Origin of the sequence: Chromohalobacter sarecensis (assembly GCF_023061135.1) — a bacterium.
Classification (GTDB): Bacteria; Pseudomonadota; Gammaproteobacteria; order Pseudomonadales; family Halomonadaceae; genus Chromohalobacter; species Chromohalobacter sarecensis.
Map to the genome: position 1 here is coordinate 230,687 of NZ_JAKGAN010000003.1, position 56,191 is coordinate 286,877.

General features: G+C 60.4%; 54 protein-coding genes and 6 tRNA genes (2 of these 60 cut by a window edge). 31 read left to right on the forward strand and 29 right to left on the reverse strand.

Translation table 11 applies throughout. The features are described from left to right. Positions 1 to 1,549, reverse strand: partial view of a hypothetical protein gene (locus L1071_RS06840; protein WP_246970315.1) — the 5' portion only. 371 nt of this gene lie to the left of the window's left edge; only the first 1,549 of its 1,920 coding nucleotides appear in the window; its start codon is at positions 1,547 to 1,549; its stop codon lies beyond the left edge, outside the window. A gap of 138 nt (positions 1,550 to 1,687) precedes the next feature. Between L1071_RS06840 and L1071_RS06845 the strand changes: the two genes are divergently transcribed. Next, entirely contained in the window at positions 1,688 to 3,493 is a 1,806-nt protein-coding gene (locus L1071_RS06845; protein ID WP_246970318.1) for an SEC-C domain-containing protein, read from the forward strand. A 34-nt stretch (positions 3,494 to 3,527) separates the two neighbouring features. On the opposite strand, the gene L1071_RS06850 is transcribed toward L1071_RS06845, so the two are convergent. Then, complete coding sequence (locus L1071_RS06850; protein ID WP_246970321.1) at positions 3,528 to 4,871, reverse strand: AmpG family muropeptide MFS transporter; 1,344 nt, start codon at positions 4,869 to 4,871, stop codon at positions 3,528 to 3,530. A 157-nt stretch (positions 4,872 to 5,028) separates the two neighbouring features. Here L1071_RS06850 and rfaH point away from each other — a divergent pair, with 157 nt between their 5' ends. Beyond that, positions 5,029 to 5,577 carry a transcription/translation regulatory transformer protein RfaH gene (gene rfaH / locus L1071_RS06855; protein WP_246970332.1) on the forward strand — a complete coding sequence of 183 codons (549 nt, stop codon included), beginning with the start codon at positions 5,029 to 5,031 and terminating at the stop codon, positions 5,575 to 5,577. Positions 5,578 to 5,613: 36 nt separating this feature from the next. After that, on the forward strand, positions 5,614 to 6,120 hold the full coding sequence (locus L1071_RS06860) for an FKBP-type peptidyl-prolyl cis-trans isomerase (protein ID WP_246970335.1): 507 nt from the start codon (positions 5,614 to 5,616) through the stop codon (positions 6,118 to 6,120). A 23-nt stretch (positions 6,121 to 6,143) separates the two neighbouring features. Here the strand turns inward: L1071_RS06860 and L1071_RS06865 are convergent, their stop codons facing one another. Then, positions 6,144 to 8,177 (reverse strand): putative bifunctional diguanylate cyclase/phosphodiesterase, encoded by a 2,034-nt coding sequence (locus L1071_RS06865; RefSeq protein WP_246970338.1) that lies wholly within the window; start codon positions 8,175 to 8,177, stop codon positions 6,144 to 6,146. 38 nt (positions 8,178 to 8,215) lie between these two features. Further along, positions 8,216 to 9,937, reverse strand: coding sequence for a proline--tRNA ligase (locus tag L1071_RS06870; RefSeq protein WP_246970349.1), 1,722 nt, complete (start codon positions 9,935 to 9,937; stop codon positions 8,216 to 8,218). Between the two features lie 261 nt (positions 9,938 to 10,198). Between L1071_RS06870 and L1071_RS06875 the strand changes: the two genes are divergently transcribed. After that, the gene (locus L1071_RS06875; RefSeq protein WP_425531232.1) at positions 10,199 to 10,654 is read left to right on the forward strand and encodes a hypothetical protein; all 456 of its coding nucleotides are present in this window, start codon (positions 10,199 to 10,201) and stop codon (positions 10,652 to 10,654) included. Positions 10,655 to 10,838: 184 nt separating this feature from the next. Next, positions 10,839 to 11,654, forward strand: coding sequence for a helix-turn-helix domain-containing protein (locus L1071_RS06880; RefSeq protein ID WP_246970363.1), 816 nt, complete (start codon positions 10,839 to 10,841; stop codon positions 11,652 to 11,654). Positions 11,655 to 11,744: 90 nt separating this feature from the next. On the opposite strand, the gene L1071_RS06885 is transcribed toward L1071_RS06880, so the two are convergent. The 6 genes from L1071_RS06885 to uvrY all read right to left on the reverse strand — a co-directional run bounded on the left by L1071_RS06885 (position 11,745) and on the right by uvrY (position 15,375). Further along, positions 11,745 to 11,831 (reverse strand) — tRNA-Leu (locus L1071_RS06885). A gap of 34 nt (positions 11,832 to 11,865) precedes the next feature. Then, a tRNA-Cys gene (locus L1071_RS06890) sits at positions 11,866 to 11,939 on the reverse strand. Between the two features lie 115 nt (positions 11,940 to 12,054). Continuing rightward, positions 12,055 to 12,129: transfer RNA gene (locus tag L1071_RS06895), tRNA-Gly, on the reverse strand. Positions 12,130 to 12,206: 77 nt separating this feature from the next. Then, entirely contained in the window at positions 12,207 to 12,755 is a 549-nt protein-coding gene (gene pgsA / locus L1071_RS06900; protein WP_246970367.1) for a CDP-diacylglycerol--glycerol-3-phosphate 3-phosphatidyltransferase, read from the reverse strand. 64 nt (positions 12,756 to 12,819) lie between these two features. Then, entirely contained in the window at positions 12,820 to 14,634 is a 1,815-nt protein-coding gene (gene uvrC, locus L1071_RS06905) for an excinuclease ABC subunit UvrC (protein WP_246970385.1), read from the reverse strand. A gap of 96 nt (positions 14,635 to 14,730) precedes the next feature. Further along, on the reverse strand, positions 14,731 to 15,375 hold the full coding sequence (gene uvrY, locus L1071_RS06910) for a UvrY/SirA/GacA family response regulator transcription factor (protein ID WP_246970392.1): 645 nt from the start codon (positions 15,373 to 15,375) through the stop codon (positions 14,731 to 14,733). 292 nt (positions 15,376 to 15,667) lie between these two features. Here uvrY and L1071_RS06915 point away from each other — a divergent pair. Beyond that, positions 15,668 to 15,743: transfer RNA gene (locus L1071_RS06915), tRNA-Ala, on the forward strand. A gap of 92 nt (positions 15,744 to 15,835) precedes the next feature. Here L1071_RS06915 and L1071_RS06920 read toward each other — a convergent pair. Together L1071_RS06920 and argF are read right to left on the reverse strand one after the other, a co-directional pair. Next, positions 15,836 to 16,009: a hypothetical protein gene (locus L1071_RS06920; RefSeq protein WP_178997276.1), complete on the reverse strand. Its 174-nt coding sequence runs from the start codon at positions 16,007 to 16,009 to the stop codon at positions 15,836 to 15,838. Between the two features lie 367 nt (positions 16,010 to 16,376). Then, entirely contained in the window at positions 16,377 to 17,297 is a 921-nt protein-coding gene (gene argF / locus L1071_RS06925) for an ornithine carbamoyltransferase (protein ID WP_246970398.1), read from the reverse strand. Positions 17,298 to 17,621: 324 nt separating this feature from the next. Between argF and grxD the strand changes: the two genes are divergently transcribed. Continuing rightward, entirely contained in the window at positions 17,622 to 17,960 is a 339-nt protein-coding gene (gene grxD / locus L1071_RS06930) for a Grx4 family monothiol glutaredoxin (RefSeq protein WP_246970404.1), read from the forward strand. 113 nt (positions 17,961 to 18,073) lie between these two features. Here the strand turns inward: grxD and rnt are convergent, their stop codons facing one another. Continuing rightward, on the reverse strand, positions 18,074 to 18,739 hold the full coding sequence (rnt, locus tag L1071_RS06935) for a ribonuclease T (protein WP_246899342.1): 666 nt from the start codon (positions 18,737 to 18,739) through the stop codon (positions 18,074 to 18,076). Positions 18,740 to 18,949: 210 nt separating this feature from the next. Here rnt and L1071_RS06940 point away from each other — a divergent pair, with 210 nt between their 5' ends. The 5 genes from L1071_RS06940 (at position 18,950) to L1071_RS06960 (ending at position 22,935) form a co-directional block, all read left to right on the forward strand. After that, positions 18,950 to 20,170: an argininosuccinate synthase gene (locus L1071_RS06940; RefSeq protein WP_246970406.1), complete on the forward strand. Its 1,221-nt coding sequence runs from the start codon at positions 18,950 to 18,952 to the stop codon at positions 20,168 to 20,170. A gap of 72 nt (positions 20,171 to 20,242) precedes the next feature. Continuing rightward, positions 20,243 to 20,533, forward strand: coding sequence for an HlyU family transcriptional regulator (locus tag L1071_RS06945; RefSeq protein ID WP_246899345.1), 291 nt, complete (start codon positions 20,243 to 20,245; stop codon positions 20,531 to 20,533). 168 nt (positions 20,534 to 20,701) lie between these two features. Then, positions 20,702 to 21,376, forward strand: a complete 675-nt coding sequence (locus L1071_RS06950) for a glutathione S-transferase (RefSeq protein WP_246970408.1) — start codon at positions 20,702 to 20,704, stop codon at positions 21,374 to 21,376. 11 nt (positions 21,377 to 21,387) lie between these two features. Beyond that, positions 21,388 to 21,807: a DUF1161 domain-containing protein gene (locus tag L1071_RS06955; protein ID WP_246970410.1), complete on the forward strand. Its 420-nt coding sequence runs from the start codon at positions 21,388 to 21,390 to the stop codon at positions 21,805 to 21,807. A 75-nt stretch (positions 21,808 to 21,882) separates the two neighbouring features. After that, on the forward strand, positions 21,883 to 22,935 hold the full coding sequence (locus L1071_RS06960) for a tRNA-queuosine alpha-mannosyltransferase domain-containing protein (RefSeq protein WP_246970412.1): 1,053 nt from the start codon (positions 21,883 to 21,885) through the stop codon (positions 22,933 to 22,935). A 21-nt stretch (positions 22,936 to 22,956) separates the two neighbouring features. Here L1071_RS06960 and nth read toward each other — a convergent pair whose 3' ends face one another. From nth to thiI, 5 genes are all read right to left on the reverse strand, one after another. Then, the gene (nth, locus tag L1071_RS06965; protein WP_246899351.1) at positions 22,957 to 23,595 is read right to left on the reverse strand and encodes an endonuclease III; all 639 of its coding nucleotides are present in this window, start codon (positions 23,593 to 23,595) and stop codon (positions 22,957 to 22,959) included. A gap of 7 nt (positions 23,596 to 23,602) precedes the next feature. Next, positions 23,603 to 24,607, reverse strand: coding sequence for an electron transport complex subunit RsxB (gene rsxB, locus L1071_RS06970; RefSeq protein ID WP_246970417.1), 1,005 nt, complete (start codon positions 24,605 to 24,607; stop codon positions 23,603 to 23,605). A 9-nt stretch (positions 24,608 to 24,616) separates the two neighbouring features. Beyond that, positions 24,617 to 26,662 (reverse strand): methionine--tRNA ligase, encoded by a 2,046-nt coding sequence (gene metG / locus L1071_RS06975; protein ID WP_246970433.1) that lies wholly within the window; start codon positions 26,660 to 26,662, stop codon positions 24,617 to 24,619. Between the two features lie 158 nt (positions 26,663 to 26,820). Continuing rightward, entirely contained in the window at positions 26,821 to 27,213 is a 393-nt protein-coding gene (locus L1071_RS06980; protein ID WP_246970436.1) for a gamma-glutamylcyclotransferase family protein, read from the reverse strand. 29 nt (positions 27,214 to 27,242) lie between these two features. Further along, a complete protein-coding gene (thiI, locus tag L1071_RS06985; RefSeq protein WP_246970448.1) occupies positions 27,243 to 28,733 on the reverse strand; it encodes a tRNA uracil 4-sulfurtransferase ThiI in 1,491 nt (496 codons plus the stop codon). A gap of 114 nt (positions 28,734 to 28,847) precedes the next feature. On the opposite strand from thiI, the gene L1071_RS06990 reads away from it, so the two are divergent. The 6 genes from L1071_RS06990 to dcd all read left to right on the forward strand — a co-directional run bounded on the left by L1071_RS06990 (position 28,848) and on the right by dcd (position 34,792). Continuing rightward, positions 28,848 to 29,579, forward strand: a complete 732-nt coding sequence (locus tag L1071_RS06990) for a glutathione S-transferase (protein ID WP_246970456.1) — start codon at positions 28,848 to 28,850, stop codon at positions 29,577 to 29,579. 140 nt (positions 29,580 to 29,719) lie between these two features. Then, a complete protein-coding gene (locus tag L1071_RS06995) occupies positions 29,720 to 30,433 on the forward strand; it encodes a DUF3581 family protein (RefSeq protein WP_246970459.1) in 714 nt (237 codons plus the stop codon). Between the two features lie 90 nt (positions 30,434 to 30,523). Beyond that, positions 30,524 to 32,563, forward strand: coding sequence for an AsmA family protein (locus tag L1071_RS07000; protein WP_246970462.1), 2,040 nt, complete (start codon positions 30,524 to 30,526; stop codon positions 32,561 to 32,563). 82 nt (positions 32,564 to 32,645) lie between these two features. Next, complete coding sequence (locus L1071_RS07005; RefSeq protein ID WP_378110427.1) at positions 32,646 to 33,098, forward strand: tellurite resistance TerB family protein; 453 nt, start codon at positions 32,646 to 32,648, stop codon at positions 33,096 to 33,098. Between the two features lie 168 nt (positions 33,099 to 33,266). Further along, positions 33,267 to 34,067 (forward strand): iron-sulfur cluster carrier protein ApbC, encoded by an 801-nt coding sequence (gene apbC / locus L1071_RS07010; protein WP_246971152.1) that lies wholly within the window; start codon positions 33,267 to 33,269, stop codon positions 34,065 to 34,067. Positions 34,068 to 34,225: 158 nt separating this feature from the next. Continuing rightward, positions 34,226 to 34,792: a dCTP deaminase gene (gene dcd, locus L1071_RS07015; protein WP_246970478.1), complete on the forward strand. Its 567-nt coding sequence runs from the start codon at positions 34,226 to 34,228 to the stop codon at positions 34,790 to 34,792. A 95-nt stretch (positions 34,793 to 34,887) separates the two neighbouring features. On the opposite strand, the gene L1071_RS07020 is transcribed toward dcd, so the two are convergent. From L1071_RS07020 to purM, 3 genes are all read right to left on the reverse strand, one after another. After that, positions 34,888 to 35,973 carry an aldo/keto reductase gene (locus L1071_RS07020; protein ID WP_246970481.1) on the reverse strand — a complete coding sequence of 362 codons (1,086 nt, stop codon included), beginning with the start codon at positions 35,971 to 35,973 and terminating at the stop codon, positions 34,888 to 34,890. Between the two features lie 147 nt (positions 35,974 to 36,120). Beyond that, complete coding sequence (purN, locus tag L1071_RS07025; RefSeq protein ID WP_246970487.1) at positions 36,121 to 36,864, reverse strand: phosphoribosylglycinamide formyltransferase; 744 nt, start codon at positions 36,862 to 36,864, stop codon at positions 36,121 to 36,123. Next, positions 36,861 to 37,940, reverse strand: coding sequence for a phosphoribosylformylglycinamidine cyclo-ligase (gene purM / locus L1071_RS07030; RefSeq protein WP_246970499.1), 1,080 nt, complete (start codon positions 37,938 to 37,940; stop codon positions 36,861 to 36,863). The genes purN and purM overlap by 4 nt, the downstream gene beginning before the upstream one ends. A gap of 182 nt (positions 37,941 to 38,122) precedes the next feature. Here purM and L1071_RS07035 point away from each other — a divergent pair, with 182 nt between their 5' ends. Both L1071_RS07035 and hda read left to right on the forward strand, forming a co-directional pair. Next, positions 38,123 to 39,214 (forward strand): AI-2E family transporter, encoded by a 1,092-nt coding sequence (locus L1071_RS07035; protein WP_246970502.1) that lies wholly within the window; start codon positions 38,123 to 38,125, stop codon positions 39,212 to 39,214. Next, entirely contained in the window at positions 39,211 to 39,909 is a 699-nt protein-coding gene (gene hda / locus L1071_RS07040; RefSeq protein ID WP_246970516.1) for a DnaA regulatory inactivator Hda, read from the forward strand. Before L1071_RS07035 ends, hda begins: the two co-directional genes overlap by 4 nt. A 9-nt stretch (positions 39,910 to 39,918) precedes the next feature. On the opposite strand, the gene L1071_RS07045 is transcribed toward hda, so the two are convergent. Next, complete coding sequence (locus tag L1071_RS07045) at positions 39,919 to 40,344, reverse strand: secondary thiamine-phosphate synthase enzyme YjbQ (protein WP_246970533.1); 426 nt, start codon at positions 40,342 to 40,344, stop codon at positions 39,919 to 39,921. 180 nt (positions 40,345 to 40,524) lie between these two features. On the opposite strand from L1071_RS07045, the gene L1071_RS07050 reads away from it, so the two are divergent. After that, a complete protein-coding gene (locus L1071_RS07050; RefSeq protein WP_246970536.1) occupies positions 40,525 to 41,904 on the forward strand; it encodes a class II fumarate hydratase in 1,380 nt (459 codons plus the stop codon). An 89-nt stretch (positions 41,905 to 41,993) separates the two neighbouring features. Here the strand turns inward: L1071_RS07050 and L1071_RS07055 are convergent, their stop codons facing one another. From L1071_RS07055 to L1071_RS07065, 3 genes are all read right to left on the reverse strand, one after another. Further along, a complete protein-coding gene (locus L1071_RS07055; RefSeq protein WP_246970541.1) occupies positions 41,994 to 43,097 on the reverse strand; it encodes an endonuclease/exonuclease/phosphatase family protein in 1,104 nt (367 codons plus the stop codon). 127 nt (positions 43,098 to 43,224) lie between these two features. Beyond that, the gene (gene glpD, locus L1071_RS07060; RefSeq protein WP_246970545.1) at positions 43,225 to 44,730 is read right to left on the reverse strand and encodes a glycerol-3-phosphate dehydrogenase; all 1,506 of its coding nucleotides are present in this window, start codon (positions 44,728 to 44,730) and stop codon (positions 43,225 to 43,227) included. Positions 44,731 to 44,859: 129 nt separating this feature from the next. After that, positions 44,860 to 45,624: a DeoR/GlpR family transcriptional regulator gene (locus L1071_RS07065; RefSeq protein ID WP_246970548.1), complete on the reverse strand. Its 765-nt coding sequence runs from the start codon at positions 45,622 to 45,624 to the stop codon at positions 44,860 to 44,862. A gap of 357 nt (positions 45,625 to 45,981) precedes the next feature. Here L1071_RS07065 and L1071_RS07070 point away from each other — a divergent pair. Both L1071_RS07070 and L1071_RS07075 read left to right on the forward strand, forming a co-directional pair. Continuing rightward, positions 45,982 to 46,058 (forward strand) — tRNA-Val (locus L1071_RS07070). A 77-nt stretch (positions 46,059 to 46,135) separates the two neighbouring features. Beyond that, positions 46,136 to 46,212 (forward strand) — tRNA-Val (locus tag L1071_RS07075). A 66-nt stretch (positions 46,213 to 46,278) separates the two neighbouring features. On the opposite strand, the gene L1071_RS07080 is transcribed toward L1071_RS07075, so the two are convergent. The 4 genes from L1071_RS07080 to L1071_RS07095 all read right to left on the reverse strand — a co-directional run bounded on the left by L1071_RS07080 (position 46,279) and on the right by L1071_RS07095 (position 49,464). Beyond that, positions 46,279 to 46,752 (reverse strand): GAF domain-containing protein, encoded by a 474-nt coding sequence (locus L1071_RS07080; RefSeq protein ID WP_246970551.1) that lies wholly within the window; start codon positions 46,750 to 46,752, stop codon positions 46,279 to 46,281. Between the two features lie 82 nt (positions 46,753 to 46,834). Beyond that, the gene (locus L1071_RS07085) at positions 46,835 to 47,662 is read right to left on the reverse strand and encodes a MetQ/NlpA family ABC transporter substrate-binding protein (protein WP_246970554.1); all 828 of its coding nucleotides are present in this window, start codon (positions 47,660 to 47,662) and stop codon (positions 46,835 to 46,837) included. A gap of 124 nt (positions 47,663 to 47,786) precedes the next feature. Beyond that, complete coding sequence (locus tag L1071_RS07090; RefSeq protein WP_246970571.1) at positions 47,787 to 48,440, reverse strand: methionine ABC transporter permease; 654 nt, start codon at positions 48,438 to 48,440, stop codon at positions 47,787 to 47,789. Then, entirely contained in the window at positions 48,421 to 49,464 is a 1,044-nt protein-coding gene (locus L1071_RS07095) for a methionine ABC transporter ATP-binding protein (protein WP_246970574.1), read from the reverse strand. The genes L1071_RS07090 and L1071_RS07095 overlap by 20 nt, the downstream gene beginning before the upstream one ends. Positions 49,465 to 49,931: 467 nt before the next feature. Between L1071_RS07095 and L1071_RS07100 the strand changes: the two genes are divergently transcribed. From L1071_RS07100 to L1071_RS07135, 8 genes are all read left to right on the forward strand, one after another. Continuing rightward, a complete protein-coding gene (locus tag L1071_RS07100; protein ID WP_246970577.1) occupies positions 49,932 to 50,546 on the forward strand; it encodes a riboflavin synthase subunit alpha in 615 nt (204 codons plus the stop codon). 123 nt (positions 50,547 to 50,669) lie between these two features. After that, the gene (locus tag L1071_RS07105) at positions 50,670 to 51,215 is read left to right on the forward strand and encodes an adenine phosphoribosyltransferase (RefSeq protein ID WP_246970583.1); all 546 of its coding nucleotides are present in this window, start codon (positions 50,670 to 50,672) and stop codon (positions 51,213 to 51,215) included. Between the two features lie 64 nt (positions 51,216 to 51,279). After that, entirely contained in the window at positions 51,280 to 51,768 is a 489-nt protein-coding gene (gpt, locus tag L1071_RS07110) for a xanthine phosphoribosyltransferase (RefSeq protein ID WP_246970599.1), read from the forward strand. A gap of 37 nt (positions 51,769 to 51,805) precedes the next feature. Continuing rightward, positions 51,806 to 52,507: a uracil-DNA glycosylase gene (ung, locus tag L1071_RS07115; RefSeq protein WP_246970615.1), complete on the forward strand. Its 702-nt coding sequence runs from the start codon at positions 51,806 to 51,808 to the stop codon at positions 52,505 to 52,507. Positions 52,508 to 52,635: 128 nt separating this feature from the next. Further along, positions 52,636 to 53,265: a uracil phosphoribosyltransferase gene (upp, locus tag L1071_RS07120; RefSeq protein ID WP_246970632.1), complete on the forward strand. Its 630-nt coding sequence runs from the start codon at positions 52,636 to 52,638 to the stop codon at positions 53,263 to 53,265. A gap of 359 nt (positions 53,266 to 53,624) precedes the next feature. Beyond that, on the forward strand, positions 53,625 to 54,713 hold the full coding sequence (locus tag L1071_RS07125; protein ID WP_246970636.1) for an ABC transporter ATP-binding protein: 1,089 nt from the start codon (positions 53,625 to 53,627) through the stop codon (positions 54,711 to 54,713). Position 54,714: 1 nt separating this feature from the next. Next, positions 54,715 to 55,815 carry an ABC transporter ATP-binding protein gene (locus tag L1071_RS07130; RefSeq protein ID WP_246970639.1) on the forward strand — a complete coding sequence of 367 codons (1,101 nt, stop codon included), beginning with the start codon at positions 54,715 to 54,717 and terminating at the stop codon, positions 55,813 to 55,815. Beyond that, on the forward strand, positions 55,808 to 56,191 hold the 5' portion of the coding sequence (locus tag L1071_RS07135; protein WP_246970643.1) for a carbohydrate ABC transporter permease. It continues 495 nt past the right edge of the window; only the first 384 of its 879 coding nucleotides appear in the window; it begins with the start codon at positions 55,808 to 55,810; its stop codon lies beyond the right edge, outside the window. The genes L1071_RS07130 and L1071_RS07135 overlap by 8 nt, the downstream gene beginning before the upstream one ends.

Here is a 56,191-nt window from a genome sequence, read left to right on the forward strand (position 1 = left end):
CCCGCTGGGTGGCGGGTTGCGACAGCCCCACGTGAGGTTCGAGGGCGAGGAATATCTCGATGGCCAGGCGCTTGGCAGCATCCACACCGACGCTGAGCTGGGCATCGCGGTGCGCGCCGCGCCACACTTCGTGATGACGCGACGTGATGCCTGTCTGGTTCAAGTAGCGGGCGAGGTGCTTGCAGACCCGTGCCTTGGCTTCATCATCCAGTGCAATGGTGCGTTCTCGAATGCGTAACCCTCGGCGTCCCGGCCCTAGGCGCAGACGCGTCGTGTCGTCGGATAGGCTGGCGGTGATGCGCTCCCAGCGATCCACGGACTTGAGCAAATGAGCGTGACTGCGCCCCACCTGTTCGTAGGCGCTGGAAACGCTCTTGTAGAGCTGGATGGCATTGGCGAGAATGTCCGACTTGGTGCGCAATGCGCGCTTGCGCTCTTCCTGACCGACTTCCACTGCCTGGGCGAGATGTACGATCTGCTCGGCCAACGCGTCCATCGCCTGCACCGAACGCTCCAGCAACAATTCGGCGCGTAACCCCGAAGCGCTATCCTCGACCAAGGTGCCGGATTGTTCGGCGAGGTAGACGTTGAGCGCCTTGAGACGCGAGAGGCCGGTCGCTTGCGCGATGCGCTGGCGTGCGCGTGCCTCTTCCAGATTGTCGAATGCCTGGGCGAGACGCCAACGGCCGCGATACTCGAACGAGAGCACCGGAATCTTGCGCCCGCTGATCAGCTCGAAGGCCAGAATCACCATCTCTTCGACATCCTGAAGGGTCATCAGCAGGTCGTTGTCCTGTTCGATGGCCGCCATGACGCGTTCGATGAAGTTTTCATCGCGCGGTACGCCTTGATGAAGATCCGGGGCGCGCCCCTCGAAGCGTTCGCGCAGCAGGTGCGTGGCGATGGGTGCGGTATCGTAGAGGGTGTTGAACTGGGGTTCCAGCGTCTCGCGGTATTGGGTGACGAGATCGCGGATGCGGGCGTGCAAGCCGACCCGGCGGTAGACGTCGATCTGACCGATGAGGCGTGCGCTTTCACGATCGTTAAGGAGTTCGATGGCTGCCAACTCGACGCCTGCCGGCGAGAGATCATGCTTGCGCAGCAACATGGCGGCAGCTTCGCGACGCCGGGCATCGCCCTCGAGACTTTCGACGATCAGATCGCGGGTAACCAGGAGTAGCTCGGGCAAGGTCTTGATGACCTGCTCGATCTGCCCGGATGTCTTCTCGGCCTTGCGTCCCTGAGTGAGATGGTAGCCGAGGTTGGCCAGAATCCCCGCAGCGCCGGTAATTACCGTGTAGGAAATGAAGAAGACGTAGTTTTCCGTGGTCGGTGCCTTGCCGTAACCCAGCAGGTAGCCACCCCAGGCGCCGAGCAGCGTCACAGGACCGGCCGTCCATAGGATCTGCATCAGACTGACCGACCAGGGTACCTTCTCGACGGCTGCGGTGATGCGCCGGATTTCGTTGCGTCCTTCGCGTTCGAGGCGGACCTGTGAGGTTTCTTGAGCGGGCGATGCTTTACGCTGAAACGGCAACGGCAGGAGCACGATGACATCCCTTACATGGCGGGGTTCGGACGAGCGGCGACGATACCCGAAAAGCGGCATGGGTGCACCAAGTGGTAGACGGATGAGGCTTGCTCGTCGGACATGCTAGAATAAGGCGATTTTTTCTGGAGGGTCGCGATGCTGGCCGCATGGGTGGAACAATTGCTGGGGTACGCCAGCGGTGCGTTGAAGGCGATACGCGACAACGAGCAGTATCCGGCGCTGATGACCTGGGCGCGCGACGAAGGAGTGGTGCGTGTCGGCGGTGACCTGAGCATGGCACAGGCCTTGGCGCCCTTGTTGTGGAACGAGACGCCGCTGGTGCGGCTGGGTTTCGATCCTGAGCCCTTGGCGAGGCCGGGGCGCAACGAGCCCTGCTGGTGCGATTCGGGTCGCAAGACCAAGCAATGCTGCGGCGCGGTGACGCTGCCGGGGGCGGTTCCCCCGCATCTGATGTGGATGCTGTCGCTCAAGGAATGGACGGGCGAGACACTCAAGGCGGCCCTGGTAAGCGGCAAAGCGCCGGATCAGGCACTGCTGGAGGCCGGTTTGATCGCCGCCGAAAGCGGTCAGCGCGGGCGCGCCCAGCAGATCCTCGAAAGCCTCTTCTCCAGCGAGCGTGACTGGTCGCGCCTGCCCGAGCAGGCCGAGCCGGCGTTTGAAATCCTCGTCGATCTCTATCAATCGCGCGGTTTTCATCGCAAGCGGGCGGCGTTACTTGATGAGGTTCTGGAACGTGGCCCGACCTTCCTGCGCGGTGTGGCGCTCGAGCGCCTGTGCTTGATGCATCTCGACAGCGATGATTTGGCCAGTGCCCGGGAAGCCTTCGTGCGGGCCCAGCAAACGCTGCCCGACTCGCCGACGCTGGCCTATATCGAATCTATGCTGTTATTGCACGAGGGGCATCCCGAAGAAGCACGTGCCCGTGCGCATTTCTGGTGGCGTCGCCTTTCCAAGCGTTCCGACCTTGAGGCCGATCAACTGCAGTTTTTGGCCGACCTGGCCGCCAATCCCGAGGCGACCCTGGCCGAGCAGATGATCAACTCCGAGGAAGACCTGGCCGAGCCGTTGGCGGCACTTGCCGCCTTGCTCGATACCCTGGAGGCGCCGCCTCAGTTGCAATTGTCGCGCACGCCGAAAGGTTACGTGGAATATCATTCCACGGCGCGTGAAGATACCGCCTTCGCGGCGTGGTTCGAGTATTTCAAGGTGACCATCGATGAAGATGCCGCCCTGAGTTTCGAGTCCGACCCTTGGGAAAACGCTGGAGAATGGCTGCCCGCCTTATGTGCTCATCCCGAATGGCTGGGCTCACCGGCGGTGATGCAGTCGCTGTGCCTGGCGTTGACCAGCCGCTTCGGAAGCCTGCCGTGGATGGCGGAGAGCTTCTTTGCACCGCTGGCGGCGCGGTTCGAGACGTGGCTGTCACAACTCGAGACCCAGCAAGGCCCCTTCGCTTGGGATGACGCTGACAACGCCACCTTGCTGCGCTCCGCCCTGGCGCTGATCGTCGGGATGGAGCGTGGCGCTCGGCCGCGTTCGCGGCATCTCGCCGAACGGGTGCTGAAACTCGATGAAGAAGATGACTTGGGGTTGCGCGAGCTGGTGCTCGATCAGTTGCTGCGTGAAGGGCGTGACGACGAGGCCGCCGAACTCAGCGGCACGCACGATGAGGAAGAAATGATCGGCGTGACCATGGCGCGGGTGCTCGCCTTGTATCGCCTGGCACGGCGTGACGAGGCTGACGTCGTGCTAAGCGTTGCCAAGCGGGCCAACCCTTACTTGTTGCCGATGCTGTGTGACGAGAAGCCGAAACCGGTCGCGCTGGCCGTTGATGCGCCGGCGCCGGGTACGCGCGCCGAGGCGTGGCAATATCGCCAGTTGATGCGCGATCAGTGGATGGCGACGCCAGGCGCCATGGCATGGCTGGACGCCCATCGTTGAGAAGTCGCCTGGGCGAGCGTGACCGCGTTGGGTGTCACGTTCGGCGCTGGGCGCGCGCGAGCCACAGCGCGAGTAGCACGGCGGGTACGCCCAAGGCCGCGCTAACGGTAAAGAAGCCGGTGTAGCCGACGCCATCCACCACCAGCCCCGAGAAGCCGCCGAGAAACTTGCCGGGTAGCGTCATCAGCGATGAGAACAAGGCATACTGCGTTGCCGTGTAGGCACGTGAGGTCAGGCTCGAGAGAAAGGCGATGAAGACCGTGCTCGCCAGCCCATTGGCGAGATTGTCGCTCATGATGGTCATGACTAGCATAGGGAAGCTGTGCCCCGCGTTGGCTAGGGCTACGAACATCAGGTTGGTGACGGCAGTCGCGAGGGCGCCCACCACCAGCATCCGTCCCAGTCCAAAGCGCACCACCAGCAGGCCGCCGGCCACGCCACCGAGAATGCTCATGGCGATGCCGAATACCTTGGTCACATTGGCGATCTCGGAGAGACTGAAGCCCAGGTCGATATACAGCGGGTTGGCCATCGCGGCCATCGCCAGGTCGCTGATGCGGTAGAGAGCGATGAACAGCAAGAACCACAAAGCCGTGCGTCCGTGACGGGCGAAGAAGTCGGTGAAGGGGCAGACAATGGCCCCGATGACCCAGGCGCCGAAGCGTCGCCGCCGCCGAGGTGCGTGCCGATGCTGGTGCAAGAATGCGCGAACGCGTGGTTCGTTGGCGAGCTGGATGCCAAGCGTCGAGCGCTGCGGCTCCGGTCTCACCAGGGTAGTGATGATGCCGACCCCGACGAGTGCGGCCATGCACGCGTAGGCGACATGCCAGGAGGCCGCGTCGGCGATATAAAGCGCCCCGGCGCCCGCAGCGAGCAGTCCGCCACGATAGCCGATGATATAGGTCGAGGCCATGGCGGCTTGCACGCTTTCCTCGGCGGACTCGATGCGATAGGCGTCGATGACGATATCCTGCGTCGCCGCGCCGAACGCGACCAGCAGGGCCAGGCCGGCGATGGGGATGAGGTGTGCGGGCGGTGAAAGTGTGGCGAGGCCCAGTAACCCTGCGGCGATCGTCAACTGGGCGCAGAGCATCCAACTGCGGCGTTGGCCGAACCAGCGGCCCAAGCCGGGTAGGGGGACGCGGTCGACGATCGGCGCCCAGGCGATCTTGATCGAGTAGAGGATGCCAATCCAGGAAAAGAACCCGATAGCAGCGACTTCTACGCCGGCGTCGCGTAGCCAGGCCGTGAGCGTCGAGAACACCAGCAGGAACGGTAGGCCGGCGGCGAAGCCAAGAAACAGCATGGTGATGACCGGTGCCTGCAGATAAACCGCCAAGGCGTCGCGCCAGCGGCGGTGTGCGACATCGTGAGTCATCGATTCCTCCCTTGAGCGAGCCGCCCGATGCGGCTCGGACATGAATCCGGCACAATGCTAGAATGCAGCGTTTGCACGGCAACGGCCCGCGCCCAGGCGCGTGGCGAAAAAGTAGGTTGCGTACCGTGGCATACCCCGACGATGAAGGCCAGAGGACATGACCGATCAGCTCGATCCAAGCGCGTTCGACGACGCGGCTGCCTGCCCGCGCTGGTATGTGGTGCAGTGCAAAGGTGGGGAATCCTTCCGTGCCAGCGAGCATCTGACCAATCAAGGCTATCGTGTCTTCCATCCGGTGCTCGAGGTACAGAAGAAGCGCCGCAACAAGTTGGTCTGGATCGCCGAGCCCTTGTTTCCTCACTATTTGTTCATTCGCCTCGACCGGGTGGCCAGCAATTGGCGGCCCATACGCTCCACCCGGGGCGTATTGAGGCTAGTGGCGTTTGGCGACGAGCCGCTGCCTGTGCCGGACGCGCTGGTCGAGATGCTGGTCGCTCGTGCCCAGCGTGATGAAACGGCGCGTGAAGCGGGCAACGTCTACTTTCGCCCCGGTGAAATCGTCGAAATCACCGAAGGACCCTTTCAGGCGCTCAAGGCCGTGTTCGAGACCCAGAAGGGCGAAGAGCGCGCCATCGTCCTGCTCAACATGCTGCATCATCAGCAACGTCTCGAGTTGCCGGTGGGCGATCTACGCCGCACGACATGATCCGCCGATCAAATGCTGTAAAGACCAGGAGTTTTCATGAACATCTCGCCGCAACACGTCGTTCGCCTGCATTATGTGTTGTGCGATTCGGCAGGACATGTGCTCGATGACTCGCGTCGACGCGATGAGCCGCTCGAATATCTGCATGGCCACGCCAATATCCTGCCAGGCCTAGAGGCGGCGTTGGAGGGGGTTTCCAGCGGCGCTACCCGTGAGATCAACCTGGCGCCGGAGGAGGCTTATGGGACGCATGCTCCCGATCTCGTGCAGACGGTGGCGCGCACGGCCTTTCCCGGCGTCGAAGAGTTGTCACCCGGCATGCGCTTTCAGGCCCAAGGCCCCGATGGGCCGCGCACGGTGACCTTGATCGAGGCGGACGATAAGCAGGTGACGGTGGATGCCAATCATCCGCTGGCGGGACAGGCGCTGGTGTTTCGTGTCGAAATTCTCGATATCCGCCCGGCAAGACGTGCCGAACTTGCCAAGGGCCATCCGTTGGAGGCGGAGGTGACGGCGTCCGAGGTCGAGGATCGCAAGCAATAGCGGCTGGACCGACCCTGGGGCATCTACCCGGGCGGCGTCTTTTCCAGCCGGCGTAGGAATGTATCCACCGGCTCGGGGCGTGCCAGATAGTAGCCTTGCAGAAAGTCGATGCCACGTGCGCTTAGATAGTCTTGCTGCACCGCGTTTTCCACCCCTTCGGCGACCACCCGGAGTTCCAGCGCCTTGCCCAGGGCGATGATCGAGCGCACCAATGGCGCGTCGCAGCGCGGCGTGATGGCATCGACGAAGACCTTATCGATCTTGATCTCGTCGACGCGAAAATCCTGTAGATAGCGCAGCGACGAATAACCCGTGCCGAAGTCGTCGAGGGCGAGGCGCACGCCGAGTGCACGCAGCGCATTGAGTCTGGCGGCGACTCCCGGGGTGACAAGGAGCGATTCGACGACTTCCAGGATCAGCCGCCGAGGGGCGAAGGCATGACGCTCGAGCAATTGCGCCAGGTGCGTAATGAAAGCATCGTCATGGAGCTGTTGTACCGAGACGTTGACCGAGAGCGACAGTTCGCTGCCGTGCAGCGCGCCGCCGAGCAAGGCGCAGGCCTGGTCGAGTACCCACTGGCCCATGGGACGTATCAAGCCGCTGTACTCGGCTTCGGCAATGAAACTGCCCGGTGCCAGCAGCCCGTCGCGTGGATGTTGCCAGCGCAAGAGCACTTCGGCGCCCGCCAAGCGTCCCGCAGGGTCAAACTGGCCCTGTAGATACAGACGAAACTGGTGTTCGTCGAGCGCCGTGCGCAATTCGCGTTCCAGGCGGTTGAGGCGCTGTTCCCAATCGCTTAGCTGGCTGGTGTAGAACGCCAAGTGGGGCGGTGGTGCCTCGCGTGCGTGCTGCACCGCGAGTTCGGCGCGTTGTAACAGCGATTCGATATCCTGCGCGTCGAGCGGGTAGCGTGCCACGCCGGCATTGAAACGCAACTGGCTGGGCGTGCCGAAGATACGCCAGCTATCCTCGCCCAGTGAGAGAAGCCGTTCCAGGCAGTAGCGGCGCAGCGACTCATCCGTTTGCCCGGGAATCGCGATCAGCAGGCGATTGGCCGGAAGGCGGCCGACGTGAATGCTGCCTTGCAGCTCGGACAGGCGTTCCTTGAGTTTCTCGGCCACCTGACGAATCGCTTCATCACCGGCCTGTTGGCCGAGTGTCTCGTTGATATGGCCGAGACCGCCCAGCCGTAACACCAGCAGGTGGAATGCCTCGTCGCGTTGTGTCAGCGCTTGCAATCGCTCGAGGAGCCCTCTCAGTGTTGCCAGTCCCGAGACTTCGTCGTGGTGGAGTTGGCGATACAGGTCATACTCTACCTCGCGACGGCGCAAGGATTCCGAAAACTGGGAGAGCAGTCCCGCGAACCCCATCAGGGTGGTGATTTCATCGCCATGCCACTCGCGCGGGGAGGTCGACTCACAGCAGATCGCCCCACGTAGCTCACCGCCGACGAAGATCCCTACATCCAGCATGGCGTGAATACGATTTTCGCGGAGGTAATGGTGCAAGCCACTGAGGCGTTCGTCATGTTGAGCGTCGGATGTGACCAGGCAAGGGTTTTGCGTCAGTGATGCGAGATAGCCATCCAGTCCGGTGGGCGCCAGCCTGATGCCATTGAGTGCTTCAACGAGCGACATGCGGCAGGTCAGGGCGCGATCCTTGTCGAGGAACCATAGACTGGCACGCTCCGCGCCTAGAACCTCGGCGCTGGTGTCGAGCAAGGCACGCAGGAAGGCGTCTTCATCGAGGTCACGCTGTAACAGTTCACGCATTCGACGCCAGGCTTCCTGTTGCTCCGCCTGGCGCTTTTGCGTCTCCATCAGCGCTTCCCATTGCGCAATGTTGTGGCGTGTCTGTTGGGCCATGCGATGTCGCAAAACCGCCCCCATCAGCATCACCATGATCGTGATCGCCATCAACCAGGACAGGCGTTGCTCGAAGAGCAGCGACGCCCCGATGGCGATCCCGCTACCTACCGCAAACACGCGGAAAAGCAAACTGTTACGACGTTGTTCTTTACGCAAGCGGTTTAATTGGCCGGCGGTATCGGGCGTCATGTGCGGCACCGGCGGTTGTCGAATCAAATATGAGTCGATCAGGTTGTCAGGCGTTGACGCAGGAAGTCGAGCATCGTATTAGCGGGCACCATAGTGACCTCGCTATCGCGGCGTCCTTTGTATTCCAGCTCGCCGTTATCCAGTCCGCGCTCGCCGATCACCACGCGGTGCGGAATCCCGATCAGTTCCTGGTCGGCGAATTTGACGCCGGGGCGCAGGTCGCGATCATCGATCAGTACGTCGACGCCGGCGTCGCTGAGTTGCTGATAAAGGGTTTCGGCATACTCGCGAACGCGCTCGGATTTATGTGCGTTCATGGGCACGAGCGTGACTTCGAACGGGGCGATGGCATTCGGCCAGATGATGCCCCCGGCATCGTGGCTCTGCTCGATGGCAGCGGCGACGACGCGGGTGACGCCAATGCCATAGCAGCCCATCAGCAAAGGCACTGCCTGGCCATTGTCGTCGAGCACGGTGGCATTCATCGCCGTGGAATACTTTGTACCTAGCTGGAAGACGTGGCCGACTTCGATGCCGCGTGCGATGGCCAATGTGCCCTTGCCATCTGGCGAGGGATCGCCCTCGACCACGTTGCGCAAGTCAGCCACCTTGGGCAGGGCGACGTCGCGCTCCCAGTTGATGCCGAAATAGTGCTGGCCGTCGATGTTGGCGCCGGCACCGAAGTCGCTCATCAGTGCCACGCTGCGATCGATGATCAGCGGCATCTCCAGATTGACCGGTCCCAGTGAGCCGGGGCCGGCGCCCACTGCCTGGCGAATTTCCGCTTCACTGGCCATGGTCAGGGGCGCGGCAACCTCGGGCAGGTTCTCGGCCTTGACCTCGTTGAGTTCGTGGTCGCCACGCACCAGCAAGGCCACCAGGCCGCCTTCTGCGGCATGCACCATCAATGTCTTGATGGTCTTCTCGATGGGCAGGCCATGCTGCTCGACCAAGGTGGCGATAGTACGCGCATGGGGCGTGTCGACTAGGCGCAGTTCTTCCTGGGGCGCGGCGCGCTCGGGTGTCTCTCCCAACGGGGCGGGGAGCGCCTCGGCTTTCTCCATGTTGGCCGCGTAGTCGGACGACGTGGAGAATACCACTGCATCCTCGCCGGAATCGGCCAGCACCTGAAACTCGTGGGAGCCGGTGCCGCCGATGTCGCCGTTGTCGGCTTCCACGGCGCGGAAATCCAGTCCCAGACGCGTGAAGATGCGCATGTAGGCATCATACATCGCGTCGTAGGAGCGCTGCAGGCCGGCCTGGTCGATATCGAAGGAGTAGGCATCCTTCATGATGAACTCGCGGGCACGCATGACGCCGAAGCGCGGCCGCGTCTCGTCACGGAACTTGGTCTGGATCTGGTAGAAGTTGGAGGGCACCTGCTTGTAGGAGCGTATTTCGTTACGCACCAGGTCGGTGATCACTTCCTCGTGCGTCGGGCCGTAGCAGAAATCGCGCTCGTGGCGGTCACGAATGCGTAGTAGCAGGTTGCCGTATTGGTCCCAGCGTCCGGACTCCTGCCACAACTCCGCTGGCTGGATCGCTGGCATCAGGACTTCCTGAGCGCCAGCGCGGTTCATTTCCTCGCGCACGATGTTCTCGACCTTGCGAAGCGTGCGCAGCCCCAGAGGGAGCCAGGTATAGAGCCCCGAGCTCAGGCGGCGAATCATGCCCGCGCGCAGCATCAGCTGGTGGCTGACGATGTCGGCGTCGGCGGGGGTTTCCTTGAGGGTGGAGATCAACAATTGACTGGCGCGCATGGACAAGCGGTTCCTTGGATTCGAGGCCTAACATCGCGTCGCCCTGAAGCGGCGCGGCAAATGGGGCTATTGTACGGTTAAGGCGTAAACGCGGCAAAAGTGATGCGTATTGGAGAGCACCGAAGCAGAGCGTCGAGTTTCGTGAGGCAGGCTCACGTTGCCGCGACGTTTACGATATCCTTACGCGTGTAATACCCGGTCGATGGGTGCCGTCGTCTTGGCCTTAAATAATGTATGTGAACAGAGCAAGAGGATAAAGTGATGAGTACCATGCACGACCGGAAAGTCTTCCAGGTTCGCCGCTGGATGGCGGCGCTGACTATCGTGGCCACCACCACGACGCTGGCGGGGTGCGGAACGGTATTCTATCCCGAGCGTAAAGGGCAGCCGAGTGGGCGTGTCGACCCTGCAGTGGCGATCGCCGATGGCGTGGGCCTGCTGTTTTATATCATCCCCGGCGTCATCGCTTACGCCATCGACTTTTCCAATGGCACGATCTACCTGCCGAGTCGCGATACCGCGCAGGTGGATACACTGCATTTCAAAGACGAATTGGATACGCAAACGCTCGAGTCGGTGCTGGCCGAGCGCACGGGTGAATCAGTGCCTCTAGACGACGAACTCGTGCGCATCGAACGGGTCGCTTCTCGCGATGAGGCGCTGGCGCTGGTGCGCATGTCAGGTACTTACGATAAAGAACGTCTTGCCTCGATGTAAGGACTTTGTTGGGGAATGAAGCAGTCTAGTGCGAGTTGTCTCACATGATTTTGATGAGTGTCATGCTACGAGGCAATTCGTGATTGGCATGAGAAAAACCAGACATGTAAACGCGAATATCAAACTGTTCTCAAAAAGACTCTAACGCATACTGAACACTCGATTCAGACGCAGGGAGTCTACCATGACATCACAATATAAAGCTTCTCGATTTGCGGCACCGTCCGAGCACCCGACGCAAACCTATCGTTTGAGCAACATGTGCTTGCCAGCGCCCTTGTCGGTGGACGAGCTGGAGACGTTCAGTACCATCAGTCGTCAGGTGTCGCCCTTGAGAAAGCGCCAAACGCTATTCGCACAAGGCGAAGAGTTCAAGAGTCTGTATATCATTCGCTGCGGAAGCTTGAAGCAAGTCTATCGTGATATCACTAATGAAGAGCACATTACCCAGTTTTATTTACCGGGCGAAGTGGTGGGGCTTGATGCCATCAGTCGTGGTTTTCATCCGGGAGTGACGCAGGCATTGGAAACGACCTCCGTCTGCGAAATATTGCCTGAAGCGCTCGAAGAGCTTGCCCAGAAGAGACCGAGTGAGCTGGGCATGAACGGTTGTTTTCTACGGGTGATGAGTCGCGCATTGCATCAGGAGCGCATGATGGTGCGTCTATTTTTGAATAGAACGTCCGATGTGCGTTTGGCCAGCTTTCTGCTCGCCTTGTCGACACGCTTTAGACAACAGGGATATTCGCCGTTTAGCTTCCGCCTTTCCATGTCGCGTAGCGATATAGGCAATTATTTGGGGTTAGCGGTCGAGACGGTGAGTCGTCTATTGGGACGTTTCCAGGACCTGGAGTTGCTCACGGCAAAGGGGCGAGAAATAAGAATCGACGATCTGGACGGGCTCATGGCGTTGGCGGATGGGCGTGGGCGTCAGTCCATCTGGCATACCCCGGTCACCTCGCCGAGCTCCAGACATCTCGCTGGTGTGTCGGCTCACTGAGACCAAGTGCGGGGTGGCCGCTATGTCGACGCTTTAGAGAGTTACCGACAGAAATACGAATAGGAGAGGGCGCCAAGCGCTTTATTCTACTGGTGCCCGGAGCCGGACTTGAACCGGCACGGTGTTACCACCGAGAGATTTTAAGTCTCTTGCGTCTACCTATTTCGCCATCCGGGCTAACGGATACGGAAGGGGAACACCATATAAGAAATGGAGGCTGGAGTCGGAATCGAACCGGCGTACACGGAGTTGCAGTCCGCTGCATCACCACTCTGCCATCCAGCCTTTTTGAACGCGTTGAAGAACGATCAACGTTCGAGTTTGGAGCGGGAAACGAGATTTGACCGGGCTGGCGTTCCAGCTTGCGACCTTCATCGACCGTTCCAATACTACCAAGTTTTGGAGCGGGAAACGAGATTCGAACTCGCGACCCTCGCCTTGGCAAGGCGATGCTCTACCGCTGAGCTATTCCCGCCGAACTCGAGGACGTATTATAGGGATAAGTCTGTGAATGTCAAACGTTTATGTGCCTCTGCGAAGTAAAAAGTACGCTCACATGGAGCGCGTCAATTCCGGCCACGCCGCGCGCAGGTACTGGAACATCGACCATAGCGTCAGCGCGGCGGCGACATAGAGCAGAACGACGCCTAGGTTGGAGATCATCGAGCCAGGCGCGAAGCCGAGCAGCAGCAGCAGCGAGACCATCTGCAGGGTAGTCTTGAGTTTCCCTACCCAAGAGACGGCGACGCTACCACGCTTGCCGAGTTCCGCCATCCACTCGCGTAACGCCGAGATGACGATCTCTCGACCAATGATGACCAGGCCCGGCAGTGTCAGCCACACGGCGTCGAAACGCTCGATCAGTAGCGCGAGGGCGACGGCGACCATGAGCTTGTCTGCGACCGGGTCGAGAAAGGCGCCGAAGGGGGTGCTTTGATTCCAGCGGCGAGCCAGGTAACCGTCGAGCCAGTCGGTCACTGCGGCAAGCCCAAACAACCCCGCGCACAGGAGCATGCTCCAGGCATAAGGGAGATAGAAGGCGATCACCAGTAAGGGAATGAACACGATTCGAGCAAGCGTCAATAGGTTGGGGATGTTCATCGCGGCATGTAAGTCCTGACTGGTGAATGAGGTCGTCGTGCTATTGTATCTTTCCGTTCATGGCTCATCCATGCAAGGCCTGATGAATGGTCGTGGCCATTTGCGCGCTGATGCCGGGTACGCGGGCCAGCTCATCGCGGCTGGCCTGGCGGACGCCCTGGAGCCCGCCGAAGAAGCGCAACAACTCCCTGCGGCGCTTGGGGCCGACACCGGGGATGTCCTGCAGGGTCGAGGTACGGCGTTGTTTATCGCGCTGCTGGCGATGCCCGGTAATCGCAAAGCGGTGCGCCTCGTCACGGATATGCTGGATCAGGTGCAAGCCAGGGGAGGCGCTATCGAGCGATAAGGCATTGTCGACGGTTTCCAGGAACAGCGTCTCGAGGCCGGGCTTGCGTGTCGTGCCCTTGGCGACCCCGAGCAGGTGCGTGCTCATGATGCCGACATCCTCGAGCACTTCGCGTGCCATGTTGAGCTGCCCTTTGCCGCCATCGACGATAAGCACGTCGGGCAGTTTGCTATCGTCCTGAACCAGGCGCTTGTAGCGGCGTGTCAGCGCTTGGCGCATGGCCGCGTAATCGTCGCCCGCCGCGACGCCTTCGATATTGAAACGTCGATAATCGGATTTCACCGGTCCATCCTGATCGAATACCACACACGAGGCGACCGTCGCTTCACCGTGGCTATGGCTGATGTCGAAACACTCCAGGCGCGTCGGGATCTCCTGCAGGTTGAGTGCCTCGCGCAAGGAATCGAAGCGCTTTGCCAGCTGCGAGCGATTGGCCAACTGGCTGGTGAGGTGTTGTTCGGCGTTGGTGCCGGCGAGACGCAGCCATTGGGCGCGATGACCGCGTACCTGATGCGCCACACGGATGCGTTTGCCGGCACGTTCGGAGAGTGCGGCCTGAATGACATCGGCATCTACAAGCGGCAGGGCCGTGATGACCTCGCTGGGGATGTCGCGATCATGGCCCAGATAATAATGGCTAATGAATGCACCGAGCAGCTCCTCCGCTGTCAGGTCCAGGCCATTTTGCGGCATGTGGTGGCGCGCCCCGAGCATGCGTCCACCACGTACGCTCAAAGCACTGATGCAGACGCCGCCCGGGCGCTCGGCGAGGGCGAAGATATCGGCATCGCCGTCGCCGGTGTCGACGATCTGACGCTCCTGCAGGCGGCGCAGTTGCTGAATCTGGTCGCGAAGACGTCCCGCTTCCTCGAAGTCCAGCGCCTGGCTGGCGGCTTCCATGTCCTGGGTGAGCTGCGCGGTCACCTGTTCGCTGCGACCTTCCAGGGACATGATGGCGTGGTCGATATCGCGCTGGTATTCCTCGCGGCCGATATAGTCGACACAGGGCGCGCTGCAGCGCTGTATTTGATATTGAAGACACGGCCGGGTGCGATGGGCGAAGACGCTGTCCTCACAATTGCGGATGCGAAATATTTTCTGCACCAACGATAGGCTTTCGCGGACGGCGGTCGAGCTGGGGAAGGGGCCCAGGTAGCGACCGTCGCCGCGTTTCCCGCGCGCACGTTTGAACTCGAGTGCGGGATAAGGGTGGCGATCCGAGACGAAGATGAACGGATAGGACTTATCATCGCGCAGGAGAATGTTGTACGGCGGCCGTTGCTCCTTGATGAGCGTCTGTTCGAGCAGCAGCGCCTCGGTCTCGGTGCGCGTGATGGTGACCTGAATATCTGCGATGCGCCCGACCAGGGCCTGCGTCTTGGTATTGAGGGCACCGCGAAAATAGCTGGCGAGACGTGCCTTGAGCCGCTTGGCCTTGCCTACATACAAGATCTCGCCGTCGGTATCCAGCATGCGATACACGCCAGGCGACTCGGAAACCGTTTTGAGGAAGTGCTTGGCATCGAAGCTCATGGGTGCAGGACATTCGTTGAGTCGGTCATGCCCGCTAGTGTATCAAAGGGAAAGGGGCGTCGGAGCCCTGACTCGCAGCGCCAGCGACACCCGGTCTCAGGAAGCCTCGTAGCCGTCTATCAAGCCGTAACGTAGCCCCAGGTGGGTGAGCTCGACATCGGATTGCACATTAAGCTTTTCGAAAATGCGATAACGATAGGTGTTGACGGTCTTGGGACTCAGAAAAAGCCGGTCGGAAATATCGCTGACCTTCTGGCAATTGACGATCATCATCGTCACCTGCAGCTCGCGATGCGAGAGCTGGTCGAAGGGGTTGTCCTGCGAGCCTATCTTGGAAAGCACAACCTTCTGGGCAATATCCGGGCTGATGTAGCGCTGTCCCCCGAAAATGGCGCGGATCGCGCGGACCATTTCATCGAGCTCCGTGCCCTTGCTGATGAACCCGGCAGCGCCGGCATCCATGAGGCGCTGGGCAAACGCTTCTTCGAGAAATGCGGTCACGATCACGACCTTTATATCCGACATGCCGCGCATGATCTTGCGCGTGGCTTCGAGCCCGCCGATGCCGGGCATACGTATATCCATCAATACGATATCGGGGCGCAGTTCACGTGCCATGTTGACGGCTTCTTCGCCATCGACGGCTTCAGCGATAACGTGCAAACCATCTTCGGAATCCAGCATTCGTGCAATGCTGGTACGCACCAGATGGTGATCATCAGCGACAAGAACCTTGATCAAGGGAACTCCTGTAATCAATCGCCGGTTAACGAAATAGTGGTCATGGCGGTCTTATGTGGCGGCCATTATGTAATTCTCTCAATCAACTTAACAGTAATATTGGCATTATGCTGCTGTGGGTTTTGCACTTTCGCGCGCTGCTCGACGCCAGTGCCGAACCGACTTGGCGGATGGTATGTGCGCATTGACATGGATGGATGGTGGCCGTAATATACGCAGCGTTCCAAGGGCGCTATCGCGGATATATTCCTTGGAAAGTGGATAAACGCATCGCTCGATGCGCTATCGACATGGGGCCTTAGCTCAGTTGGGAGAGCGCAACACTGGCAGTGTTGAGGTCAGCGGTTCGAACCCGCTAGGCTCCACCAGATTCGCCTGATATCAAGCCGCCGACGCATTGCGTCGGCGGCTTTTTTGCGTGTGTCGTTCAACGTCGGGTTGTCGTTGGCAGCGCCTTCTTTCAAGGGCTGGCGGGGCCGCTGGCACCGCATTCCAGACACCGGTATTGCATGCCGTCCTCGGCATGGCGCTCTTCGAAGGCTTGCAGGCGCTCGTCGTCATTAATCGTCTCGCTGACGCTGCACGCCGGGCATTCGATGGTACGTTCGTTATCGCGTTGCTCGATGAGAAACATGCTGTTCTCCTGCCGTAGTCTCGACTCGATGAAAGGCATATCTGCCGTGCAGTGATGGCAAGGCACAAAGCCTGTGAGCACGGAGCTCGTAAAGAGAAAGTCGGCGTTTGGCGGGGTTGCGTCAACGTAGACATTGGCGATGCCCGGGTAGTAAAAAATCAACGTTCTCGGGGCGTTGCAAGCGCTTGCGCGAGGGGCTTCGTCGTAAAGCGGGGTGTCGAGTAGGGTGGTGCCGTGGTAGTTAAGTTACAGGAAGGGCCGTCCCGCGGGCGTAGCACGCAAGGCAAGCCAGCATGTCGCGGAAATAAAGGAGCCGATGCCGTCCAGGCGGCATCGGCTCTTGCGGTGGATGTGGCGTGTCGGTGGGTTATTCGTCGACTTTGCCGAGCAGGAGGAATTCGATCAAGGCCTTCTGAGCGTGCAAGCGATTGCCGGCTTCTTGCCATACCACGGCACGCGGGTCGTCGAGCAGAGTCATGCTGATTTCCTCGCCGCGATGCGCGGGCAGGCAATGCAGAAACAGCGCACTATCGGCGGCGCGGTCGAGCAGTGCCTCGGTAACTTGAAAGCCGGCGAAATCCCGCTCGCGCTTGGCCTGTTCCTCTTCCTGGCCCATTGAGGCCCACACGTCCGTGGTGATCAGCTCCGCGCCTTGTACCGCCTGCTGAGGGTCGTTCAATATCTCTACGCGATCGCCGGCGGCTGCCACGAGATCGGCATCCGGCTCGTAACCCGGCGGGCAGCAGACGCGCAGTTGGAAATCGAACTGCCGTGCGGCATTGATCCACGAATGGCACATGTTGTTGCCGTCGCCGATCCAGACGGCGGTCTTGCCCTTCACCGACCCACGGCATTCGGTCCAGGTCATGACATCGGCCAGCAGCTGGCAGGGATGATAATCGTCGGTCAGCGCGTTGATGACCGGGACCTGGCTGGCGGCGGCATATTCCTCGAGTCCGGCATGCGAGAAGGTGCGGATCATGACGATGTCCACCATCTCGGCGAGCACGCGGGCGGTATCGCCGATCGGTTCGCCGCGTCCGAGTTGCGTATCGCGCGGTGAAAGGAAGAGCGCATGGCCGCCGAAATGCGCCATGGCAGTTTCGAAGGACACTCGCGTACGCGTCGAGGACTTCTCGAAAAACATCGCCAGGGTGCGGTTGGCCAAGGGCGTATAGGTCGGCCCTTGTGCCTGGAGGCGGTTCTTGATCGTAATCGCGCGCTGAATGAGGTGGTTGAGTTCCTCGGGTGACAGGTCGAGCAAGGTCAAGAAGTGGCGTGTGGCCATGGCGACGCTCCTTTTATATGTGATCCACGGCATATCTCAGGGCGACGACGCCCACCGACGAAAGCATGTGAGCGTAACAGCCAAGACGTGCCCCCCGAGGCCCGGCTTTCTGCGACGCTCGGCCTTGCAAGGGCAACATGCGGGCCGTGCGGAAAGTCGACCATCCTAGCCAGGCTGCCGAGAAGGCGCAATTGTCGATATCAAGAGTGTCGGTGTTACGAGGGCTGTTTTCGGCGCTCGCCATCAGTAGAATGGACGTACATTCACCCGACGTATTGCGGTGGTGCCGGTCAATGGCAAGCTGCCCCGCGTGAGGAAACTGAGATGAGCACGACTCTCGAGAACATCCAGCAGCAAATCGGCGAAAACACGATTCTGCTCTACATGAAAGGCACGCCCCAGTTGCCGCAATGCGGCTTCTCCGCTCAGGCGGTACAGGCGGTCATGGCGTGCGGTGAGCGTTTCGCCTTCGTCAACATTCTCGACAATCCGGACATTCGTACCGAATTGCCCAAATACGCCAACTGGCCGACCTTCCCGCAACTGTGGGTCAACGGCGAATTGGTTGGCGGCTGCGACATCATCGTGGAAATGCACGAAAGCGGTGAGTTGGAGAAGCTGATCAAGGAAGCCACGGCCAACGCCGAAACCGAACAGGAATGAGGCCTTGAGCCGGGCGCCCTCCCTTGGGAAGGCGCCGGCGCATCAAAAAAGCCCTGCCGATAAACATCGGCAGGGCTTTTGTATGGGGGCCAAGCGAGTAACGACGTGTCGCGTCAGTCCTCATCCATGCTTTGTTCCTTCTGGGCCAGCTCCCAGCCGCCGAGATCCTTGTAGCGGTTGACCATGGCACAGAATAGCTCGGCGGTGCGTTCGGTATCGTAACGGGCCGAGTGTGCCGCGTCGTTATCGAAGTCGATGCCCGCCGCGCGGCAGGCGCGTGCCAGCACGGTCTGGCCGTAGATCAAGCCGCCGAGCGTGGCGGTATCGAAACACGAGAACGGGTGAAAAGGGTTGCGCTTGATGTCGTTGCGCTCGATGGCGGCATTCAAGAAGCCCTGATCGAAAGCGGCGTTATGGCCGACCAAGATGGCGCGCGTGCACTGGTTGGCCTTGATGGCCTTGCGCACCGGCTTGAAGATTTCGCCCAGCGCGTCGTGCTCGTTCAATGCCACTTGCTGGCGCAGTGGGCTATCCAGGTCGATGCCGGTGAAGTCCAGTGCGGCCTGCTCGATATTGGCCCCGTCGAAGGGTTTGACGTGGAAGGCGTGCGTGGCATCGGGCATCAGGTTGCCCAGCTCGTCCATGGTCAGCGTCACGGCGGCGATCTCGAGCAGGGCGTCGCTCTGGGCATTGAAACCCCCGGTTTCCAGATCGACGACGACGGGGAGAAAGCCTCGGAAACGTTTAGCCATCAAATCGCGTGCCTGGCCGTCGCTCATGCTTTTGCTCCCATCCCAATGCGGTCTCGATAGCGTCGCCACACCCGGGGCGGGGCGACAAAGTGGCCGCGAGTGTAGCATTTTCACCCCTCGACGTCCCGCTGCTTGGTGTTCGTCAGCCTCACTCGGCGCTATAATCGGGTGACGTTTTCTCGCTGTGTTCGCGCAGCCGATCCATTCGATCAATATCCATCTTTTCAGGAGTCCCGCATGTCCGATGTGAACAAGGTCGTCCTCGCCTATTCCGGCGGCCTGGATACGTCCGTCATCGTCAAGTGGTTGCAGGAAACCTACGATTGCGAGGTGGTGACCTTCACCGCTGACATCGGTCAGGGCGAAGAGGTCGAACCGGCGCGCGTCAAGGCACAGGCGCTGGGCGTCAAGGAAATCTACATCGAGGACCTGCGCGAAGAGTTCGTGCGTGACTACGTTTATCCGATGTTCCGCGCCAACACGATCTACGAAGGCGAATACCTGCTGGGGACCTCCATCGCGCGGCCGTTGATCGCCAAGCGCCTGATCGAGATCGCCAACGAGACCGGCGCCGACGCGATTTCCCACGGCGCCACCGGCAAGGGCAACGACCAGGTACGTTTCGAGCTTGGCGCCTACGCGTTGAAGCCCGGCGTCCAGGTGATCGCCCCGTGGCGCGAGTGGGACCTCAACTCCCGCGAGAAGTTGATGGATTATTGCGAGAAGCACGACATTCCGGTCGACTTCTCCAAGAGCAAGAAGAAATCGCCGTATTCCATGGACGCCAATCTGCTGCACATCTCCTACGAGGGCGGCATCCTCGAGGATCCTTGGGCGGAAGCCGAAGAGGACATGTGGCGCTGGAGCGTGTCGCCGGAGGCCGCGCCGGAGACGCCGATGTATATCGAGCTGACCTTCGAGAAAGGCGATGTCGTCGCCATTGACGGCGAGCCGCTCAAGCCCCACGAGGTGCTTTCCAAGCTCAACAAGCTCGGCGGCGACAACGGCATCGGGCGTCTGGACATCGTCGAGAACCGCTACGTGGGCATGAAGTCGCGTGGCTGCTACGAAACCCCGGGCGGTACCATCATGCTGCGCGCCCATCGCGCCATCGAGTCACTGACACTCGATCGCGAAGCCGCGCACTTGAAAGACGAGATGATGCCCAAGTACGCCGAGGTCATCTACAACGGCTACTGGTGGAGCCCGGAGCGCAAAATGCTGCAGGCGGCCATCGACGAGACTCAAGGCAACGTCAACGGCGTGGTACGCATGAAGCTCTACAAGGGCAGTGCTACCGTGGTCGGGCGCAAGTCTGAGGAGTCGCTGTTCGATGCTTCCATCGCGACCTTCGAGGACGATGCCGGCGCCTACGATCAGAAAGACGCCGAAGGCTTCATCAAGCTCAATGCCTTGCGTCTGCGCATCGCGGCGGCAAAAGGCCGCAATGCGAATTGATCCGCATTCACTCGCGTCGAACGTCTCTCGGTCGAGCGGCGTGGAACGCATAGTCAGCGCGCAGGAGGCTTCATGCTGAAACGACTCATCGAGGGCTTGTTTCGTAGCGGCGATGCCCATGACGAGGAAATGCCCGCGACGGACTACGAAGGGTATCTGATTACGCCGGATCCGCAGGATGTCGGCGGTCAGTACCGGGTTAGCGGTTGGATTCGCAAGCCCGTCGAGGGCGGCGAGACACATGAATACCGCTTCGAGCGTTCGGATATCGTTTCCAGCCGCGATGACTGTATCGCGTTGACGCTGCGCAAGGCACAGCGCTATATCGACGATATCGGCGACGCGATGTTCGAGGAGCGCTGAGCGCTTTTACCATCGCTACCGCGCACGCGAATGCCAACGCCACTATCTTTGGAGCTATGGTCTCTGGAGTAGTGGCGTTTTTTATTGTCACGATATCTAGGACATGATCGCCGGGAACTCTCACCGCATCGCGCGGGCCTAACCTTTTATCACCCGATGGAGCCACGCATGATCACCGTGCATCACCTCGACAACTCCCGTTCGCTACGCATCGTCTGGCTGCTTGAGGCCTTGCAACAGGAATACGAACTCGTGACTCATCATCGTGACCCGCAGACGTTGCTGGCACCGGAGAGCCTCAAGCGTCTTCATCCGCTCGGCAAAGCGCCGTTGATCGTCGACGAGGGGCTGACCGTGGCCGAGTCCGGGGCGATCATCGACTATCTGATCGAGCGCTATGACGATGGCCAACTGGCGCCAGCGGTGGGAACGCCTGCGCATCGTGATTATCGTTACTGGCTGCACTACGCCGAAGGCTCCGCGATGCCGCCGCTGGTGATGCATCTGATCTTTTCACGCCTGGGCAAGCCGCCGGTACCGGCGCTATTGCGCCCCGTGGCGGGCAAATTGGGCCAGGGTGTGCAGGCCAAGTTTCTCGACCCCGAGATCGAGCGGCATCTGGCATTTTGGGAGTCCACACTTGCCGAGCATGCATGGTTTGCCGGCTCAGACTTCACGGCGGCAGATATTCAGATGAGCTTCCCCGTATTGGCGGTTGAATCACGACGTGGCATCAAGGATTTTCCTGCCATTGGCGACTGGTTGGGACGGGTGCGAGCGCGGCCGGACTACCAGCGTGCCGTGGCACAGACCGGCGAGTTGAATTTGAGTGCGACACGTTAGAGGAGGCGATCATGATGAATCACGGGTGGGTCAAAGGGCTGGCGCTGGGACTGGCCGGCTTGCCGATCATTGCCGGCGCCCAACAGGAATCGCACCAGGACGAAGGCGCAAGCGATGATGTTCCTAGCGTGATGGCCTGCGATGTCCTGCAGGATGAGATCGAAGCCAAGATTCGTGCCAATGGCGTCGAGGATTTCGAGCTCGATATTATCGCCAGTGAACGTGTCGACGAGGATGGCGTCCGCGAAGACGATGCCCTCGCTGGAGGCGATGTCGTGGGAAGCTGCGATGGCGGCACGCGCAAGGTGATCTATCGGCGCGGCGCCCAGGGGAGCGGGGCCATGTCGTCCTCGGATGCATCGCTGCCACCGTCCGACGCGAGCGCCGAGCCAGGGGATGACGCTGCCGAGCGCGAGGATATCGGCGACTAGGGGGATGTAATCCCGCCTTTTGGCGGTCCGCTTCCTTCGGCTGCTACCATGGCGCCTTTTATTCAGGAGGCGCGCGTGAAGGCCTTATTGCTTTCCGCCTACGCGGCCGTGAGTCATCGGCACTGGGCGGATGGACTGCAGCAGCAGTTCCCCGAGATCGACTGGCGACGCCTGGAGTTGCCACCTCGACACTTTCCCTGGCGGATTCGCGGCAATCCGCTGACCTGGTTGGGTCAGAAGAGCGACTGTCTGCATGAAGACTATGACCTGGTCGTCGCGACCTCGATGGTCGATTTGGCGACCCTGGTGGGCTTGTGTCCCTCGCTGGCGCGTGCGCGTAAGGTCGTATACTTCCACGAAAATCAGTTCGCCTATCCGCTTCCCAAGGGCCAGCGCATCCGCGCCGAGCCGTTGATGGTCAATCTCTACGCGGCTCTGGCGGCGGATGTCGTGGTCTTCAACAGCGCCTATAACCGCGACAGTCTATTACGCGGCGCGCGCGACTTCCTCAAGCGCATGCCCGAGCGTCTGCCGCTCGACACGTTGCTGTCACGCGTGGCCGACAAGGCCGTGGTGCTCCCCGTGCCCTTGTCCGAGGAGACGCCAAAGCCGGCTGGCTCGGGGCGGCGAATTCTGTGGAATCATCGCTGGGAATATGACAAGAATCCCGAGGCGTTCTTCACTGCGCTGGAAACGTTGGTCGCAGGCGACATCGACTTCGAGGTAGCGGTGCTGGGACAGCAGTTCCGCGATCAGCCGCCGGTCTTCGAGGCATCGCGTGCGTGGCTGGGCGAGCGTGTGGTGTGCTGGGGCGAGCAACCCGGCGATGTCTACCGAGAAATGCTCGAAAGCGCCGATATCGTGGTATCCACGACCGATCATGAGTTTCAGGGGTTGGCGGTCATGGAGGCGGTGACGCAGGGTTGTGTGCCGCTGGTGCCGGACCGGTTGTGCTTTCCCGAGTATTACGCGGCGGCGTATCGCTACGCGGGCGATCAGGCGACGCTCGAGGCCACCCTAGAGCAATGGCTGACCGATCCGGCATCGCGCCCGGCGCTGCCCGATGCGCGAGCCTGGCAATGGCCGGCGTGGCGCGAAGCGTATCGCGAGGTGCTCATGGGGACGTGATGAGGCATCACCACGTTGCCTTCATGCGATCTCGGTCTTGTCCTTATACTCGCAGAGATCCTCGATCACACAGCTCCCGCAGCGCGGCTTGCGCGCCACGCAGGTGTAGCGCCCGTGAAGAATCAGCCAATGATGCGCGTCGTGCAGAAAGTCCTTGGGCACGTGGCGCATCAGCTTTTGCTCCACTTCGAGAACGTTCTTGCCCGGCGCGATCCGCGTGCGGTTGGCGACGCGGAAGATATGCGTGTCCACCGCCATGGTCGGCTGGCCGAAGGCGGTATTGAGGATCACGTTGGCGGTCTTGCGGCCGACGCCGGGCAGTGCTTCCAGCGCCTCTCGCGTATCCGGCACCTCGCCGCCGTGACGCTCGAGCAGCAGGTGGCAGGTTTTCATCAGGTTGTCGGCCTTGCTGTTGTAAAGGCCGATGGTCTTGATCTTGTCCTTGAGCCCGTCGAGTCCCAGGTCGAGGATGCCCTGCGGGGTGTTGGCGATGGGAAATAGGTGCGCGGTGGCCTTGTTAACGCCGACATCCGTGGCCTGGGCCGAGAGCAACACTGCCGTCAGTAGCTCGAACGACGTTTGCCAGTGCAGCTCCGTCGTCGGTGTCGGGTTGTTATCGCGTAGGCGCGAAAAGATCTCGTAGCGTTTTTGAGCGTTCATGGGCGAATCAAGTCGATGAGGGAGAATCGAACGCGGCGCGTGCGGCGTCGAGCATGCGCTGGGCTTCGTCGACCTGGCCATGCGCGGCCTCGAGGCTGGCGGCATCGCCATGGCGCTGGGCATGCGTGACTTGTTGGCGAGCCTTGCGCAATGCCTGCTCGGCGGCCTTGACCGCCATGCGCCGATGGTGCGTGGCAGTGGTCTCGGCGCGCGGTGCCTGTGCGTCGCCGAGTTGCTGGTCGATATCCGTCAGGCGCGTGGTCAGCGTCGCGGCGCGCTCATCGAGCGCCCGGCTTGCCTCGGTGTCCAGGTCGCCGCGCTGGCGTTGACGTTCCACGCGCTTGAGTCCGGCGACCAGGCTGGCACGCGTCGCCTTGAGGGCTGTGGTATCCACGCTCGCAGTGTCGTCCTGTTGCGTCGCCTGAGCGGGAGTTGCCTCGCGCTTGGACATCGATGCCACGGCGGCCTGGCGACGTTCGCGCTTGCGGCGTTTCTCCTCGGCTTGGCGGGCAAGGCGCTGCTGACGAGCTTCGTAGCGTTGGCGACCCAGTGTGGCACGCTTGGTCAGGTAGGCGTCTTGCTGAGCCTGGGTGCGTGCCGCGAGCCATTCGGGGTGCGGCAGAATGTCGATACAGTCCACGGGGCAGGGCGCAACACACAGTTCGCAGCCGGTGCATTCGGATTCGATCACCGTATGCATCTGCTTGGCGGCGCCGAGGATGGCGTCTACCGGGCACGCCTGGATGCACTTGGTGCAGCCGATGCATTCCGCCTCGCGAATGTACGCCACTTTTGGAGACTGCGCCGGTTCTGCTAGGGGCTGGCGCTCCTGACCTGTCAACTCGGCCAGGCGCGCCATGGTGGTCTCGCCGCCGGGCGGGCATTTATTGATCGCTTCACCCGCCGCGATACCTTCGGCATAGGGGCGGCAACCGGGATGCCCGCACTTGCCGCATTGCGTCTGCGGCAACTCGGCGTCAAGGGTTTCGATGAGCGCGAGATTAGCGGACACCTTGCCTCCTCAAGTGATGCGCTGACCGGGTTCGGCGCCGTTATCCGGCGATAGCAGGTAGATACCGCCTTCCTTGTCGCCGGCGGCCAGGACCATGCCTTCCGAGACACCGAAACGCATCTTGCGTGGCGCCAGATTGGCGACCATCACCGTCAGCCGACCTTCCAGCGCCTCGGGAGCGTAGGCGGCGCGTATACCGGAGAAGACCGTGCGTGTTTCGCCGCCCAGATCGAGTGTCAACTTGAGCAGTTTGTCGGCGCCTTCCACGTACTCGGCCTTGGCGATACGCACGATGCGCATATCGAGCTTGGCGAAATCATCGAAGCCGATCTCAGCGGCGATGGGATCATCGGCTAGCGGCCCTGTGGCGCGTTCCTTGAGCTTTTGCTCCTCGGCGAGGACTTCCTTGGAGGCTTCGGTCATTTGCGCGATCCTGTCGGTGTCGACGCGGGTCATCAGCGGCTTGAACTTGGCGATGGCATGGTCTTCGAGCACGTCGTGGCGGCTTTCCCAGTCGAGGGAGTCGACCTGTAAAAAGACGCGCGCCTGCTCGGCCATGGCCGGCACCACGGGTTGCAGGTAGACCATCAGCACGTGGAACAGGTTGATGCCCACCGAGCAGATATCGAGCACTTCCTGCTCGCGACCTTCTTCCTTGGCCAGCACCCAGGGCGCTTTGTCGGCGATGTAGGCATTGGCCTCGTCGGCGAGCTCCATGATCTTGCGCATGGCGCGGCCGAATTCGCGCGCCTCGTAATCGGCGGCGATCGCCTCGCCGGCATCCGCGAAGCGTGCCACTAACTCAGGCTCGGCACAGCGGGCGGCGAGTTGGTTGCCATTGAGCTTCTTAACGAAGCCTGCGCAGCGGCTGGCGATGTTGACCACCTTGCCGACCAGGTCCGAGTTCACGCGCGAGGCGAAGTCCTCGAGGTTGAGATCGAGATCGTCGACCCCAGCGGTGAGCTTGGCGGCGAAGTAGTAGCGCAGATATTCCGGGTTGAGATACTCGGCGTAGGTCTGCGCCTTGATGAAGGTGCCGCGCGACTTGGACATTTTGGCGCCGTTGACGGTGACGAAGCCGTGGCAATTGACCCCGGTCGGCGTGCGCAGGCCTGCACCTTCCAGCATTGCTGGCCAGAACAAGGCGTGAAAGTAGACGATGTCCTTGCCGATGAAATGATAGACCTCGGCCTCGGAATCTTTCTTCCAGTAGCTGTCGAAGTCGATGCCTTCGCGCTCGCAGAGATTCTGGAAGCTGGCCAGATACCCGATCGGTGCATCCAGCCAGACATAGAAGTACTTGCCCGGTGCATCCGGAATCTCGAAGCCGAAATAGGGCGCATCGCGGGAAATATCCCACTCGTTGAAGCCTGACTCGAACCATTCCAGCAGCTTGTTGCGGATCTGCGGTTGCACATGACCGCCATCGATCCAGCCCTGCATGAAGTCGGCGAAGTCGGGCAGCTTGAAGAAATAGTGAGTGGACGTGCGAACTTCCGGCGTGGCGCCGCTGATCGCCGAGACCGGGTCGATCAGCTCTGCCGGCGTGTAAGTCGCACCGCACGCTTCGCAGTTGTCGCCGTATTGGTCGTCGCTATGGCACTTGGGGCAGGTGCCCTTGATGAAACGGTCGGCGAGAAACAAGCCCTTGACCGGATCAAACATCTGCTCGATGTCGCGCGTGGAGATATGCCCGGCATCGCGAAGCGCCGTATAGATACGCTCGCTGTGCTGGCGGTTCTCTTGTGAATGCGTCGAATGATAGTTGTCGAACGCCACCCCGAAGCGAGCGAAATCGGCCTGGTGCTCGGTGCTGACGTTGCTGATCAACTGCTCCGAGGTAATGCCTTCCTGCTCTGCGCGCAACATGATGGCGGTGCCATGGGCGTCATCGGCACATACATAATGGCACTCGTGGCCGCGGCTTTTCTGGAAGCGTACCCAGATATCGGTCTGGATGTACTCCAGCAAATGGCCCAGATGAATCGAGCCGTTGGCATAAGGCAGGGCACTGGTGACCAGGATCTTGCGCTGGGCGTTGGCGGTAGTCGGCATGGCGGCTCTAGTGACTGAAATCGGAAACGAAAGAAGGCGTCGCGAATGACATCGACGAAAGGGCGATTGTAGCCCCCTTGGCGCTTGGCTGCATCCGTGATGCGGAAGACGACGTAGACGCGATCGATGCGCTCGCGACACCTCGGTCAGGGTAACGTTCAGGACGTACTTGGCCAGCCGCCGGCGCGGATGGCCGGACATTCCGCGATATCGAGATTGTAGAGATAAAGCCAGGCTGGACCAAAGGCGGTGCGTTGAATCACTCGATCGTAGGTGCCGCTGCGCGGTGCGCGCACGCGATAATCCTCGAGCCGGTCGAGATCGCGTAGCCCTCGCGCATCGACTCGGTAGAGTTCCACGTCGATGCCGTGGGAGGGCTCTGACTTGGCGCCGGGGCAATGTCCCAAGTCGTAGAGAGTGACATCATCGAGCGTATCCGCGCCGATGAATTCGGCACCTGCGAGCCAATGGTGGTTGCGCAGGCCCCGCTTGAGCGTGCCGTACACGGCGACCAGCGGCGTGCGACGAATGGCGAGAACGGGTGAATGCATGGCGACCTTGCTTGACGACGAATGACGGTTCAGTGCTCGGGGCGGGGGTTGCCGCGATAGACGACGAAGTTCTTGAGTCCCTGGTCGGCAAGCCGCAGCGCCTGCATCTTGCTCATGATGCCCTGATCGCAATAGAGCGCGTAGCGTCGCTGCGACGACAACTGCGCGGTGCGTTCGCCGAGTTCGAAGAACGGAATCGCCAGCGGCTCTCCCTGCGGCAGTTTCAATGGTGCTGCCTCGCGTTCGTCGGGGTGGCGAATGTCGATTACCGTGACGTCATCGGCCTCGCGCAGCGCCTCGGCACTCTCGATCACGGGGACATCGAGCGTGCGTGGCGCGGGTGTGTCGAGCAGGCGGTCTACCCGCGATTGGCGGGTGGCCTCGAGGGCTGCGTCGAGCACGCCCATGTCGAAGTCGACCTCGGCGGCGTCGATCTGCTCGGGCCTGGGACGTGTATTGGGGCGTTGCGAGATCGTGCCGCAGTATTCCGGCAAGCGTTCGGCATGGGCGGCGGTGCCGATGTGGCGTGCATCTTCGATGATGGTTTGCTTGTCGTCGGCGATGAGCGGGCGCAGGACGGGCCGCTCGCTGACCGCATCGATCAGCCCCAGATTGACCAGGCTCTGACTGGACACCTGCGCCAAGGCATCGCCGGTGACCAGTGCCGAAATGCGCGCACGCGCCGCGACGCGATTGGCGGCCCGCAGCATCATGCGCTTGAGCACGACGCCCGCCAGGCCGGGGGGCACACGGCGCTGGATTTCATCGAGCACGCCATCGAAGGGCACACTGATGAAGTGAGCATGGTGCGAGGCACTGTAGCCTTGCCACACTTGGTGCACGACTTCGCGCACCGCCTGCTCGTGCTGCGGTCCGCCGAGGTTGAAGAATAGGTAATGCGTCTTGAGCCCGCGTCGGATCAAGCGCCAGGCGGCTACCGGCGAATCGTAGCCACCTGAGATGAGCGCCAGCGCCTGGCCCTGGGTGCCTAGCGGATAGCCGCCCAGGCCGGGCAAACGGCGCGTTACCAGGCGCAGATGCTGGTCCTGCAACTCGAGCGTGACGTTCACCTCGGGGTGGGAGAGATCCACCTTGGCGTCCGGGCTGGCGTCGAGCAGCGCGCCGCCCAGGTAACGTTCAAGATCCGCCGAAGTGAAGTCGTGCTGCCCGCGGCGCTTGACGCTGACGCGAAACCGGCGGCCGGCTAGCGGCGCTCGCCACAGCGCCACCAGGCGTTCGGCGGTTTCGTCGAAAGAGGCGAAGGTATGCACGTCGATCACCAGCACCTCGTGGATGCCGGGCACACGCGAGAGCGTTGCCTCCAGACGCTCGCGGGTAGCGTCGTCGATGGCGTGGCGGACCCGCACCTCCAGCGCATCCCAGCAGTCGGCGATCCGCACATCGGAGACCAGCGGCGTCAGGATGTTGCGCAGGTTGGTGCGCAGACAACGCACCATCTGCTTGCGCACAGGGCGGGACTTGATGGTGATCTCGGGGAAAAGCTTGACGCGATACCGCATATGTCTCGTGTCGAGTGCTAGTGAAGGTGCGCATGGTAGCAATCCGGCACTTGTCCGGCCAGTCATGCCGCCGAGGCTGCTACGCTGAATCCGTATATCGCGAGGAGACTTCCCATGCAATACGAACTGTATTATTGGCCGGGCATTCCCGGACGCGGTGAATATGTGCGCTTGGCGCTCGAGGCGGCGGGGGCCGACTACGTCGATGTGGCGCGTGAACGTCAGGATGGCGTGAGCGCGATCGGTGATCTGCTCGGCGGCGAGACCGTACCGTTCGAAGCATATCCGCCCTTTGCGCCGCCGATTCTCAAAGCGCAGGAGCGGCTCGTGTCGCATGTCGCCAATATCCTGCGTTTCTTGGGCCCGCGGCTCGACCTGGTGCCGGATGATGAAGCCAGTCGTGACTGGGCGCATGGTCTGCAACTGACGATGACCGATTTCATCGCCGAGATTCACGATGTGCATCATCCCATCGGCAGTTCGCTGTATTACGAAGAACAGCGAGATGAGGCGATCCGGCGCGCACAGGTATTCCGCCAGGAGCGACTGGGCAAGTTCCTCGGCTATTTCGAGAATGTTCTGGCGCGCAATCCGGCCGGCTCGGGGTATCTCGTCGGCGATGCCTTGAGTTATGTCGATCTGTCGCTTTTTCAGACCGTTAGCGGCCTGCGCTACGCTATGCCTCGCGCGATGGCGGCACAGGCACCGTCGACTCCCGGCGTAATGGCCTTGAGCGAGCGTGTGGCGTCATTGCCGCGTATCGCCGCTTATCTGGAGTCAGCCCGACGCCAAGCGTTCAACGAAGACGGCATTTTTCGCCATTATCTTGAGCTGGATGCCGATTGAGCGCTCGATGTTATCGTCCGGTGGCGCTATGTTGAGAAATGTGTGCGGGGGCCGCGCCCGAGCGCCAATGAATTTGATACCATCTTGGCGTTCGTGATCCGCGCCGTGGTGGGCGCTTCTTGATGGGCAGGGATAAGCGCATGTTTCTCGACGACTTTCACACCGTGACCGATGATCGGCTATGTATTACGGCCGAGCAGGCAAGCCGTTTCGCCAAGTGTATCGCTGGCGATTACAATCCCATCCATGATGCGGATGCACGCCGCTTCTGCGTGCCGGGCGATCTGCTGTTCGCCTTGGTAATGGCACGTTTTGGTCTGGCGCAGCGCATGACCTTCCACTTCAAGGGCATGGTCGGCGACAGTGTGCCGCTGTGCTTCGTGCAACACGACGACGATACCGTTCAGGTGACCGACGCCAACGGCAAGGTGTATCTCGAAGTCGAGCGCGGCGGCGATATCACCCACGACGCCGGCGTCATTGAGGCCTTTACGCGCCGTTACGTGGCTTTTTCGGGGCGTAACTTCCCGCATTACCTCAAACCGCTGATGGAAGAGCAGGGAGTGATGTTCAACCCCCAGCGGCCGTTGGTGATCTACGACAGCATGGGCTTCTCGTTATCGCGGCTGGATGTCGCCGAGGCTGGCGTAGCCTTCGCCGGCGCGACGCTGGATGTCTGCGGCAAGCGGGGAGACGCCTTGCTGCAATTCAAGATGACCGACGGCGACACGGCGATCGGCCATGGTTCCAAGAAACTAGTAGTCAGCGGACTGCGAGAGTACGACCCACCGGTGATGGACGCCTTCGTCGAGAAGTTCATGAACCTCAAGGCACATTACGCCATGGCCGATTGATGGACTGAATTCGCCTCGGCGGGTAATGGCGCGATGACGCTATGCTACATAGCTATATAAACGTCATGGTCATAGCGACAAGGAAGAGGCATGAGACGCTTGGGCAAGCTCGCCGGCGGGACGCTGGCGGTATTGGTGTCGTTGGTGGCACTGCTGATCGTGGTGTTGGCGTTCTTCGACTGGAACCTTCTCAAACCGACCCTCAATGAGCGCGTCAGTGATGCTCTGGAGCGGCCCTTTGCCATCCATGGCGATCTCGACGTGACTTGGTCGCGCGAGCCTGATGGTGACGACTGGCGCGCTTGGCTGCCGTGGCCGCATATCCATGCCGAAGACATTGAACTCGGCAACCCCGATTTCATCGAGGCGCCGCCCTTGGTGCGCATTGCGCGCCTGGAAACGCGCGTTTCCCCCTTGGCATTATTGTCACGATGTCTCCATTTGCCGGAAATAAGCGTGCGTGACGCGCGTGGGCATTTGGTACGGCTGGAGGAGGGGCGCAATAACTGGACCTTCGCGACGTCAGGTGGCGACGATAGCCAGGCGTCGCAAGAAGGTTCGGGTTGGCGGCTGGATATTGGGCGGTTGGATTTCAAGGAAGCGACGGCCACCTATCGCGACGCCGAGCATGACGCCGATATCGCGTTCAGCGTGTCACCGCTTGGCGAAACGGTGCCCTATGCGCAAGTCGCTGGCGGTGACGCAGCGCTAGACGATCGAGCGGTCGATGATTTCCAATTTGCCTGGCAGGCCGAGGGACGTTACCGCCAGGAGCCCTTCGAAGGCGAGGGCCGCCTGGGTGGCATGCTGGCATTGGTCGGTGACGGCTTACCCTTTCCGGTGGAGGCGGATGTGCGCTCCGGGGATACGCGTGTGGCGCTCGCCGGTACTTTGATCGATCCGCTAGCGGGCGGAGATATCGATCTCAATCTACGCTTCGAAGGGCCGAGCCTCGATGCCCTGCAGCGATTGACCGGCGTGACGCTACCCGCGACACCGGCTTATGCTACCGAAGGTCATCTGACGGCGTCGCCCATGGCAAAGACGCCTACCTATCGCTATGACGGCTTCACCGGCACCATCGGTGACAGCGATATTCGTGGCGACTTGCACTACACACTCGCCTCGCCACGCCCGCGTCTGGAAGGCGAGCTGGTGTCGCAGCGCTTGCGTTTTGCCGATCTGGCACCACTGATCGGAGCCGATGCCAATGCCGACAAGGCGGCGCGCGGTGAAGAGACGCAGCAGCCAAGCGATAAGGTTCTCCCCGTGGAAACGTTCGATACCCAGCGTTGGCAGGCCATGGATGCTGACGTGCGCTTCACGGCCGAGCGGATCGAACACGATGCTGATCTACCGCTCAACGATTTGTATGCCCATGTGCACATGGACGCGGGTGAGTTATTACTGGACCCGCTGCGCTTCGGAGTCGCTGAGGGTAACCTCAATACCACCGTTCGTCTTGATGGCGCTCAGGATCCAATGCCCGGACGTATCGACATGCATGTGCGCGAGTTGCAACTAAAGCGCTTGCTGCCGCAGCTCGAGGGCATGCAAGAAAGCCTTGGTGAACTTAATGGCGATCTGAGTATGGAGAGTCATGGCAACTCCGTGGCCGAATTGCTCGGCAATGCCGATGGCAATGTCTATCTGTTGGTCCGCGAAGGCGTGATCAGCCGCAATCTGATGGAGCTAGTGGGGCTTAACGTCGGCAACTATCTGATTGGCGAACTCTTCGGCGACGAGCAGGTGGCGATTCAGTGTGCCGCCGCCGACTTCAATATCGAGGATGGCAAGGCCGAGTCTCGACTCTTCATGGTCGATACCGAGAATGCCCTGATCAAGGTGGACGGCATGGCCGATTTTGACACTGAGCGCCTGGATTTCACCATCGAGCCGGAGAGCAAGAACATGCGGGTGTTTACCTTGCGCTCGCCACTTTACGTCCGCGGTACTTTCAGCAATCCCGAGCCGGGCGTCGAGGTCGCTTCATTGGTCGCCCGTGGCGCGGCCGCCTTGACCTTAGGCACGGTTGCCTCGCCGGCGGCGGCGTTGCTGGCACTGGTCTCGCCGACGGCGGCTGACAATAGTGCCTGCGGCGGCTGGCTGGGTGAGTTACAACGCGAGTAATCTTCATTCAGCCGCGCGATGCAACCACTGAGCGCGTGGCTTGTCACACGTTGCGTCACCAATTGTCACAGGAGAGCATCCCTTGAGTATCGAAGGCATTCAGCAATTCTTTCAACGCATGTTGGAGTCCCCGCAATCGGAGCGTCGGCAGGTGACGCTGGAATTGGCGGTGGCGGCGCTGTTGTGCGAGATCATGCGTGCCGATTACGAGCATGACCCACGCGAAAGGGAAATGCTGCGGCAACTGTTGACCACGCGCCTCACGATCGCCCCGGACGATGTCGATGAGCTGATGGCGTTAGCCGAAACCGAAGTCGAACAGGCCGTCGATCACTATGAATTCGTCAGCCTGATTCGCGATCAGTATGGCTACGAGGATCGCGTGGCGTTGGTTGCCCAGATGTGGCAGTTGGCCTTTGCCGATGGCGAGCTCGATGCCTTGGAAGAGCACCGCGTCCGGCGTCTCGCCGACCTCCTTTATGTCAGTCACAGCGATTTCATTCGCACCAAGCTCGAGGTCATGCCTGAGAGCTGAGACGGCACGGTCAGCCTGCGTGTGTCGAGTGCCAGGAAGGCGTCTGGCGAAAAGTTGACTGAAACGCTTGGGTAAGTGCCATTGCGGGACGTTATACTGGACGCATTGAGCTGTCAGCCTGGCTGGCGCACTGCAGATGAGCATATCGTGGAAAGGAGAGTTGCTGTGATCGAAGGCGTGAAGCATATCGTCGCCGTGGCGTCGGGCAAGGGGGGCGTTGGTAAGTCCACCGTGACCGTCAATCTGGCCCTGGCGATGGCCGCCGAGGGATACCGAGTGGGACTGCTCGATGCCGATATCTACGGTCCCAGTCAGGCGCAAATGCTGGGAATCGCTCCGGGTGTGCGGCCGCAGCCGGCGGGCGAAAATGCCTTCAAGCCGCTGGAGGCCCATGGCCTGCAGGCCATGTCCATGGCGTTCATGGTGGATGCCAATGAGCCCATGGTCTGGCGTGGCCCGATGGTGGCCGGAGCTTTCCAGCAACTGCTCAACCAGACCGCGTGGCAGGATCTCGATTATCTGTTCGTCGACATGCCGCCGGGTACCGGCGATGTGCAGCTGACCCTGGCGCAGAAAGTGCCGGTGAGCGGGGCGGTCATCGTGACCACGCCTCAGGACATCGCGCTGCTCGATGCCAAGAAAGGTATCGAGATGTTCCGCAAGGTCAACGTGCCGGTGCTGGGGGTCGTCGAAAACATGAGCCAGCATGTCTGTTCGCAGTGTGGCCACCAGGAGCCGATCTTCGGTAGCGGCGGCGGTGAGCGCATCGCCGAGCAGTACCAGACGCGGCTACTGGGTCAGTTGCCTCTCGATGGCACGATCCGCGAACAGGTCGACGGCGGCAAGCCCAGTGTGATCGCTGACCCGGAAGGAAGCGTCGCACAGACGTTCCGTCAGGTGGCGCGTGCCGTGGCCGAGGGAATTGACGCGCAGTCCGACGAATCGCCGACCATCAGCTTCGGCGAGTGACGTTCTTCACGTAACGTTTGCGTGACGCGATGGGGCCGTTATCATAACGGCCCCTTTGTTTTTCACGAACCGAGTTTTCAGGGACCGAGTTTTCACGGACCGAGGTTCACGGAGACGACCCGATTTCATCGCGACAGCGCACTGAGCAGGAAACTTCAATGAGCATCAAATCCGACAAATGGATTCGGCGCATGGCCGAGGGCCAGGGCATGATCGAGCCGTTCGAGGCGGACCAAGTTCGTTACGTGAACGAGCAACGGGTGATTTCTTATGGCACCTCAAGCTACGGCTACGATGTGCGCTGCGCTGATGAGTTCAAGGTGTTCACCAACATTCACTCGGCGGTGGTCGATCCCAAGGGGTTCGACGAGAAGAGCTTCGTCGACGTCAAGAGTGATGTCTGCGTGATTCCGCCCAACTCCTTTGCCTTGGCGCGCACCGTGGAATATTTCCGCATTCCGCGCAGCGTGTTGACCATCTGTCTGGGCAAGTCCACCTACGCGCGTTGCGGCATCATCGTCAATGTCACGCCGCTCGAACCCGAGTGGGAAGGTCACGTCACGCTCGAGTTTTCCAACACCACGACTCTGCCGGCACGTATCTATGCCAATGAAGGCGTGGCGCAGATGCTGTTCCTGGAATCCGACGAGGTCTGCGATTTGTCCTACAAGGACCGTGGCGGCAAGTACATGGGACAGCGAGGCGTTACGCTACCGCGTACCTAGCGGGGTAGATGCATCTCGTGTCAGCCGGTATGACACGCATTAGAAAACGGGGCGCCATTTGGCGCCTCGTTTGCGTTCGCACGTCGGTAGAAGAATCAGGCGGAGCGATTGTCGTCACGGTGTTCGATGGTTTCGGCGTAACCGTCGAGGAATGGCTTCTCGGCCGGGTCGAGACGATCCATACCTGATACGAGGCGATGCCAGTACGGATACAGCGGCGCCGGGCGTGTCAGCTTTTCCAGACGCTGCGTCTCTTCTTCGCTCAGTTGGAGGTCGACGGCCGCCAGGTTATCACGGAGATGTTCTTGGGTACGTGCGCCGATAATAAGAGACGTGACACCGGGGCGATTCTTCAGCCAGGCAAGGCAAACGCGGGGAATGGAACAATGGTGGGCGTCGCCGATGGCAGCCATCTCCTCGATGATGTCGTAGGCACGCTCCATGTCATGCACATAGGGTTCCGGCCAGCCGTTGCCCTGCCGCGTGCCGGAGGGTGTCTTCTGACCGCGACGCACTTTGCCCGTCAGTAAGCCTTCGCCCATCGGCCCCCAGATCAGTGTGCCGATATTCTGGTCGAGCGCCAACGGCATCAGTTCGTATTCCGCCTCGCGTGATTCAGGCGTGTAGTAGATTTGCTGGCTGACCGGCGCGATCTGGTTGCGCGCTTCGGACTTGCCGAGCATCTTCATCATCTGCCAGCCGGTGTAGTTCGACGTGCCGTAGTAGCGAACCTTGCCACTGGTCACCAAATGGTGCATGGCTTCCAGCGTCTCTTCGATCGGCGTCACCCCATCCCAGTTGTGCAACTGGTAGAGATCGATGTGATCGGTGCCGAGCCGCTTGAGACTGGCCTCGACGGCACGAATCAGGTGGTAGCGTGAGGCGCCGGAGTTGTTGGGGTCGTTATCAAGTGGACTACGCCCCTTGGTGGCGAGGATGATGTCGTTGCGTTTGTTGCCCAGCGCCTTGCCGGTAATTTCTTCGGCTTCGCCGATCGAGTAGAGGTCAGCCGTGTCGATCATGTTGACACCGGCATCCAGTGCCATGTCGATCAGCTTGCGAGCGCCGTCAGTGTCAACGCTGGCGGCTTTTTCGAAGCCGTTACTACCGCCGAACGGGACGGTGCCGAGAGTCAGCGTGGATACCAGTAGACCGGAATCACCGAGTGGACGATATTCCATATCGTAGAACCTCCATGTGGGAATTGCGATATTGCGCGCGGCGATGCATGGCGTGACGCCACCCATCGCCTCATTGAGTGTGGTGAAAGATTAGCCGGCGAGCAAATATACCAAAGGACCGGCGGCGGGCGCCGCCGGTGGAGGAGGTCAGTCGTCCAGGTCTTCGTCGAGTTCTTCCGCGGCGTCTTCATGCGACATACGCAGCCCGGTGTGCGGCAGTGGCATGCCGTCGAATTGAGCGCCTTCCGCCCCCAGGCTCAAGCGGCCCTCGAGAAACCAGCGTACGGCGATGGGGTAGATCAGATGCTCGCGGGCATGGACTTTTTCGATTATCTGCTCGACGGCGGTATCGGGGTCGACCCTGAGTGCGGCTTGCAAGGCCACCGGTCCGCCATCGAGTTCTTCGGTAACGAAGTGCACGCTGGCGCCATGCTCCGATACGCCATCGGCCAGGGCGCGAGTATGCGTGTCTAGCCCCGGATAGTCCGGTAGCAGCGAAGGGTGGATATTGAGCATGCGGCCGGCATAGCGATGCACGAACGTCGGCGTGAGGATACGCATGAACCCCGCGAGGACGATCAGATCGGGCGTGTGGCGGTCGATGACCTTGATCAACGCGCGGTCGTAAGCGTCGCGATCGTCGTATTCACGATGTGGCAGCACCACGGAATCGACACCGGCTTCCTTGGCGCGGATCAGGCCGTAGGCATCACCCTTATTGGAGATGACGGCAACGATCTCGCCACCCAGCTCGTCGTGTTGCTGTGCGTCGAGTAGCGCTTGCAGGTTGCTGCCATTGCCGGAGATAAGCACCACGACGCGACGCTTCTCGGCGGGTTCCGCTTCGAAGTCGTTGCCGTCGGGGGTGTCGGCTTGAGTCGGAGCATTCATGAGCGGACGTTCTCCAGACGAACTTGTTCTTCCTCATCCTGGCGGGCGACGATGTCACCGAGTCGATACACCGTTTCGCCGGCGGCTTCGAGTGTGGTCTGGGCCTGTTCGGCCTGAGCCGCGGGCACGACCACAACCATGCCGATGCCGCAATTGAGCACGCGATGCATCTCGTGCTCGTCGACGTTGCCTTCACGTTGCAGCCAGTCGAAAACTGCGGGGCGCGTCCAGCTCGCGGCATCGATACGCGCGGTGAGGGTCTCGGGCAGTACACGAGGCACGTTCTCGAGCAGGCCGCCGCCGGTGATGTGCGAGAGAGCGTGCACCGCCACGTCGCTGTCCTTGATCAACGACAGCAGCGACTTGACGTAAATGCGCGTCGGCGCCAGTAGAGCGTCACGCAAGGGCACGCCGTCGATCTCGGTGTCGAGCTCGGCCTGACTGACGTCGAGGATCTTACGGATCAGCGAATAGCCATTGGAGTGCGGACCGGAGGCGGCCAGACCGAGCAGCACATCGCCCTCGGCGACACGGCTGCCATCGAGGATCTCGGATTTCTCGACCACGCCGACGCAGAAGCCGGCCAGGTCGTAGTCGTTGCCCGCGTACATGCCGGGCATTTCGGCGGTCTCGCCGCCGATCAATGCGCAGCCTGCCTGGGCGCAGCCTTCGCCGATACCGGTGACGACGTCGGCGGCGATCTCGACATCCAGTTTGCCGGTGGCATAGTAGTCGAGGAAGAACAACGGCTCGGCGCCGGCGACGACCAGGTCGTTGACGCACATGGCGACCAGGTCGATACCGATGGTGTCATGGCGCTCGAGGTCCATGGCCAGACGAAGCTTGGTGCCGACGCCGTCGGTACCGGAGACCAGTACCGGCTCGCGGTAGCCGCTGGGCAATTGGCACAGCGCGCCGAAGCCGCCCAGGCCGCCCATCACTTCGGGGCGGGAGGTACGCTTGGCGACTCCCTTGATGCGTTCGACGAGCGCGTTGCCGGCGTCGATGTCCACGCCGGCATCCTTGTAACTGAGGGATTCGCGGGAAGAGGTGGGCGTGTCCGAACTGCGAGTCATGGGCATTCCTGTCAACAGTGTGCCGATCGCAGGGCGATCGGGCGAAGCCGATGGCGCCGCCTGGCGCCCGAGGCCAGGGCGGTATAAGGGAAGGCCGCATTGTAGCATTGCCCCACGGGAGGCGCATTGCCCGCGCAGGCGTGTAGAATCGAAATCAAAAGAGCTGGGAGATACGTATCGCAATGACACGCATACAAGTGTGGGGCCTTCTGAGCGCGGCGGGATTGATCTGGTTGCTCGTCTTGCTGGAGCCCATCTTGATGCCGTTTTTCGTCGGCATGATTTTGGCCTATCTAGGTGACCCAGTGACTGACTGGCTGGAGGCGCGCGGCTTGTCGCGCCGGCTCTCGGTGAGCGTGGTATTCCTCGTGCTGGCGCTGTCGATGGTCTTGGCGTGCCTGATTCTGATTCCCTTGCTGGGACGCCAGCTGGCGCAATTGGTCGAATCCTTCCCGGCCATCTTTAACTGGGTACAGTCGGTGGTGCTACCGGAGGTCCAAGCCGTGACGGGCGTGGATCTCAGCGCTGATTTCGATCAGCTGCGCAGTACCTTGATGGAGAACTGGCGCGAGACAGGCACGGTGGCGGCGGCGGTGCTGGCCCAGGCATCCAAGTCAGGCATGGCATTCGCCGTGTGGATGGGCAATCTGGCGCTGATTCCCGTGACGACCTTTTACTTTCTGCTCGACTGGGACCGGCTCAAGGCGCGCTTGCGCGATTTGCTGCCGCGTCACGTCGAACCGACGATCACGCGCCTCAGTCATGAATGCGACGAGGTGTTGTCGGCCTTTCTGCGTGGACAGTTGCTGGTGATGCTCAGCCTGGCGGTGATCTATGCGACGGGGCTGAGTCTGCTGGGCTTGAAGTTTGGCCTTTTGATCGGCCTAGTGGCGGGGCTGGCGAGTATCGTGCCCTACCTGGGCGTGATCGTTGGCATCAGCGTAGCAGCATTGGTGGCGTTCTTTCAGTTCGGTGAATGGCTGCCGCTGCTCGGCGTGGCCGTGGTCTTCGGCATCGGCCAACTCGTCGAAAGTACCGTGCTGCAACCAGTATTGCTCGGCGACAAGATCGGTCTGCATCCCATTGCGGTTATCTTTGCCGTGCTCTCGGGTGGGCAGCTATTCGGCTTCACTGGCATTCTGCTGGCGTTGCCGGTTGCCGCTGTCGTCATGGTAGTATTGCGTTACCTTCATGAGCGCTATAAAAACAGTCGCTTATACGATACTTCCCGCCACGCTGGCGCCTCGCACGAAGGCGATGAGGAAAGGCCATGATCGGGTCCGCGCAGCTACCACTGGGAGTGGGGCTGAGTGACGATGCAACGTTCGCCAACTTCCATGCGTCGAGCAATGCGCCTTTGCTCGAACGTTTGCGCGGCCAGCTCGATACGGATGGCGAGCCTTTTCTGTTCCTGTGGGGCGCGCCGGGCAGCGGTCGTAGCCACCTGCTGCAAGCCGCTTGCCACGAAGCCGGGGACCGGGGAGAGCGTGCCTTGTATCTCCCCTTGCGTGACCTGGGACACTTTCCGCCGCATATGCTCGAGGATCTCGAACGCTTGGACCTGGTGGCGATCGATGATCTCACTGCGGTACTCGGGCGTAAGCGCTGGGAAGAGGGGTTGTTTCATTTCTTCAATCGCATGCGCGATGCCAACAAGCGCCTGGTGATCGCCGCCGAAGCCGCGCCGCGCCAGTTGCCCATCGTGTTGCCCGATCTCGCCTCGCGCTTGAGCTGGGGTGTGACCTTTCATGTTCAGTCACTGGACGATAGCGGACGCTTCGAGGCCTTGCAATTGCGCGCACAGGTACGCGGCATGCAGCTCCCTGATGAAGTCGCACGCTATATTCTGCATCGTGGCCCGCGACAACTTTCCGCGCTATTCGATGCGCTTGCTCGTCTCGACCACGCCTCGCTTTCCGCTCAGCGCAAGCTGACCATTCCTTTCGTCAAGCAGGCGCTGGGCTGGTAATAAGCCAAGTCATGCGTCGTCGCCGTTGAGCGTGGCGAGAATGCGGCGCGGCCCACCGTGGCGGCGATGCTCCCCCAGCCATATGCCTTGCCAGGTGCCGGTGGCGAGTCGTCCTGCTTCGACGGCTAGCGTGAGTTGGGTGCCGAAGAGGCTGGCCAAAACGTGCGCCGGCATGTCGTCGGGTCCCTCCAGTGTGTGGCGCATGCCGTCGATGTCTTGTGGTGCGAGCCGTTCGGCGTACAAAGCCATGTCGTGGCGCACGTCAGGATCGGCGTTCTCATTGAGAGTGAGCGATGCGGATGTGTGCAGCAGTTGCAGGTGCAAGAGCCCGAGGCGCACGGAGGCGAGCGCTGGGAGCTGGTCGATGATCTCGTCGGTGACGAGGTGAAAGCCTTGGCGGCGTGGGCTCAGGGTGAGCGTGGTGCGGTGCCACATGATGAATTCTCCCGAGAGGTAGTGACGATGCCTTGAAAGGCGCCATCGGCAGCACAATTTCATATTAATAGTCGCCGGGCTCGTGTGCGCCGGAGGGGCGACCGTCATGATCGTCGATAGCGACGGGCATCGCCATGATGGGGCGCGCGCACGGTGGTCTCAACCGATCAGGAGGGTGTGATGAGCGAGACACGCATTGAACGCGATAGCATGGGGGAACTCGAGGTTCCTGCCGATGCACTGTATGGCGCCCAGACCCAGCGTGCCATCAACAATTTTCCCATCAGTGGGCAGCCCATGCCTCCTGCGTTCATTCAGGCCGTGGCACGGGTCAAGCTGGCGGCGGCGAACGTCAATCGCGATCTCGGTCTGCTCGACGCTCCGCGCGCGGAAGCGATCATCAATGCGGCCCAGCGTCTCGTCGATGGCGAGCATGGCGACCAGTTTCCGATCGATGTCTTCCAGACGGGGTCGGGCACCTCGACCAATATGAACGTCAATGAGGTGATTGCGCATCTCGCCAGCGAGAGCGGCACCGAGGTTGGCCCCAACGACCATGTCAACATGGGGCAGTCGAGCAATGACGTGATTCCCACCGCGCTGCATCTGTCGGCGGCGCTGGAGGTCGAAAACACGTTGCTTCCCGCCTTGCGTCACCTGCAGTCGGCCATCGACGCCAAGGCGCACGAGGTAGACGATGTCGTCAAGACGGGGCGGACCCACTTGATGGATGCCATGCCGGTGCGCATGAGTCAGGAACTTGGGGGCTGGTCCAGCCAGGTCGCACAGGCCATCGAGCGTCTGGAAGGCACCCAGCAGAGGCTGACGCGTTTGGCGCTCGGCGGCACGGCGGTCGGCACGGGCATCAACGCCCACCCCGAGTTCGCCGAGCGGGTTGCCAAGGCGCTCGGGGAACAGACCGGACTCAATCTGCGCCCCAACGATAGCTTCTTCGCCAGCCTGGGGTCGCAGGATGCCGCTGTCGAGTTGTCCGGTCAGCTACGTACCTATGCTTGCGCGGTGATGAAGATCAGCAATGATCTGCGTTGGATGAATTCGGGACCCTTGGCCGGGCTGGGCGAGATCGAGCTCGAAGCCTTGCAGCCAGGCAGCTCGATCATGCCGGGCAAGGTCAATCCGGTGATTCCCGAGGCGGCGGCGCAGACCGCAGCGCAGGTCATCGGGCTGGATAGCGCGATCACGGTGGCGGGGCAGAGTGGCAACTTCCAGCTCAATGTCATGCTGCCGCTGATTGCCTCGAATCTGTTGACGTCGATTCGCCTGATGTCTAACGCCAGTACGCTACTGGCCGATCGTGCCATCGCCACTTTCAATGTGCGTCGCGACAATATCGAGGCGCCGTTGTCGCGCAATCCCATTTTGGTAACTGCGCTCAACTCGGTCATCGGTTATAACGCGGCGGCCCAGGTCGCCAAGAAGGCCTATCAAGCAGGCCGGCCGATCATCGATGTGGCCGAAGAGGAAACCGAGTTGTCCCGCGAGGAACTCGAGCGACTGCTCGATCCCACGCAACTGACACAAGGCGGCATCCCCGAATGACTCGGTAAAACGACAGGTGTTGCCTGCCCTGGGCGCCCTCACGGGCGCCCAATTTATTTGCACCTCCTCGGATCTTTACCACGATAGCCTTACACGGCGTTCTTGACGGGGTCCTCGCCACGCCGATCCTGGGCTTCCTCGATGGTTTCCTCGGCGTCCTGTCGCTCTTCGCGATCCGCGTCCGGGCTATCGTTTTCATCGGCGCGTGCCGGCCGATAACGGAAGGTCGCGAGAATCGGGAAGTGGTCGGAACCGAACGCCGAGAGGCGGCGTAGCGCAACCAGGGTGAAGTGCTCGCTGACGAAGACGTGATCCAACGGCCAGCGTAGCCAGCGATGCTTAGCGTGAAAGGTGCTGTAAAGGCCGCGTCCTCGGCGTGGATCCAGCATGCCGCTAATGCGGCAGAATAGACGTGTCGTCTTCGACCATGCCACGTCGTTGAGATCGCCGGCGACCAGTGTGGGTTGATCCGAGTCACGAACCGTCTGGCCGACTAGCAACAGCTCGGCATCGCGCCATAGCGATTCATCGCTTTCGCCGGGGGCGGGGGGGCGTGGGTGTACGGCATGGAAGCGCACATGCTTGCCACCAGGCAGCTCGAACCAGCCATGTATCGAGGGGATGTCGTCCTGGATCAGCCACTCGACATGCGGTTCATGTAGCGCGAGACGCGAATACAGGTGCATGCCGTAGAGGTTATCGAGGGGGATCTTGACGGTATACGGGTAGCTCTCGCTCAATGCCTCGTCGAGGCGCTCTTCCCACCAAGCATCCGACTCCAGCGTCAGCACGATGTCGGGGTCGACCTCGTGAATCTGGCGTGTGAGTGACGCTGCTTGGCGATTGGGCGTGAGAACGTTGGCGACGAGCAGCGAAAATTGACGTGAGGCATCCTCGCCTTCGGCATCGACCACCTGGCGTGCTGCCAGTGGTGTCCAGGGGAAAATGCGCTTACCTTGAACGCCGAACACGACCAAGCTCGCGATAGCGCCAATCCAGCCCAGTGGCGACCATGGCAGCACACACAACAAGGCAATAAAAATCACCACGGCGAATGCCGCCAGTTGCATGCGGGGAAAGTCTAAACCTCGAACCCACCAGTGGCGTAAATCCAGCCACGGGATGGCGGTGGCAATAAACGCTAAAAGCGCAAGCAGGGCAAGCGCTATCTCGATGGCATACTCAATCATCATGGCCTCGTTTCGGCGGCGCCGGCCCTGGCTCCATGCCGAGGCGTTACCGTCCATGGTCAGCGTGAGGATTGAGGGTAGCAGGCTAAACGGTGGTTGCGCCAAGTGACGCTGTCATCGCATGGCCTCGTTAGGCCGCATGGCTGTGGCAATGACGCTCGAGATAGGCGGTCAGATGCTGGTGTTGTTCGGGCGTGAAACGCAGGCCCAATTTGGTGCGTCGCCATAGGATATCATCCGGCGAGTGGGCCCATTCCTCTCGCACTAGATAGTCGACTTCGGCCTGTGTGAGCCCGGCGCCGAATGCGTCGCCAAGTTGATCTTCGCGGCTGACGCCGTGCAGAAAGCGCAGGCATAGCGCGCCATAGCTCGATGCGAAGCGTCGCGCACGGGCTTCCCCCAAAAACGGATAATCGCGGACGAGTTGCATGGAGAATGCTTCCCGCGAGTCGATGTCGCCGCCGGGAAGCGATGCCTCGGCGGTCCAGGGCGATCCCATCTCGGTGAAGTAGGGCTTCAGTTGCTCGAGGGCAGCTTCGGCCAGCTTGCGGTACGTAGTGATCTTGCCCCCGAACACGGACAGCAGCGGTGCGCCGCGGACGTCGAGATCGAGCGTGTAGTCGCGGGTCATCGCCGAAGGATCGGCGGATTCGTCATCGCACAGCGGGCGTACGCCGGAGAAGGTGGTGACGATGTCGTCGTGGGAGAGCGTCTGAGTAAAATGCTGATTGACCACGTCGAGCAGATAGTCGATTTCCTGGCGGCTGGCGCTGACCTGGGCGGGATCACCCTGGTAGCGGACATCGGTGGTGCCGATCAGGCTGTAGTCTTGCTGATAGGGCAGCACGAAGACGATGCGCCGATCCTGATTCTGCAGAATATAGGCGCGTTCGTCGGTATTGAGACGTGGCACGACGATATGACTGCCTTGAATCATGCGCACGCCGTAGCGTGAATCGCGCTGGGCATTTTCGCGTACCACCTGTTCTACCCAAGGGCCGGCGGCGTTGACCAGGGCGCGTGCGTAGCGTACTCGGCGCTTGCCGGTGGTGACATCTTCCAACGTGATATGCCAGAGGCCGTCTTCTTCCTGTGCCCCGATGCAGCGGCTACCTACTTGGATATCGGCGCCGTGTTCACGTGCCTGCATGGCGTTGAGTACGACCAGCCGGGCATCATCGACCCAGCAGTCTGAATATTCGAAACCGCGCTTGATATCGGGTTTCAGGGGGCTCAGGGCGTCAAAGCGCAACCCTTTCGAGGCAGGAAGGCTGGCACGCTGGCTGAGATGATCGTACAGAAACAAGCCGGTGCGGATCATCCAGGCCGGACGCAAATGCGGCTGGTGCGGCAGGATGAAGCGCAGTGGCCAGACAATATGCGGTGCCTTGCGTAACAGCACTTCACGCTCGTGCAGCGCCTCGCGCACCAGACGAAATTCCCGATGCTCGAGGTAACGTAGGCCGCCGTGGATCAATTTGCTGCTCGCCGAGGAAGTCGCGCTGGCGAGGTCTTGCTGTTCGCTCAGGGCGACGCGTAAGCCACGGCCTGCAGCATCATTGGCGATGCCGGTGCCATTGATGCCACCGCCGATGACGAAAAGGTCGAGGATGTCCTGTCGGGGGGAGGCGTTCATGGCAAGCTCCGCAAGATTGGTTTCGCAAATTAAATGTTCGGATATGAAAGTAGCGTAATCGAAAGCGAACATCAAGTCGACGAAACGAACATGGCGTCACTGGGCGACGCCGTGAGCGGAGCGAGGCGGTCAGGCGTCGGCGATATGCAGGGTTACATCGTGCTCGCGTAGTAGGCGCAGGATGCCGTCGGGTGGCTGACGGTCCGTGAACAACGCGTCGATCTGCGAGATATTGCCCTGCCGTACCACGGCATTGCGATGGAACTTGGAATGGTCGGCAGTCAGGAAGACTTGGCGTGAGTTGCTGATGATGGCCTGGGCGACACGGACTTCCTGATAGTCGAATTCGAGCAATGAGCCATCATCGTCGATGCCGCTGATACCGATGATGCCGTAGTCGACCTTGAATTGATTGATGAAGTCGATCGTGGCCTCGCCGATGATACCGCCGTCGCGCGAGCGTACCTGGCCACCGGCGATGATGACGTTGAAGTCTTCGTTGTGCTGGAGGATCGCCGCTACGTTGAGGTTGTTGGTGATGACCTCGAGACCCCGATGGTTGCGTAGCGCCTCGGCGACCATTTCATTGCTGGTGCCGATATTGATGAACAGGGAGGCGGAGTCGGGGATCTGCGAGGCAACGCATTCGGCGATATGCTGCTTGGCATCGGCATTGAGTGTCTTGCGTGTATGGTAGGCAGTGTTGACGGTGCTCGACTCGAGGCCGGCGCCGCCGTGCACGCGCTTGACCGCACCTTCGTCGGCCAATTGGTTGAGGTCGCGGCGAATCGTCTGTGGCGTGACGGAAAAATGCTGTGTGAGCTGCTCGATGGAGGCGTAGCCCTGGCGCTTGACCAGGGTGACGATGGCGTCGTGGCGGTCTTGTTGTGTCATGGGGGTTCCGTTACCTGGCGAGTCAAACGGCCGGTGAATGAGCCATGTCGTGTGGGTAGACGCGAACGTTGCACATACAGTGCAGTGCAGGCTGGAAATCTATGTTAAACCATGATCCAGTGCGGAAAAAAGTATCATGGATTGTTGTAAAGCGAACATAGACATAGTGTTTTCGATAAAATGAACTTTTATAAACAGGCATAAAAACGTGCGAGGTAATCGCGTCAAACGTTTGAACCCTGGCGAATTTTTGGACCTGGGGCTTGCAATTTTCCACGACCTGCGTAGAATGCGCATCCGTTGCCAAGGCGAGAGCCGGCAGCGGCAGCCATAGCATCGCTTAAGCTAGCGCAAAATAGGACCGTAGCTCAGTTGGTTAGAGCGCCACGTTGACATCGTGGAGGTCAGCGGTTCAAATCCGCTCGGTCCTACCAGTAGTGCTTAATGCCATAAGTGCTCAATGTAAGGTCATTAGTACTTAGCATCGAAGTGCTGCTAACAATCGATTTGCAGGACCGTAGCTCAGTTGGTTAGAGCGCCACGTTGACATCGTGGAGGTCAGCGGTTCAAATCCGCTCGGTCCTACCAGAATATTGAACGCCCCCGCTGTCTTGCAGCGGGGGCGTTTGCGTTGGGGCTTTGAGCTGCTGAGCTTTATCCAGTCACGCTGGGCGTGGAAAGGTCGCTGGCGGCAATGAAAATTTCCACCAGGCGCTCTATCCCGCGCTGGTCGTCCTCACTGAAGCGCTCGGGACGCGGGCTGTCGAGGTCCAGGACGCCCCAGAGTTCGCCATCGTGGATGATGGGAACTACCAGCTCCGAACGCGATGCGGCATCGCAAGCGATGTGACCGGGAAAGGCATGGACATCCGCGACACGCTGCGTGCGTCGTGTCGTGGCGGCGGCGCCGCAGACGCCTTTGTCGAAGGGGATGGGGTTGCAGGCTGGCAAGCCCTGGAAAGGCCCGAGGATGAGCGTCCCGGGCTGGCGTTGAAGATAGAAGCCGGCCCAGTTCAGATCGCTGATCTCGTGCTTCAGGAAGGCGCAGGTCTGCGCCGCATTGGTCAGCCAGTCGTGGGTGTCCAGCAGGGGTTCCAGCTGGCGAGCGAGCAGGGCGTAGTCACTCATGATGTCTCCGGATGAATGAGAATGATAACGAAACAGGCCGGCCCTGTGGGGCCGGCCTGTCCAACGAAGCGGCGGAGGGCGGTTACTCCCAGCCGGGCACTGCGGCACCCTTGAACAGTTCGTTGGCCTTGTCGATGACGGCCTGCGACTGATACGCCTTGACCAGGTTCTGGATCGCCTCGTCGTCCTGATTGTCTTCACGCGTGACGATCAGGTTGACGTAGGGTGATTCCGGCCCTTCCTTGATCAACGCGTCGTCCAGGCTGAGGCCTGCTGGCTGGGCGAAGGTATTGTTGATGAAGGCCAGGTCCACATCGGGAAGCACACGCGGCAACTGGGCAGCTTCGATCTCGCGGAATTCGTAGTCATGCGGATTGTCTTTGACGTCCACCGGCGTCGCTTCGAGATTTTCCGGGTCGTCGAGTTCGATGAGCCCTTCATTGTGCATCAAAATGAGCGAACGCCCCTCGTTGGAAGGGTCGTTGGGGAGGGCGATAGTGGCGCCGTCGGGTACGTCGTCGATGGCGTCGTAGCGCTCGGAATACGCACCGATCGGGTAGACGAAGGTCTTGCCGGCGATAGCGAAGTCGTAGTCGCGATCCTCGACCATGCTGTTCAGGTACGGCTCATGCTGAAAGGCATTGGCATCCAGGCTGCCGTCAGCGAGGGCCGCATTGGGTGAGACATAATCGGTGAACTCGACGATCTCGACGTCGAGATCGTAGTCGTCCTTGGCGATTTGCTTGGCGACTTGCATGACGTCCGTTTCCGGGCCTGCCACGGTGCCAACCTTGATCGACTGTGTCTCGGCGTCATCGCTTCCGCAGCCGGCGAGCAGGCCGGCACCGAGTAGTGCCGCCGCGCCGAACAGGCGAACGGGGTGTAGGGCCTGGGCGAGAGTGTCGTTCATTGTGTGAGCTCCTTGAATGAGGCGTTGTCACCGAATATACGGTAGTTACCGATAAGCATTTATGCTTTTTTGAGTATAAAAGTGCTGTCTATTATAGCTGTACGTTTACCCTCTGACCACGCACTCATTTGTGGTCGGCCTTGCGCACAAGGCGGTCGCCAAGGCTTTGAAAGCCTTGCACCATGACGACCAATATCGCCACCGTGATGAGCATGATCAGCGGTTCGAAGCGGTTGTAGCCGTAGCGGATGCCCAAGTCACCCAGACCGCCACCGCCGACGGCGCCGGCCATGGCCGAGTAGCTGACCAGTGTGACCACGGTGATGGTCAGGCCATTGATGATGCCGCCCTTGGCTTCCGGCAGGAGTACCTTGGTGATGATCTGCACCGGGGTGGCGCCCATCGCCTGAGCGGCTTCGATGAGGCCTGGGGGAATCTCGTTGAGCGCGCCTTCGACCAGGCGCGCGACGAAGGGAATCGCGGCGATGATGAGCGGCACTATGGCGGCGTTGGTGCCGATAGAGCTGCCCACCACTAGGCGCGTGAAGGGGATGATCGCCACCATGAGAATGATGAAGGGAATCGAACGGCCGATATTGGTGACGATTCCCAGTACACGCTGGGCGACGGGCTGCGCGAGGATCTGCCCCGGCCGCGTGACATAAAGCAGAACCCCGAGGGGGATGCCGATCACGGCCGAAACCGCGCCCGAGAGTGCGACCATATAGAGTGTGTCGAGAGTGGCCTCGAGAATCAATTCAAGCATCGCGCTGGACATGGCCGAGTACCTCTACATTGATGTCGTGGGATTCGAGTTGCGTGAGTGCTTGTGACGTCGTCTCGGGCGTGCCGATGAGCTCGGCGATCATCAGGCCCAGCGTGCGGCCTTGAATCGACTCCACCTTGGCTTGCAGGATGCTGACATCGACGCCGCTATCGCGTGCCAGGCGCGAAATGAGTGGCGTGGCGACATTCGCACCAGAAAACGCCAGGCGTACCACGGGATGCGTATGCTCGCCGGGTGTCTCCTCGAGACGCTCGACCAGCGCCTGCGGTGGCTCGAGTTCGAGAAAGGCGTTGAGAAACTCGCGGCCCAGGCGTGTCGCCGGCGCGGTGAAGAAATCGCCGACGTCGGCTTCTTCCACCAGCTCGCCATCCGAAATCAGGCCGACACGGTGGCAGATGCTCTTGACCACTTCCATCTCATGGGTAATGAGCAAAATGGTCAGCCCCAGCTTGCGGTTGATGTCCTGCAGCAGTTCGAGGATGGAAGCCGTCGTCTGTGGGTCGAGAGCAGAGGTTGCTTCATCGCAGAGCAGTACCTTGGGGCGGCTGGCGAGTGCACGCGCGATGGCCACGCGCTGTTTCTGCCCTCCCGAGAGTTGTGCCGGGTATTGCGTGGCTTTGTCGGTCAGGCCGGTGAGATCGAGCAGCGGTTCGACGCGCTCGCGGATCTCACCTTTCGACACACCCATCAGCTCCAGCGGCAGCGCCACGTTATCGAAAACCGTACGCGAGGCGAGCAGATTGAAATGCTGGAAAATCATGCCGAGCTGATGACGCGACTGGCGCAAGGCTTCGCTGTCCTGCTGGGTCAAGTCCTGGCCGTCGACGATGACATGGCCCGACGTCGGGCGCTCGAGGAGGTTGACGCAGCGAATCAGCGTCGACTTGCCCGCGCCGGACAGACCGATCACGCCGTGAATGGCACCTTGCGGGACATCCAAGTCGATATTTTTGAGGGCATGGACCGCCGTAGGGCCGGCCCCATAGGTTTTGGAGACACCTTCGAGTTTGATCATCGTCTTCGTTTGGGTCGATGCGTTGGGACGTCATGGCCATTGGCACGCCGGCGACCGTTGGTGATCGAAGCTTGTCGTGCCTGGAGTGGCGTCGCATGTGGCAGAACCCAGCATTATAACGAGGCTGGACTGCCTATGTGGCGGGATTTGTAGGCTGTGGCCATAAAAAAAGGCCACCCAGGCGGGTGGCCATCAACGCTGGACACACCCTTTTAGCGGTATTTCCCCGGGACATGCCCGGGCGCGCCCGCAATCTGGGTACAAATCGGCGCTCAAGAAGTCGCGAATTCTAGGCAGCGCTTCGAGGCCTGTCAATGTCTCTAGGCCAAGTGCTTGTATTCAAGGACTTGGTTCAGAAAAATCGCCTGTTTTGGAGGCTTTTAAAGGTGCAGGCGTCTGACGATGGGGAGCGGTGGGCCATGGTAGAATGATGCCTGTCGAGCGTCAGGATTGGTCAAGGAGTCGAGATGTTTACCGGTATCGTGCAAGGCGTGGGAACGGTGGTGGCCGTGGAAGAGGAAACGCAGTTCCGGCGCCACATCGTGACGTTTCCCGAGGGCATGGTGGATGGGCTCGAAACCGGTGCGTCGGTGTCGCACAACGGATGCTGCCTGTCGGTGACGCGCATCGAGGGTGATCGAGTGTCCTTCGATCTGATGCGTGAAACGTTGCGCCTCACCAATCTGGGCGCGCTGGATGTCGGTGGTCACGTCAATTTGGAGCGTGCTGCGCGCATCGGTGACGAGATCGGCGGCCATGCGATGTCCGGTCACATCATCTGTCAAGCGGCGCTGGAAGAACTCGAGGAGGCACCGAACAATCGTCGTCTGTGGTTTGCGGTGCCCGACGTGCATGCACGGTTCTTGTTCGAAAAAGGCTATATTGGCGTCGATGGCATCAGTTTGACGATCGGTGCGCTCGACGGTGCCCGTTTCTGTGTCGACTTGATACCCGAGACATTGTCGCGGACAACGCTGGGTGAACGCATGCTGGGTGATCGCGTCAATATCGAAATCGACCCGCAGACCCAGGCCATCGTCGAGACGGTTGAGCGGGTCATGGCGGCGCGTGGCTCGGTATAAGACTGCACAAAAATCGAGGTTCTGAAGCATACCCTCGATTCCTGGCGTTGCATTGGGTACCATTTGCGGCTTTGTCCGCTGCCCGTCGCGGCTAAACCGCGTGCATTGCTGATGGAGCCTCAGATGAGCATTTATGGCGATTATATAAAGTCGGTCATTCGCACCGTCCCCGATTGGCCCCAGCCGGGCGTCAATTTCCGTGATATTACGCCGGTGCTGCAGAATAGCGCCGCTTTCCGCAAGCTCATCGATAGCTTCGTTCACCGTTATCAGGAGCTCAACCTGGATGCGATCGCCGCGATCGATGCGCGCGGTTTCATCATCGGAGCGCCGGTCGCCTATGAGCTCGGCTGCAGCTTCGTGCCGGTGCGCAAGAAGGGAAAGTTACCGTTCAAGACCATCAGCGAAACCTATACGCTGGAATACGGTGAATCGACCGTCGAACTGCATTCCGATGCGTTTCGCGAAGGCGACCGTATCCTGGTGATGGATGACCTGATTGCCACTGGCGGTACCATGCTGGCGGCGGCCTCGCTGATCCAGCGCAGCGGCGGACAAGTGGTCGAGACTGCCGCGATCATCGACCTTCCTGAACTCGGTGGCGCGCAGAAGATTCGCGATGCCGGCCATGGCGTGTTCGCCGTTTGCACCTTTACCGAACACGAATGACGCGCGTGGGCGCGTGGCTGCCACGCGCCCTGTAGCCCCTTATATTCCTCCGGGTGGTCTTCCCATGAGTACCGATCGCTATCACCAGCAGTTCACCGTTTCCTGGGACCAGTTGCATCGTGATGTGCGTGTCCTGTGTCACCAACTTGTCGAGCGAGACTTTAAAGGCATCGTCGCGATTACCCGTGGTGGCTTGATTCCTGCGGCATTGATTGCGCGTGAACTCAACGTGCGTCTGATCGATACGGTGTGCATCAAGAGTTACGAGCACAAGGAGCAGGGCGGCCTGGACGTCATGAAGGGCGTCGACCATGATGGCGATGGCTGGTTGCTGGTCGACGACCTGGTCGATACTGGTAATACGGCGCGGGCGGTGCGCGAGATGCTGCCCAAGGCGCATTTCGTGACCATCTATGCCAAGCCGGAAGGTCGTCCGTTGGTCGATCAGTGCTTGACCGAGGTCGCGCAGGATTGCTGGATTCAATTCCCCTGGGACATGGGCATTGCCTATGTCGAGCCGTTGGTCGACCAGGTGCGTTCGCGCGATTCATGAGCCCCATCGCCCAACGCAAGCGTAAGGAAGGTGCGTGATGTCTCAAGTCTTGCCGGATAGTTGGCAGCGTCATCTGGGCCCAGAATTCGAAGCGCCCTACATGCAGGCGCTGCGCGCGTTCCTGGCGCGCGAAAAAGCCCAGCGCAAGGTGATCTACCCGCATTCGGATCATTGGTTTCGAGCTTTTGAGTTGACGCCGCTGGATCAGGTCCGCGTCGTGGTTCTGGGGCAGGATCCGTATCACGGGCCACACCAGGCGCATGGCTTATGCTTTTCGGTGCGCCCCGGCATCCCGGCGCCGCCTTCGTTGCAGAACATCTACAAGGAACTGGCGCAGGACGTGGGCACGACGCCGGTGTCGCACGGTTTTCTCGAGTCCTGGGCGCGTCAGGGTGTGTTGTTGCTCAATAGTGTATTGACCGTCGAGCAGGGCAATGCCGGCGCGCATCGGGGGCAGGGCTGGGAAGCCTTCACCGATCGTGCCATTCAGGTGGTCAATGAGCAGTGCGATGGGGTGGTCTTCTTGCTGTGGGGCAGTTACGCCCAGAAGAAGGCATCGTTCGTCGACCGTCAGAAACACCTGGTATTGCATGCCCCGCATCCCTCGCCCTTGTCAGCGCACCGTGGCTACTTCGGTCAGCGTCACTTCTCTCAAGCCAATGCTTTTCTGGCTGCACGAGGACGAGAGGGCATCGACTGGCAATTGCCGGCACAGCCTGAGTTCATCTCGTCCCCTTAACCCGCGCTCCCTGGCACGCTAGAATACGTGTAAATCCGAATCGCTTCCCGGCCGCCTCCGTGACGTACCCGCATGGCCGGCGTGGAGTGCGGTTCGGCTCGTCATCGCCGAAAGGATATCCCCCCGCCATGAGCGTTCATTCCATCCAACATCCCCTGGTCAAGCATAAGCTGGGCCTGATGCGTGAAGCCGGTATCAGCACCAAGAGCTTCCGCGAGCTGGCCAGCGAAGTCGCCAAGTTATTGACCTATGAAGCGACGCAGGATCTCGAGACTCAGAAGACAGAAATTCCGGGATGGAGTGGCGGCTTGCTCGAAGTCGAACTGCTCAAGGGCAAGAAGGTTACCGTGGTTCCCATTCTGCGTGCCGGTCTGGGCATGCTCGATGGCGTTACCGATCTCATCCCCAGCGCGCGCGTCAGTGTAGTGGGGCTTTATCGCAACGAAGAGACGCTGGAGCCGGTGCCTTATTTCGAGAAGTTCGTCGGCGATCTCGACGAGCGTATGGCGATTGTCATCGATCCCATGTTGGCCACGGGGGGCTCCATGGTGGCGACGCTGGATATGCTCAAGGCACGTGGCTGCCCGCTGGTGAAAGTCATCGTCCTGGTCGCGGCGCCTGAGGGCATCGCCCGGGTGCAAGAGGCTTATCCCGAGGTAGAGATTTATACCGCGTCCGTCGATGAGCGCCTCGACGAGAATGGCTACATCGTCCCCGGCCTTGGCGATGCCGGCGATAAGATATTCGGCACGCGCTGATACCCCCGGCAAGACCACATCGGAATTTCCGATGTGGCTTAGACTGTCCTCATCTTTGGATTTCATTGCCAAGAACCAGGGTCGCTGCATGCGGCCCTTTTTATGTTCGAAATTGAAGAGTCCAGCCATTCTCCTTTTGATAGCATCGCGCACTGATTTTTTTGTGCGAAGTAGACAAAAGTTCTATCCGTTGTTTTTTATTCCTATAAACAATAGTTTGTGACTTTGTTTTGGCCATATTGAGGGGCCTGGGCGTCATTTTCGATAAATAACATTTGTGTCTGAATTCGAATCTCGACTAACGTGATTTCACACGCAGACTCAGCGTGATCTCATAACGAATAACAGCCGAGATCCGTATGTCATTGAACCTAGAAAGCATCGATCGGGTGATCGGCGGCGAGACGCATATCGCTGATATGAATCTGACCCTCGAACCCGGATCGTTCAATGTCCTGTTGGGCCGGACGCTCTCCGGGAAGACCACTCTGATGCGGCTGATGGCGGGGCTCGATACGCCGACCCGAGGGCGAGTCTTGATGAATGGTCAGGATGTGACCGGTCGCTCCGTAAGGCATCGCAATGTGTCGATGGTTTATCAGCAGTTCATCAATTACCCCAGCCTTACCGTCTACGAGAATATTGCCTCGCCGCTGAAGCTGGCGAAGGCAGGGCGCGCCGAGATCGATCGTCGGGTGCGGAGTATTGCCGAGATGCTGCATATCGAGCACCTGCTCGATCGTCAGCCATTGGAGCTGTCTGGTGGCCAACAGCAGCGTACCGCCATGGGGCGCGCCTTGGTAAAGGATGCCGATGTGGTGCTGTTCGATGAACCACTGGTCAATCTGGACTATAAGCTTCGCGAGGAATTCCGCGAAGAGCTGCGGGCGGTCTTCAGTGAGCGTAATTGTATTGCCGTCTATGCGACCACCGAGCCTGCCGAAGCATTGGCGCTGGGCGGCAATACAGCAGTACTACATCAAGGCCGTTTACTTCAATATGGCCCCACTGCAGAGGTTTACCACCGTCCGAACGATATTAGGGCGGCTGAAATGTTCTCGGAGCCCCCCATCAATATCGTCAAGGGGACCCTCTCTGGTTCTGAAATCAGCTTCGATAATACCTTGCACTTCCCTGCTGGCAACGAGCTTGGCACTTTAGAGCCGGGGGAATACCGGTTTGGCATTCGTGCCTCGCATATTTCTCTGGCCCCACGTGCCAAAGGCGATATCGAAATTCATATGACCGTTGATTTGGCCGAGATCAGTGGGTCTGAAACCTTCCTGCATGTGCACAACGAGCATTTCTACATGACGGTACATCTTGAGGGGGTACACGAATTTCGTGTTGATGCGCCGGTCAAGCTCTACTTTCCGGCGCACAAGATTTATGCCTTCGATCATGAAGGTGCGGTAATCCATATACCGACTCACCTGAGAGGTGTTTGAGATGGCCGAGATCACCCTGAAATCCCTGGCGCATACATACTCGGCGAATCCTCAGTCAGCTCAAGACTATGCCATCCGTGAGATGAATCATGTCTGGCAGCAGGGCGGCGCTTATGCCTTGCTGGGGCCTTCGGGTTGCGGGAAATCGACATTGCTCAATATCATTTCCGGTTTGCTCGAGCCATCGAGTGGCGACGTGCTTTTTGATGGTGAAGTAGTCAATGCGTTGCCGCCCGAAGCGCGCAATATAGCCCAGGTTTTCCAGTTCCCCGTCATCTACGACACGATGACGGTTTACGACAATCTTGCTTTTCCACTGCGAAACGTAAAGACCCCTGAGGCGAGGGTCCACGAGCGTGTCATGGAAGTGGCTGATGTTCTGGAGCTGACTTCCCAGCTAAAGCGCAAGGCCAAGAACCTGACGGCGGACGAGAAGCAAAAAGTGTCCATGGGCCGCGGTCTGGTACGTGATGACGTCTCGGCCATTCTGTTTGATGAGCCGTTGACGGTTATCGATCCGCAGCTTAAGTGGACATTGCGACGTAAGCTCAAGGAGATTCACCAACGTTTCCAGATCACCATGATCTACGTGACTCATGACCAGCTCGAAGCCTCGACCTTCGCTGACAAGATCGCCGTGATGTACGAGGGCCAAGTGGTGCAGTTCGGTACGCCCAGAGAGCTTTTCGAGACACCGAATCACACCTTCGTCGGCTACTTCATCGGCAGTCCGGGCATGAACTTTTTGGACGTCTCCGCTCGCGATGGCGAGGTCTGGGCCGGCGATACCGCGCTCACGGTGGGGCTGGGAGTTCGTGATGCCATCGAGAAAGCGACGTCCTCCAACATCAAGCTGGGTATCCGGCCTGAATTCATCGAGGTGCATGCCGATCCGCTGGAAGGCGGGATGTCGGCTCAAGTGGACCATGCTCAGGATCTAGGGACCTATTCGATTGTTTATTTGACGCTGGGTGGCATCTCGCTAAAAGCGCGTATCGAAGAAGACCAGGTGACCCCGACCGGTAAGGCCTGGCTGCGCTTCCCCGATGAGCGCCTCGGGCTTTACGTCGATGAATATCGGGTGGAGATCGACCATGAATAAAGTCTACAACAACCGCGCATGGTGGTTGATTCTTCCCATGCTGCTGTTGGTGGCCTTCTCGGCTGTCATCCCGCTGATGACAGTGGTGAATTATTCCGTCCAGGACGTGTTCGATGCCCATACACGATTCTTCACGGGCACCGAATGGTTCAAGGAGATGCTCAACGACCCGGCTTTGCAGGCAGCCGTTCTGCGTCAATTTGCCTTCTCGTTGACGATCCTGGCCATCGAGGTACCGTTGGGAATTGGCATCGCGCTGATCATGCCCAAGAAGGGCTGGCAGGCATCGGCCGCACTGATTCTGGTGACCATGCCATTACTGATTCCCTGGAACGTCGTGGGCAGTATCTGGCAGATATTTACCCGCGGCGACATC

Bases quoted from the DNA above. Each gene is read 5' to 3' on its own strand.
- L1071_RS06845 (WP_246970318.1), top strand. From the start codon at position 1,688: ATGCTGGCCGCATGGGTGGAACAATTGCTGGGGTACGCCAGCGGTGCG.
- L1071_RS06850 (WP_246970321.1), bottom strand. From the start codon at position 4,871: ATGACTCACGATGTCGCACACCGCCGCTGGCGCGACGCCTTGGCGGTT.
- rfaH (WP_246970332.1), top strand. From the start codon at position 5,029: ATGACCGATCAGCTCGATCCAAGCGCGTTCGACGACGCGGCTGCCTGC.
- L1071_RS06860 (WP_246970335.1), top strand. From the start codon at position 5,614: ATGAACATCTCGCCGCAACACGTCGTTCGCCTGCATTATGTGTTGTGC.
- L1071_RS06865 (WP_246970338.1), bottom strand. From the start codon at position 8,177: ATGACGCCCGATACCGCCGGCCAATTAAACCGCTTGCGTAAAGAACAA.
- L1071_RS06870 (WP_246970349.1), bottom strand. From the start codon at position 9,937: ATGCGCGCCAGTCAATTGTTGATCTCCACCCTCAAGGAAACCCCCGCC.
- L1071_RS06875 (WP_425531232.1), top strand. From the start codon at position 10,199: ATGAGTACCATGCACGACCGGAAAGTCTTCCAGGTTCGCCGCTGGATG.
- L1071_RS06880 (WP_246970363.1), top strand. From the start codon at position 10,839: ATGACATCACAATATAAAGCTTCTCGATTTGCGGCACCGTCCGAGCAC.
- pgsA (WP_246970367.1), bottom strand. From the start codon at position 12,755: ATGAACATCCCCAACCTATTGACGCTTGCTCGAATCGTGTTCATTCCC.
- uvrC (WP_246970385.1), bottom strand. From the start codon at position 14,634: ATGAGCTTCGATGCCAAGCACTTCCTCAAAACGGTTTCCGAGTCGCCT.
- L1071_RS06920 (WP_178997276.1), bottom strand. From the start codon at position 16,009: ATGTTTCTCATCGAGCAACGCGATAACGAACGTACCATCGAATGCCCG.
- argF (WP_246970398.1), bottom strand. From the start codon at position 17,297: ATGGCCACACGCCACTTCTTGACCTTGCTCGACCTGTCACCCGAGGAA.
- grxD (WP_246970404.1), top strand. From the start codon at position 17,622: ATGAGCACGACTCTCGAGAACATCCAGCAGCAAATCGGCGAAAACACG.
- rnt (WP_246899342.1), bottom strand. From the start codon at position 18,739: ATGAGCGACGGCCAGGCACGCGATTTGATGGCTAAACGTTTCCGAGGC.
- L1071_RS06940 (WP_246970406.1), top strand. From the start codon at position 18,950: ATGTCCGATGTGAACAAGGTCGTCCTCGCCTATTCCGGCGGCCTGGAT.
- L1071_RS06945 (WP_246899345.1), top strand. From the start codon at position 20,243: ATGCTGAAACGACTCATCGAGGGCTTGTTTCGTAGCGGCGATGCCCAT.
- L1071_RS06950 (WP_246970408.1), top strand. From the start codon at position 20,702: ATGATCACCGTGCATCACCTCGACAACTCCCGTTCGCTACGCATCGTC.
- L1071_RS06955 (WP_246970410.1), top strand. From the start codon at position 21,388: ATGATGAATCACGGGTGGGTCAAAGGGCTGGCGCTGGGACTGGCCGGC.
- nth (WP_246899351.1), bottom strand. From the start codon at position 23,595: ATGAACGCTCAAAAACGCTACGAGATCTTTTCGCGCCTACGCGATAAC.
- metG (WP_246970433.1), bottom strand. From the start codon at position 26,662: ATGCCGACTACCGCCAACGCCCAGCGCAAGATCCTGGTCACCAGTGCC.
- L1071_RS06980 (WP_246970436.1), bottom strand. From the start codon at position 27,213: ATGCATTCACCCGTTCTCGCCATTCGTCGCACGCCGCTGGTCGCCGTG.
- thiI (WP_246970448.1), bottom strand. From the start codon at position 28,733: ATGCGGTATCGCGTCAAGCTTTTCCCCGAGATCACCATCAAGTCCCGC.
- L1071_RS06990 (WP_246970456.1), top strand. From the start codon at position 28,848: ATGCAATACGAACTGTATTATTGGCCGGGCATTCCCGGACGCGGTGAA.
- L1071_RS06995 (WP_246970459.1), top strand. From the start codon at position 29,720: ATGTTTCTCGACGACTTTCACACCGTGACCGATGATCGGCTATGTATT.
- L1071_RS07000 (WP_246970462.1), top strand. From the start codon at position 30,524: ATGAGACGCTTGGGCAAGCTCGCCGGCGGGACGCTGGCGGTATTGGTG.
- dcd (WP_246970478.1), top strand. From the start codon at position 34,226: ATGAGCATCAAATCCGACAAATGGATTCGGCGCATGGCCGAGGGCCAG.
- L1071_RS07020 (WP_246970481.1), bottom strand. From the start codon at position 35,973: ATGGAATATCGTCCACTCGGTGATTCCGGTCTACTGGTATCCACGCTG.
- purN (WP_246970487.1), bottom strand. From the start codon at position 36,864: ATGAATGCTCCGACTCAAGCCGACACCCCCGACGGCAACGACTTCGAA.
- purM (WP_246970499.1), bottom strand. From the start codon at position 37,940: ATGACTCGCAGTTCGGACACGCCCACCTCTTCCCGCGAATCCCTCAGT.
- L1071_RS07035 (WP_246970502.1), top strand. From the start codon at position 38,123: ATGACACGCATACAAGTGTGGGGCCTTCTGAGCGCGGCGGGATTGATC.
- hda (WP_246970516.1), top strand. From the start codon at position 39,211: ATGATCGGGTCCGCGCAGCTACCACTGGGAGTGGGGCTGAGTGACGAT.
- L1071_RS07045 (WP_246970533.1), bottom strand. From the start codon at position 40,344: ATGTGGCACCGCACCACGCTCACCCTGAGCCCACGCCGCCAAGGCTTT.
- L1071_RS07050 (WP_246970536.1), top strand. From the start codon at position 40,525: ATGAGCGAGACACGCATTGAACGCGATAGCATGGGGGAACTCGAGGTT.
- L1071_RS07055 (WP_246970541.1), bottom strand. From the start codon at position 43,097: ATGATGATTGAGTATGCCATCGAGATAGCGCTTGCCCTGCTTGCGCTT.
- glpD (WP_246970545.1), bottom strand. From the start codon at position 44,730: ATGAACGCCTCCCCCCGACAGGACATCCTCGACCTTTTCGTCATCGGC.
- L1071_RS07065 (WP_246970548.1), bottom strand. From the start codon at position 45,624: ATGACACAACAAGACCGCCACGACGCCATCGTCACCCTGGTCAAGCGC.
- L1071_RS07080 (WP_246970551.1), bottom strand. From the start codon at position 46,752: ATGAGTGACTACGCCCTGCTCGCTCGCCAGCTGGAACCCCTGCTGGAC.
- L1071_RS07085 (WP_246970554.1), bottom strand. From the start codon at position 47,662: ATGAACGACACTCTCGCCCAGGCCCTACACCCCGTTCGCCTGTTCGGC.
- L1071_RS07090 (WP_246970571.1), bottom strand. From the start codon at position 48,440: ATGTCCAGCGCGATGCTTGAATTGATTCTCGAGGCCACTCTCGACACA.
- L1071_RS07095 (WP_246970574.1), bottom strand. From the start codon at position 49,464: ATGATCAAACTCGAAGGTGTCTCCAAAACCTATGGGGCCGGCCCTACG.
- L1071_RS07100 (WP_246970577.1), top strand. From the start codon at position 49,932: ATGTTTACCGGTATCGTGCAAGGCGTGGGAACGGTGGTGGCCGTGGAA.
- L1071_RS07105 (WP_246970583.1), top strand. From the start codon at position 50,670: ATGAGCATTTATGGCGATTATATAAAGTCGGTCATTCGCACCGTCCCC.
- gpt (WP_246970599.1), top strand. From the start codon at position 51,280: ATGAGTACCGATCGCTATCACCAGCAGTTCACCGTTTCCTGGGACCAG.
- ung (WP_246970615.1), top strand. From the start codon at position 51,806: ATGTCTCAAGTCTTGCCGGATAGTTGGCAGCGTCATCTGGGCCCAGAA.
- upp (WP_246970632.1), top strand. From the start codon at position 52,636: ATGAGCGTTCATTCCATCCAACATCCCCTGGTCAAGCATAAGCTGGGC.
- L1071_RS07125 (WP_246970636.1), top strand. From the start codon at position 53,625: ATGTCATTGAACCTAGAAAGCATCGATCGGGTGATCGGCGGCGAGACG.
- L1071_RS07130 (WP_246970639.1), top strand. From the start codon at position 54,715: ATGGCCGAGATCACCCTGAAATCCCTGGCGCATACATACTCGGCGAAT.